Consider the following 55003-nt stretch of genomic DNA (forward strand, 5'->3'; position numbering starts at 1 on the left):
GGGCCACCGGGTGACCCTGGCCCGCCACGGCGGGGAGGCGGTGGTGGCGGCGGCCCGCCGGCGCTTCGACCTGGTGCTGATGGACATGCAGATGCCGGAGATGGGGGGCGAGCAGGCGACCCGCCTGATCCGGGCCGACGAACAGGCCAGGGGCCTGGCGCCCCTGCGCATCTACGCCCTGTCGGCGGCGGCGCGGCGGGAGGACCGGCAACGGGGGCTGGCGGCCGGCATGGACGGCTACCTGCTGAAGCCCCTGCAGCAGAAGGACCTGCAGGAAGTGCTGGCGGGTCTGGCCCGGCCCGGGCAGGAAGAGGGGGGCTTCGACTACGGCAGGATGCTGGAAGGGGCCGACAGGGACGTGCTGCAGATCATCGGCGACGTCTTTCCCGGATTGACGCGGCTGGAAATGGCGGCGATGGAGGAGGCCCTGGCCGCGGCTGACTGGGAGCGCCTGGGGCGGGTGGCCCATTCCCTGCGCGGTGCGGCGGCCAATTTCGGCCCTTCGCCGCTGGTGCAGCAGGCGGCCGAGGTGGAGCGCCTGGCGCCCCATCAAGCGGTGCAGCCGGCCCATCTGGCGGAACTGCGGCTGGCGCTGGAGGCGTTGCTGCAGGGCTTGCAGCAGTTCGACCGCTAGGGGCGTTAGAACCCTACTGGGCCATGCCCAGGGCCTGCAACAGGCCTTCCCGGTTGATGGGCTTGATCAGCAGGTCGTCGAAACCCGCTTCCATGATCTGGTTCTTCTCGCTGGCAAAGGCGTGGGCGGTGTAGGCGATGATGTGCAGGCCCCGGGTCCTTTCCTCCTCCCGCAGGCGCTGGCAGACCTCGATGCCGGTCATGCCGGGCATGCTCACGTCGAGCAGCACATGATCCACCTCCGGCGTCCGGGCCAGGCATTCCAGGGCCGCCTCGCCGGAGTCCGCTTCCAGCACCTCGATCCCCAGCTTGCTGAGGATGGCGCGGGGCAACATGCGATTGACCTTGTGGTCGTCTACCACCAGCACTTTCATCATTCCTCCTTCTCGCCGATGGGCAGCGTGAAGTAGAACTCGCTGCCCCGGCCCGGTTCGGATTGTAGCGTCAGGCGTCCGCCCATCAGTTCCACCAGCTGGCGCGACAGGGCCAGGCCCAGGCCGCTGCCGCCCTGGCGCCGGGTGGCGAAGCTCTCGCCCTGGCGGAACTTGTCGAAGATCGTCTCCTGATCCGCCGGGGCGATGCCGGGGCCGCTGTCGCGCACGGCAAAGCGGATGCGCTTGCCATCCCTGCGCACGCTGACGTCCACTGTACCCCGATCGGTGAATTTCACCCCATTGTGCACCAGATTGTTGAGCACCTGGGTCAGGCGCAGGTGGTCGCACAGCAGCTGCCGGGGCACATCCCGGTCGATTTCCAGGTTCAGGGCCAGGCCCTTGCCGTCGGCCTGGGGCTGGTGGGCCTGCACCACCCGCTGCAACAGGGGCTGGAGCGGCTCCAGGGTCGGCGCCAGTTCGAAGCGCCCCGCTTCGATCTTGGCCAGGTCGAGAATGGAGTTGACCAGTTCCAGCAGGTGGCTGCCGCTGCTGTGGATGGTGCCGGCGTATTCCCGCAGGTCCTGGTCGTCGGTGCTTTCCTGCAGCAGTTCGGCATAGCCGATGATGCCGTTGAGGGGCGTGCGCAGTTCGTGGGACATGGAGGCGAGGAACTCGGACTTGAGCCGGTTGGCCTCTTCCGCCTTGGCCCGGCTCTGTTCCAGGCGCGCCAGCAGCAGGCCGATGCCCCAGGAGAAGGCCAGCACGATGAGCGTGACGAGGCCGCCGAAGGCCAGGTAGCTCCAGGCCCGGTGCCGGGTTTCGGCCAGGGCCTCGTTGCGGTCGCTGCCGACGATCACCATCAGGGGATAGTCGAAAAGGACCCGGTAGGCGAAGAAGCGGTCGATCTTGTCGATGCTGCTGGTGAGTTCCAGGGTGCCGCTGGCCTCCTTGCTGGCTGCCGTCAGGATGGGGCTGTTGGCCAGGCTCTGGCCCACCTGTTCATCCTTGCCCGACTTGCGGGCGCGGACGATGCCGTCCAGCCCCAGCAGGGTGATGACGCTGTGGGGACCCAGGTTAACGTCGGCATAGAGCTGGGTGAAGTAGAGGGGGTCCAGGGAGACCACCACGACGCCGCCGAAACTGCCGTCCGGCTTGTTGATGCGGCGGGTCAGCTGCAGCGACCATTTGCCCGAGGCCCGCCCCAGCACCGGCTTGCTGACGAAGAGCTGGCCCGTGTCGCGGGCGATGTGCACGCGGAAGTGCTCCCGGTCCGAGAGGTCCAGCACCTTGTGGTTGGGCAGGTTGGAGAGGATGTACTGGCCGTGCTCGTCGATGATGCCCAGCTGGTTGAAGAGATTGGAGAAGATCATCCCGTCCCGCACGTAGGCGGCGATGTCCACCTTCTCCGGATGCCGCTCGTACTGGTACTTGAGGAACATCACCGCCTGATCCACGCTCTTCAGGGTGCGCAGGGTGTGCTCTTCCAGGGCCCGGGCCAGGTTCAGGTTGTCCTGGTTGATGGAGGCGATTTCCAGGCTTTCCTCGTTGTGGATCTTGAAGGTGATGGCGCACCAGTTGAGCACCAGCAGGGCCAGGGCGAAGGTCCACACCAGGCGCCGGCCCTGGGCCGAGGCGGAGTGGGGATTGCTGGCGGGTGGGCGGGGCAGGTCGGGCATCGGTGTCAGCTTCAAGGGATGACGTGGGTATCCGGATAACGGATTCCAGTATATTGAAACGGACAAAATACGGTCCCGGGTGAAACCCTAGGTCGGACCCCGGGGAATCTCCCTGAAAAAGGGCATTTCTCCTCGTGCCGCCAGCCCTTACGTGGTCTACAATGCCGCCAGCCCTCACTCACCGATAGCCATGCAGCGTGTCAGCATCAACCGGCTCCAGCCCGGCCTCTTCATCTCCCTGTCCCATGTGGGCTGGGTGCGCCATCCCTTTTTGCTCAACGAATTCCGCATCTCCAGCGAGAAGCAGATCCAGGTCCTGAAGGAAATGGGCCTGGAGGACGTGCCCTGGGATCCCCAGCGCAGCACCACCGTGCCCCTGCCCGAAGTGGCCCGCAGCGCCGCGCCGGAAGAGGTGGATTTCGGTGCGGCGGCCCTGGCCGGCATGCTCGACGAGAAGAAGCTGCGCATGGAGCGGGTGCGGCGCCAGCGGGAACGCCTGGCCCGGCGCGAGCGGGAATACGATCAGGAAATCAGCGCCGCCTCGGAAATCCTCAAGACCCTTGGTCCCCAGCCGGCGGAGGCCCACGCCGAAGCCCAGAAGCTGGCCAGCCGCATCGTCGATGGCCTGATGGGCTCGGAGAGCGTGGTCATCCAGCTGATGAGCCAGAAGGTGCGGGAGGCCGGCCTGGCCTTCCACTCCATCAACGTCATGGTGCTGTCCCTGCTGCTGGGCAAGGCGGCGGAGCTGTCGGCGGAGGAAATGAAATACCTGGGGGTGGGAGCCCTGCTGCACGACGCCGGCAAGACCGAGATTCCGCCCCGCATCCTGCGCGCCACCACCCGCACCCCGCCGGAAGAGGAATACTACCGGGCCCACGTGGGCTACGGCATCAAGGCCGTGGCCGGGGCCAAGGGCATGGCCGTGCCGGCCCGCAACATCATTGCCTGCCACCATGAGCGCTGGGACGGCAACGGTTTCCCCAACCGCCTGGCCGGCGACAAGATTCCCCGTCTGGCCCGCATCGCTGCCCTGGCCAATCGCTACGACAACCTGTGCAACCCCTTCGACATCCAGAGCGCCAAGACCCCGGCGGAGGCCCTGGGCCATCTCTTCAAGAAGGAAAGCGGGGCCTTCGATCCAGATCTGCTGCAACGTTTCGTCAAGGTGCTGGGGGTCTATCCGCCCGGCACCTTCGTCACCCTCTCCAACGGCGCCGTGGGCCTGGTGGTGGAAAGCAACCCCAACCGCCTGCTGCAGCCCCTGGTGATGCTCTACGACGCCGATATTCCCCGCCATGAGGCCCTCATGCTCGACCTCAAGGAAGCCGAGCTGAACGTGGAGAGCACTCTCAACCCGGCCAACATGCCCCTGGAAGTGGTGGAGTATCTGGCGCCCCGGGGCCGCATCGACTATTACGTCGAAGGAGCGCCGTAAGGATTTTCCCCGTAGGCTTTCCGTGGCGGCTGTGCTAGTCTGGAACTGTGTCGTGGCTGGCGGCACCCACGATGGCAGTTGGCAGTCGCCGTGTTTCAAGGAGACCCTATGACCGTTGCAGATAGGCTTGTCTTTTGAGATTACCGGGTAGCACCAACGACGGCGAAAAGCCGGATTCCCGAGCCTGAAGGGCCAGGGAGGCAGCAACGGAAAGCCCATGCGATGCTTGCATGGGCTTTTTCTTTGGTGCTCGCAAAGACGGCTAGCTTGGCCCGGCGCGGCGCGTAGAATGGGGCGGTGATCTTCCCTTGCGGAGTACTGCCATGAGCCACAAGCACGCCAACCTGTTGCGCAGTATTTTCCAGGACCCCTTGAGCGCCAACATCCACTGGCGCGAGGTCGAATCCCTGCTGCACCATCTGGGGGCCGCCGTCGAGCCGACCCACGGCGCCCGCTACCGGGTGGTGCTGAACAAGGTGGAAGGCTTCTTCCACCATCCCCACAACAGTTCCACCTGCTCCAAGACCGACATCAAGCAGCTGCGGGAATTTCTGGGGCACGCAGGCGTTTCTCTTTCCGCCTACGAAAAGGGGCCGGACTGAGACGCAGGGCCCGGTCGCGTCGTGCGGCACCACGGGACGCTGTTCCGTACCCGTCCGTCAAAAAAAAGCCCCTCCGGCGCATGCGGGAGGGGCTGAAGAAGCCGGCGGGGGTGCCGGCCTCGGGGGTTGTGAGCCTTACTGGCCGGCCTTGGCCACCGGCGCGGCGGCCTGGTCGTTGCCGGAGTTCTTCAGGGATTCGGCCTTGAAGTCGTCCTTCCAGCCGCCGCCCAGGGCCTTGAACAGGTCCACGGCGGAGGTCAGGCGGGCCTGGCGGGTGCTAACGTAGTCCAGCAGGGCGTCGTTGGCGCTGCGCTGGGCGTCAAGCACTTCGAGGAAGGCGGAATAGCCGGCCTCGTAGCGTAGCTGGGCCAGTTCCAGGGTCTTCTGGGTGGCCTGCACCCGCTTCTCCTGGGCCCGTTCCCCTTCGCCGTTTTCCCGCAGTCCCACCAGGGCGTCGTTCACTTCCTTGAAGGCGGTCTGCACCGTCTTCTGGTAGCTGATCAGAGCCTGTTTCTGCTTGGCCGTGGCCTGGTCGATCCGGGCTGCGTTACGGCCGAAGTCGAAGATGGGCATGGTGGCGGCCAGGCCCAGGGACCAGGCGCCGGCGGCGGAGGTGAACAGGTTGGTGAGGGCGGCGCTCTCGCTGCCCAGGCTGCCGGTGAGGGACAGGCTGGGGTAGAGGGCGGCCTTGGCGACGCCGATCTTGGCATTGGCTGCCACCAGGGTCTCCTCGGCCTGGCGGATGTCCGGGCGGGCTTCCAGCAGGGAGGAGGGCAGGCCTGCCGGGGGCACCGGCGGCAGGGGCAGCTGGCGCAGGTCGCCGGCGGCGATCTTCAGATCGGGCTTGCCGGTGAGCAGGGCCAGCTGGGTCTCGGCCACGGCCCGCTGCCGGCGCAGGCTGGCTGCCTGGGCCTGGGCGGTGGCCAGGGTGCTTTCGGCCTGGTGCAGGTCCAGGGGCGAGGCGCTGCCGGCTTCCTGCTTGCTCTTGACGATGTCCAGGGCCTTTTCCCGGGTAGTTACGGTGTCCCGGGTCAGGGCCAGGTCGGCGTCGGCGGCGCGCAGGGTGAGGTAGGCATTGGTCACCAGGGAGGCGACGGACAATTCCACCGTGTCCCGGGCGTAGCGGCTGGAGAGCAGCTGGGCCCGGGCGGCCTCGTTGGCGCGGCGCAGCTTGCCCCACACGTCGATCTCGAAGGAGGTGCTGAGGCTGGCCTTGCGGCTGTCCCGCAGACGCTGGGTATTGGCCGCCGGCAGGGGATCGGTCTTCATGCTGATCTCGTTGCGGCCGCCGCTGGCGTTGGCGTCGATCTGGGGGAAGAAGGCGGCGCCCGCTTCCCGGGCCACACCCTCGGCCTCTTCCACCTGGGCCACGGCCAGCAGCAGGTCGTGGTTGTGTTCCTGGGCCTGGCGCACCAGGTCGTTCAGGGTGGCGTCCTGGAACAGCTTCCACCATTCCTTTTCCACCGGCGCCTGGGCCGCCGGGGCGGCTTCGGCGGTGGCCACGTAGGCTTCCGGCAGGGTGGCTTCGGGGCGCTTGTAGTCAGGGCCCACGGCGCAGCCGGCGAGGGCCAGCAGGGTCAGGGTGGCGACCAGGCCCTGGCTCAGGGCGAAGGGGGCGTGGGATGCAGGGCGGCTCATTGGCCTTCCTCCTTGTTATCGTGCGCAACGTGGTGGTAGGAGCCTTCCGGCAGGTTGGCACGGCGGCCCGACAGCCAGGTGAAGAACATGGGAATGAAGATGGTGGCGATGAAGGTGGCGGCCAGCATGCCCCCGAACACGCCCGTGCCCATGGACTTGCGCGCCGCGGCGCCGGCCCCGGTGGCCTTGACCAGGGGGAAGACGCCGAGGATGAAGGCCAGGGAGGTCATGACGATGGGGCGGAAGCGCAGGCGGGCACCTTCCAGGGCCGCCTCCAGCACGCCGAGGCCTTCCGCCCGCTTCTGGGCGGCGAACTCGACGATCAGGATGGCGTTCTTCGCCGCCAGGCCGATCAGCACCACCAGGCCGATCTGGAAGTAGATGTCGTTGGGCATGCCGCGGATCATCACCGCCGCCAGGGCGCCGAAGAGGGCGAAGGGCACGGCCAGGATCACCGCCAGGGGCAGGGACCACTTCTCGTACTGGGCCGCCAGGATCAGGAACACCATGATGATGCCGAAGCCGAAGGCAACGGCGGAAGTGGTGCCGGTGCGCTTTTCCTGGAAGGCCTGGCCGGTCCATTCCAGCTCGTAGCCGGCGGGCAGGGTTTCCTTGGCCACTTCCTCGACGATCTTGATGGCGTCGCCGGTACTGACCTTGGGCACGGAGCTGCCCATGACCTTGGCGGAGAGGAAGCCGTTGAAGCGTTCCAGCTGTTCCGGGCCGACCACGGACTTGACCTTGATCAGGGCCGAGACGGGCACCATGGAACCGCTGCTGCTCTTCACGTACACCCGGCCCAGGTCTTCCGGCTTGGAGCGGAACTGGCCGTCGGCCTGGAGCTGCACCCGGTAGGTGCGGCCGTTGAGGTTGAAGTCATTGACGTAGAGGGTGCCCATGGTGGCCTGCAGCGTCTGGTATACGTCGCTGACGGCGATGCCCATGGAGATGGCCTTGGCTTCATTGACCTCGACGCTGAGCTGGGGCGAGGTGGGGCGGAAGAAGGTGTTGATGCCCACCAGTTCCTGACGCTTCTTCAGGCCTTCCATGAACTGCTGCACGACACCGGAAAGCTTCTGGGGATCGGCATCGCCGCGGGCCTGGATGTAGGCTTCGAAACCGCCGGCGTTGCCCAGGCCGCGGATGGCGGGCGGGTTGAACACCAGGCCGAGGCCGTCCGGCAGCATCATGCCCATGCCCATGAACTTCTTCGCCAGGTCGTCGGCGCCGGCCTTGCGTTCGTCCCAGTCCTTGAGCGGGATGAAGACGGTGCCGGCATTGGGCTTCATGCCGCCGCCGATGATGTCGTTGCCGGCGATGACGAAGACCCGGTCCACTGCCTCGTCCTGCTTGATCATGGACTGGAACTGGTCGCCGGTGGCGCGGGTGCGCTGCAGGCTGGCGCCGTCGGGCAGCATCAGGGCGCTGATCAGGTAGCCCTGGTCTTCCGCCGGGACGAAGCCGCCGGGCACGGCGCGGAACATGAAGAAGCTGCCGCCGAGGATGACGACGCAGGCCACGGTGCCGATGATGCGGTGATGCAGGGTCTTGTTCACCGTGTCGGTGTAGGACTTGGTGAAGCGCTCGAAGAGGCGGTTGAAGGGACGGAAGATGGCCGGCTCTTCATGCTTGGGCTGCAGCAGCAGGGCGCACAGGGCCGGCGTCAGGGTCAGGGCGACGATGCCGGAGAGGGTGACGGAGATGGCCACGGTGACGGCGAACTGCTTGTACAGCATGCCGGCGATGCCGCCCAGGAAGGCGACGGGGATGAACACCGCGCACAGCACCAGGACGATGGCCACCACGGCGCTGGAAACTTCGCGCATGGCTTCGATGGCCGCTTCCTTGGGCGCCATCTTCTCTTCCCACATCAGGCGCTCGACGTTCTCCAGCACCACGATGGCGTCGTCCACCACGATACCGATGGCCAGCACCATGGCGAACAGGGTCAGGGTGTTGATGGAGAAGCCGAACAGCCACAGGCCGGCGAAGGTGCCGATCAGGGAGACGGGCACGGCCACCAGGGGAATCACCGTGGCGCGCCAGTTCTGCAGGAAGACGAAGACGACGATGGCCACCAGGACCAGGGCTTCCACCAGGGTGTGCACCACTTCGGTGATGGAGGCCTGGACGAACTTGGTGGTGTCGAAGGGGACCACGTAATCCACGTCGCTGGGGAACTTCTGCTTCAGTTCGTCCATGCGCAGCTTCACCTTCTTGGCCACGTCCAGGGCGTTGGCGCCGGACTGCAGGAAGATGCCGACGCCGACCACGGGCTTGCCCATCAGGGCGGTGGAGGCGTCGTAGTTCTGGGCCCCCAGCTCGACCCGGGCCACGTCCTTCAGGTACAGGGCGCCCTTGGGGCCGTCGGCGCGGATGACGATGTTGCCGAACTGCTCCGGCGTCGTCAGGCGGCCCTTGGCGGTCACCGTGTAGACCAGCTGCTGGCCGTTGGGGGCCGGCTCCTGGCCGATCTTGCCGGCGGCGTTCTGCTTGTTCTGGGCGGCGATGGCGTTGGAGATTTCCGTCGTCGTCACTCCCAGCTGGGCCATGCGGTCGGGCCGCAGCCACAGCCGCATGGAGTAGTCCAGGGCACCGAAGATCTGGGCATCGCCGACGCCGGGGATGCGCTTCAGGTCGTCCAGGATATTGACCAGGGCGTAGTTGGACAGGTACAGGGGCGTGCGGGTGCCTTCCGGCGAGGTGATGGCAGCCACCATCAGGATGTCGTTGGAACGCTTCTGCACGGTCACGCCGTACTGGCGCACCACGTCCGGCAGGCGCGGCTCGGCGATCTTGACCCGGTTGTTCACGTTCACCGTGGCCATGTCCACATCGGTGCCGACCTCGAAGGTGGCGGTGATGGAGAGGGAGCCGTTGGCGGAGGCCGTGGAGTTGAAATACATCAGGTTTTCAACGCCGGAAAGCTGCTCCTCGATGGGGGCGGCCACGGTCTTGGCCAGGGTTTCGGCGGAGGCGCCGGGGTAGGAGGCGGAGATGATCACCGTCGGCGGCGCGATTTCCGGGTACTGGGAAATGGGCAGCACCCGGGATGCCATGATCCCGGCGATGACGATGACGATGGAGATGACCGATGCGAAGATCGGTCGATTGATGAAAAAGCGTGACATGTTGGGTTCGAATCCCTTTCTGGCTCAGCTTATTGCTTGCCTTGGGCAGCAGGCTGGGCGGGCGTCTTGGCGGCATCACCCTCGGCGCCCTTGGCAGGCGCGGCGGCGGGGGCGGCATCGGCCGGCTTGGCGGCGGCAGGCTGGCCCTGGGCCGGGGTGCCCGGAGCGGCGCCAGGGGCGCCGGGTGCAGCCTGGGGACCGTGGGGCGCCACGGGCGCACCGGGGCGGGCCTTCATCAGGTTGTCCACGATCACCTTGTCGCCGGCCTTGAGGCCGCCGGTGATGACCCAGTCCTTGCCGCGCCATTCGGCGGTCTGCACCGGGCGCGGGGCGACCTTGCTTTCGGCGTCCACCACCATCACCAGGCGGGCCTGTTCGGTCTGCATGACGGCAGCCTGGGGCACCAGGAAGACGCCTTCCCGGTTGCCGGTGAGCAGGCGCACGCGCACGAACTGGCCGGGCAGCAGCTTGCCGTCGCTGTTGTCGAACTCGGCGCGCAGCTGCTGGGTGCCCAGGGTGGTGTCGATGGTGGAGGCGAGGAAGTTGATCTTGCCCGGCTTGTCATAGACGCTGCCGTCGGGAAGGATCAGTTCGACGCCGCTGACCATCTCGGCCTTCAGCTGGCCGCCGGGCAGGTTGGCGGTGTCGGACTCGGAGAGGCCGAAGCGCACCCACATCGGATTGGCCTGGTACACGGAGGTGAGCAGGCTGGCGTCGGAGGTGTTGATGAGGTTGCCTTCGGACTTCACGGCCCGGCCGGAAGTGCCGGAAACGGGGGCGGTGACGGTGGTCCAGGACAGGTTCAGCTGGGCCTGGCGCAGGGCGGCCTGGGCGATGGCGTTGTTGGAGGCCGCATCGTCGTATTCCTTCTGGCTCACGGCCTGGCGGGCCAGCAGGCCCTTCAGGCGGCCCTCTTCCCGGGCCGTCTGCTCGGCCTTGGCCTTGGCTTCGGCCAGGGCGATCTCGTAGGGCGCCCGGTCGATCTGGAACAGGGGCTGGCCGGCCTTCACCAGGGCACCTTCCTGGTACAGGCGCTTCATCAGGATGCCGCCCACCCGGGCGCGCACTTCCGTTTCCTTGGCACCTTCGGTCTGGGCCATCAGCTCCAGGGAGGCCGGCAGGTTCTGGGGCTGCATTTCCAGCACGGTCACCGGCAGGGCCTGGGGGGCGCCGCCCTGGGGGGCTGCGTTTTCACCGGAACAGGCAGCCAGGCCGAGGGCCAGCACCAGGGCGGCGGCAGCCGGCCGCAGGCGGAGGAGGGGGGCGGGGAATTGTTGGGTGGACGACATGAGTGGAGCTCCGGACTTTGAATTATGCTGATGATTATATACAATCAAGGTTGTATGTAAATCGACCTATTTGTAACGTTGTGTATCAAACGGCCCGGCAAACACTTGGTGTGCAGCCAGGGCCAATGGTTCGCGGAGCGGCGCCAGGCGCCGTTCCAGAGGAAGGAAGCATGGTCAGGAAAACCAAGGCCGAGGCGGAACAGACCCGGCGCGAAATCATCGATGCGGCCCGTTGCGTATTCCACGAATGCGGCGTCAGCCGTACGTCCCTGGAAAAGATCGCCCGGGTGGCCGGAGTAACCCGGGGCGCCGTCTATTGGCATTTCGAGAACAAGGCGGAACTGTTCTTCGCCATGCGGGAAGATTCCCTGGCGGTGCTGGACGAGGTGGATGCCTACCTGGATTCGCCGGATCTCCCGAATCCCCTCGACGGCATCGAGCAGAGCCTGCTGGCGTTTTTCCGCATCATCGACGGACGTTCGGAAGTCCGTCAGGTTTTCGAGATTATGACCCTGCGCTGCGAGTATGTGGATGAATTTGCGCAGGTGCTGCAGGAAGTCAACAAACCCTGCATGGACTTCCTCGCCAAGCTCATCCGCTCCTACCAGCGTGCTGCCGACAAGGGCTACCTGCGTCCCGGCCTGGACCCGGAGGGGGCCGCCTACGACACCCTGTCCTTCACTGCCGGCCTTTTCAACAACTGGCTTTCCAGCCAGCCCGGCGACCTGCTGCGCCTCAAGGTGCCGGACATGATCCGCCAGCACCTGCTGCTGCGGCGCCCCTGATGCCCGCCCTGCAGACCCTGCTGCTGTTCGTCGCCACCGCCGTGGCGGAAATCGTCGGTTGCTACCTGCCCTGGCTGTGGCTGAAAAAAGGGGGCTCGGTCTGGCTGCTGCTGCCGGCGGCCTTCAGCCTGGGCCTGTTCGCCTGGCTGCTGACCCTCCATCCCCAGGCCGCCGGCCGCACCTACGCGGCCTACGGCGGCGTCTACATCGGCGTGGCCCTGCTCTGGCTGTGGCTGGTGGACGGCATCCGCCCCACCCTATGGGACGGAGTCGGCGCCACGGTGGCCCTGGCCGGCATGGCCATCATCATGTTCGCCCCCCGCTCCGCCTGAGGGTTGTGGTGCCAGCCAATGAAAAAGCCCGCTGCTGCGGGCTTTTTTGCGACCGGATGGTCCTTTTCAGTGTTCCTGCCGACAAAGACAGTGGTGATGGGGGTGGTAGATGAAGTCGGCGCAGGTGGCCGGGTGGTCGGCGGGGAAGTACTCCAGGTGGGCCGTGCAGGCCACCATGCCCGGTTCTTCGGCCACTTCCAGGGCGTGCTTGCAGTCGATGCAGGTGGGAGGAGGGGCCATGGTCGGCGCGGCTGGATGGTTCATCGCTGAAGTATATCGCCTCGTTCCCGGCGTCGGGGTATGAGATAAGTCACGCCGATGGCGGCTTCCCTTCGGCCTCCATTTACGACTAGACGACTGGTCTAATTGTTGGTATCGTGGCGGCCATGAACACTCGCTACGACAATACCCGTCAGCACATCCTGGACAGCGGCAAGGGGCTCATCGCCGGCAAGGGCTTTTCTTCCGTCGGCCTCAATGAAATCCTCAAGACCGCCGGGGTGCCCAAGGGCTCCTTCTACCACTACTTCGAGTCCAAGGAGCAGTTCGGTCAGGCCCTGCTGCAGGACCACTTCGCCGGCTACCTGGAGCGCATCGACGAACTGAGCCGTGACCCCGCCGCCAGCGGCCGGGAACGGCTGGAACGCTACTGGCAGCGCTGGATGGATGCCCAGAGCGATGCCTGCAATGCCCAGAAGTGCCTGGTGGTGAAGCTCAGTGCCGAAGTGGCCGATCTCTCCGACGCCATGCGCATTACCCTGCGGGACGGTACCGAGCAGATCGTGGCGCGCCTGGCGGCCCTGGTGGAAGCCGGCGTGGCCGATGCCTCCCTGCCGCCCCTGGAGCCCCGGGAGACGGCCCAGACCCTGTACCAGCTGTGGCTGGGCGCCAGCCTGCTGGGCAAGCTGCACCGTAACCGGGCCGCCCTGGAGAACGCCATGGCCTTCACCCGCAAGATGCTGACCCCCTGAGTTTTCCCCCCGGGGCCGCCCTGGTGGCGGCCCTTTTATTGTTTCGCAGTCATAGACGACCGGTCTAATCAGCAACATCCTTTTCGAGGAGCCAATCCATGCCTTCCCTGTTCGATCCCGTCACCGTCGGCGACATTTCCCTGGCCAACCGCATCGTCATGGCCCCCCTGACCCGCAACCGGGCCATCGCCGGCAACAAGCCCGGCCCCCTGACGGTGGAGTACTACCGCCAGCGCGCCAGTGCCGGCCTCATCATCGCCGAGGCCAGCCCCATCAGCCCCATGGCCCAGGGCTACCTGGACACCCCGGGCATCTACAGCGAGGAGCAGGTGGCGGCCTGGCGCCAGGTGACCGACGCCGTCCATGGCGCCGGCGGCCGCATCGTCCTGCAGCTGTGGCACGTGGGCCGCATCTCCCACTCCTCCCTGCTGCCCGGCGGCGCCGCTCCGGTCTCCTCCACCGCCCGTCCGGCCCCCACCAAGACCTTCACCAAGGAAGGCTTCGTGGACGTGTCCGTGCCCCGTGCCCTGGCCGACGAGGAACTGCCGGCCCTGGTGGAGGACTACCGCCAGGCTGCCCGCAACGCCATCGCCGCCGGCTTCGACGGGGTGGAAGTGCATGGCGCCAACACCTACCTGCTGGAACAGTTCCTGCGCGACAGCGTCAATGACCGCAGCGGCCCCTATGGTGGCTCCATCGCCAACCGGGCCCGGCTGCTGCTGGAAGTGGTGCGGGCCGTGGCCGGGGAAATCGGCGCCGGCCGCACCGGCCTGCGCCTGAGCCCCCTCACCACCTTTGCTGCGCCCCTGGACAGCAATCCCCAGGCCCTCTACGGCTATGTGGTGGAACAGGTGGCGCCCCTGGGCCTGGCCTACCTGCACGTCATCGAAGGCGAGACCGGCGGCCCGCGCCAGCCCGAAGGCGCTCCCGCCTTCGACTACGAGGCCCTGCGCCGGGCCTTCGGCGGCACCTGGATGGTGAACAACGGCTATAGCGGCGCCAGCGCCGAAGCGGCGGTGGCCAGTGGCCATGCCGACCTGGTGGCCTTCGGCCGGCCCTTCATCAGCAACCCGGACCTGCCCCGCCGCCTCAAGAGCGGCGCCCCCCTCAACGAACTGCGGGCCGACAAGCTGTACGGCGGCGGCGCCGAGGGTTACACCGACTACCCGGCCCTGGCCTGAGCGACAGCCCTACCCACGCCGCGGCGGCTTCGGCCATCGCGGCGCCTTCATCCTTTTGACGGAATTTCCATGAACGCCTATCGCCGCTGGCTGCCGCTCCTGGCCCTGGTCGTCCTTTCCCTCACCTGGGGCTATACCTGGGTCCTGGCCAAGCAGGGCCTGGCCCATGCCGCCCCCTTCGCCTTCGCCGCGGAGCGATGTATCGGCGCCGCCCTGGCCCTGGTGGTGGTGCTGCGCCTGCTGGGCAAGCCCCTCCAGCTGGTGGCCCCGGGCCAGACCCTGGCCATCGGCCTGACCCAGGTGGCCGGCTTCATGGTCTTCCAGACCTGGGCCCTGGTGGAAGGGGGGCCGGGCAAGACCGCCGTGCTCATCTTCACCATGCCCATCTGGACTCTGCTGCTGGCCTGGCCCATCCTGGGCGAGCGGGTACGGGGCAAGCAGTGGCTGGCCGCCGGCAGCACCCTGGCCGGCCTTCTGCTCATCATCGCGCCCTGGGACATGCACTCCAGCCTCTTCAGCAAGTTCCTCGGCCTCATGGCCGCCCTCTGCTGGGCCGTCGGCACCATCCTCATCAAGCGCCTGCGCGGCGCCCAGCCGGTGGACCTGCTGGTGCTCACCACCTGGCAGATGATCATCGGCGCCGTGCCCCTGACCCTGCTGGCCCTGGTCGTTCCCGAACACCCGACGGACTGGAACCTGTCCTACGTCGGCATCCTCATGTTCATGTCCGTGGCCAGCACGGCCCTCTGCTGGTGGCTGTGGATCTACATCCTGGACCGGGTGCCGGCCTGGGAGGCAAGCCTCTCGGTGCTGGGCACCCCGGTGGTGGCCATCCTTTCCTCCCGCCTGACCTTCGGCGAGGCCTTCCAGGCCAGCGAGGTGGCGGGCATCCTGCTCATCGGCGGCGGCCTGGCCCTGCTCTCCTTCTTCGGCTGGCTGGCCAGCAAACGCAATCCCATCGTGGTCCCGGCGGCGGGACCGGAAGGAAAAAATCCATGACCACCACAAGCAAGGCCTCCCTCTCCCTGCTCGATCTGGTGACGGTGCGGGAAGGGGGCAGCATCGCCCAGGCCCTGGCCATCGCCCGGGACACCGCCCGTCATGTGGAAGCCCTCGGCTTCACCCGCTACTGGCTGGCCGAGCACCACAACATGCCGGGCATCGCCAGCTCCGCCACCGCCGTGCTGGTGGGGCACATCGCCGGCGCCACCTCCCGCATCCGGGTCGGGGCCGGCGGCATCATGCTGCCCAACCACGCGCCCCTGGTGGTGGCCGAAGCCTTCGGCACCCTGGCCGAACTCTATCCGGGCCGCATCGACCTGGGCCTGGGCCGGGCTCCCGGTACGGACGTGACCACCATGCGTGCCCTGCGCCGGGACCGGGTGGAAACGGAGGCCGACTTCCCCCGGGAGGTGGCCGAGCTGCAGCGCCTGCTGGGTCCGCTGCAGCCGGGCCAGGCCGTGGTGGCTGTGCCCGGGGCCGGCACCCAGGTGCCAATCTGGCTGCTCGGCTCCAGCCTCTTCGCCGCCCGCCTGGCGGCGGCCCGGGGTCTGCCCTATGCCTTCGCCTCCCACTTCGCCCCGGCCATGCTGGACCAGGCGGTGGCCCTCTACCGCCACGAATTCCAGCCCTCCGCCGCCCTGCGCCGGCCCCACGTCATGGTGGGCGTGCCCCTGGTGGCGGCGGAGAACGACGCCGCCGCCGATTTCCTCGCCAGCAGCAGCCGGCAGCGGGTGCTGGGCATCCTGCGCGGCGACCGGGCCGGCCTGCCGCCGCCCCGGGAGGGTTTCATGGAGAGCCTCCATGCCCACGAGCGGGACGCCATCAACGGCTTCCTCGGCGTCGCCGTGGTGGGCGGGCCGGAAACCGTGGCCCGGGGCCTGGCCGCCCTGCAGGCTCGCACCGGGGCCGACGAGCTGATGCTGGTGTGCGACGTGTTCGAGCCGGCCCTGCGCCTGTGCTCCCTGGAGATCGCGGCCCGGGCCTGGGCCGGCTGAAGGCCTGCCCGCCGGGGCAGGCAGGACGGACATTCCCGCCGGTGCAAGGCCGGCGGGCGCGCCAATACTGGGTTTCAGGCCGGGATGGCCTGGGGACAAGCGCTAGCAGGGAGTCTGGCCCAGGATTGCCGCAGAACGAGGCGGGACGGGCTAGGTGGGGAGTGCTACGGAGTAGGGCGGCGGGACTGGCGTCCCCGAGTGGAATCGAACCACTAATCTTCCCTTAGGAGGGGAAAGTTATATCCATTTAACTACGGAGACAGCCGCGGGCGCGTATTGTACGCGCAGCCTCCGGCTGCCGCCAGCCGCGCCCCAGGCCAGGGTTTTCCCGGGGGCCAGGTCCGGGGTTCGCCATAGGTCATAGCGTGAAATAGTTGTATTACTTTAGTAAAGCAGGGATTAATAATATTGAAACATGCCGCGGCGGTGAGCTGGCCCCGGCACACAGCCATCCCGCCTGGCGGGTAGCCAACCAATAATAAACAAGGGGTTCAATATGCTCGACCTATACCGCAAACTGCCCATCGCCCGACAGATCATCATTGTCGCGGCTTCCCTTCTACTCCTTATCTTTACTGCCATGACCGTCATGGCCACCTCCATGGCTTCCCGCTCGGCGGTGGCCCTGGCCGAATCCGACCTGAAACAGCAGATGAGTATCCTGCAGGACACCCTGGACAGCGTCTTCGACAGCGTTCTGGCCCGGGGCGAGCGGCAAATGAATTTCTTCCGTCGCCAGCTGCCCGGCGATTTCAACCTGGGCTCGGGCATGGTCCGCACCGGCAATGTGGATCTGCCGGTGATCCGGGCCGGCGGCGAAGTGCTCAACGGCAACCGCAAGATACTGCTGGCCTTCCAGGAACTGACCGGCGAGGATGCGGCCGTTCTGGCCGTGCATGAAGGCAAGCTGTACCGGGCCGCCACCCTGCTGAAGAAGGACGGTGTCTATCAGGACGGCACCGAAATCAAGGCCGGCGACCCGGTGGCCGACGCCATCCTGCAGGGTAAGGACTACGGTGGCCTGGCCATCCGCAACGGCACCTATTACTTCAGCACGGTGAAGGCGCTGAAGACGGCGGAGGGCAAGGTCTACGGCGGTATTTCCGTGCGCATCAAGCTGGACAGCGAACTGCGGGATGTCCGGGCCCTCTTCGGCAAGGTCAAGGTGGCCGATACCGGTTACGTCTATATCGCCCGCCAGACCAAGGACGACAAGACCCTGGTGGAGTTCGTGGCCCACCCCACCCTGGCCGGCAAGACCCTGGAAGGCATGGACGGGGAGACCCGGGACAGCATCGCCAAGGCCGTGGCCGGCCCCGACGGTTTGCTCACCTACGAGATGAAGGACGCCAACGGCAAGATGCGCAAGAAGCTGGGCGTGGCCGGCACCTCCTCCCGCTGGGGCTGGCGTCTGGTGGGCGCCTCCTGGGAGGACGAGTTCCTCGCCGAGAGCATGAAGCTGCGCAATTTCCTGGTCATTTCCAGCATCGTCGCGGCCCTGCTTTCCTGTGCCGTGATCTTCTTCCTGGTCAATGTGCGCCTGAAGCCCTTGTCCGAGTTCATGGTGCAGATGGACCGCCTCGGCGCCGGGGACCTGACCATCAGCGTGCGCGATGCGGACGGCAACAGCGGCAACGAGGTGCAGCGCCTGGGGCACTCCCTCAACGTGACCGCGGCCAATGTGCGCAGCCTGGTGGGCGAGATTTCCGCCGCCGCCGGTCGCGTCAATGCGGCCGCCTCCGAAGTGGAAAATGCCTCCCACCAGGCCATGGACGCGGCGGAGCAGCAGTCCCAGTCCGCCTCCGGCATGGCCGCCTCGGTGGAGCAGATGTCCGTCAGCATTTCCCACGTGGCCGCCAGCGCCGGCGACGCCGCCCAGGTGGGCGAGGAAGCCGCCGAATCCACCCATCGGGGCCGCAGCATCGTGCAGAAGACGGTGGAGGAAATGGAACGCATCGCCGGCGAAATCGGCCGCTCCGCCGAGGTCATCCACAGCCTGGGCGAGCGCTCCCAGCAGATTTCCGGCATCGTCGGCGTGATCAAGGAAATCGCCGACCAGACCAACCTGCTGGCCTTGAACGCCGCCATCGAGGCGGCCCGGGCCGGGGAACAGGGCCGGGGCTTTGCCGTGGTGGCCGACGAAGTGCGCAAGCTGGCCGAGCGCACCAGTTCCTCCACCCAGGAAATTGCCGACACCATCGCCGCCATCACCGGCGAGACCCAGAGCGCCGTGGCCGGCATGCAGGTGGTCAGCCGTCAGGTGGAAGCCGGCGTGGAAATGGCCCGGGAGGCCGGCGAGGCCCTGCAGGTCATCGATGCCAATACCGAGAAGTCGGTCAGCACGGTGCGCGACATCGCCGACAGCACCCGGGAGCAGAGCGTGGTCAGCCAGGAAATCGCCCGTCTGGTTGAGCAGATCGCCCAGATGGCGGAAGAGGGCAGCGCCACCTCCACCCAGAACACCGAGTACGCCCGCAACCTGCAGACCCTGGCCCAGGAACTGCAGATGGCCCTGCAGCGCTTCAAGGTCTAAGGCGGCTCAGCCCGTCCATGGCGGCCCGGCGGGGAAACCAGCCGGGCTTTTTTTTTTGGCGGCTCAGGCGGCCGGCGCTTCCTGGTGCACGTCGGCCCAGGGCGCGCCGGTGAGGCGCTGCAGGTCGGCCGGGGCCAGGGGGAAGACGGAGAAGGGCGTGCCGGCGGCGGCCCAGACGGTGGCAAAGCGCTGCAAGAGACCATCCAGCAGCAGGATCACCTCTCCGGGCTGGCCCAGGGGCGAGACGCCGCCGATGGCATAGCCGGTGGCCTGGCGCACGAATTCCGCCTCGGCCCGCTCGATGGGGCCGCCCACCAGGGCCTTGACCTTCTTCTCGCTGACCCGCTGGTCGCCACAGGTCACCACCACCACGGCGCGGCCGTCGCTGCGGCGGCGGAAGACCACGGACTTGGCGATTTCCGCCACGCTGCAGCCGATGGCCTGGGCGGCTTCGGCGCTGGTGCGGGTGGGCTGGTCGAACTCGACCACGGCGGCGTCGTGGCCGGCGGCCTGGAGCAGGGCCTGCAGGCGCAGGGCGGTGGGGTGGCTGGCAGGTTTCATGGGGCCAAGCTTAAGGCGGCGGCGCCCCGCCGGGCAAGCCCGGGGACTGGCCCGCGGCGGGGGAGGCTACAATAGCGGCCTTTGCTTCCACCGGCTGCCTTCCGTGCCCTACCTGCAACTCAAATCCGCCTGCCTTGCCTTTGGCCACGTGCCCCTGCTCGACCACGCCGACTTCCAGCTGGACCCGGGGGAACGGGTGGCCCTGATCGGCCGCAACGGTTGCGGCAAGTCCTCCCTGCTCAAGGCCCTGGCCGGCCAGGGCGGCCTGGACGACGGCGAGGTGTGGCGCCAGCCCGGCGCCCGCATCGGCTACGTGCCCCAGGAGCCGCCCTTCGATCCGGAACAGAGCGTGTTCCAGGCCGTGGTCGGCGGCATGGGCGACACCTCGGCCCTGCTGGCCGAATACCATGAGGTGTCCCACCGCCTGGCGGAAGAGGGGGCCGACCATGAGGTCCTGCTGGCCCGCCTGCACCAGTTGCAGACCGACCTGGAGGCCCGCGGCGCCTGGGCCGTCAATGCCCAGGCCGAAGCTGCCATCCAGCGTTTTTCCCTGGACCCGGAGGCCCGGGTGGGCGGCCTTTCCGGCGGCCAGAAGAAGCGCCTGGCCCTGGCCCAGGCCCTGGCCGTGGCGCCGGAAGTGCTGCTGCTGGACGAACCCACCAACCACCTGGACGTGGGCGCCATCGCCTGGCTGGAAAACCTGCTCCTCGAAGCCAACGTCACCCTGCTCTTCATCACCCACGACCGGGCCTTCCTCAACCGCCTGGCCACCCGCATCGTGGAGTTGGACCGGGGCCAGCTGGTGAGCTTTCCCGGCAACTTCGCCACCTACCAGGAGCGTAAGGAACGCATGCTGGCCGACGAGGCAGTGGTGAACGCCAAGTTCGACAAGTTCCTGGCCCAGGAAGAAGTGTGGATCCGCAAGGGCGTGGAGGCCCGGCGCACCCGCAACGAAGGCCGGGTGCTGCGCCTGGAGCAGCTGCGGCGCGAGCGGGCGGCCCGGCGCGAGCGCCAGGGCAAGGTGGAACTGGCCCTGGACTCGGGGGAGAAGAGCGGCAAGCTGGTGGCCGAACTCACCCATGTGACCAAGCGCTACGGCGAGCGCACCATCGTCCGCGACTTCTCCACCCGCCTCATGCGCGGCGACAAGATCGGCCTCATCGGTCCCAACGGCGCCGGCAAGACCACCCTGCTGCGCCTCATCCTGGGCGAGCTGCAGCCCGACGAGGGCAGCGTGCGCCAGGGCACCAAGGTGGAGGTGGCCTATTTCGACCAGTTCCGCAGCCAGCTGGATGAGGAGGCGGCCCTGGCCGACGTCATCTCCCCGGGCTCCGACTACGTGGAAATCGGCAACGAGAAAAAGCACGTCATCAGCTATCTGGGCGATTTCCTTTTCGCGCCCCAGCGGGCCCGTTCGCCGGTGAAGTCCCTCTCCGGCGGCGAGCGCAACCGCCTGCTGCTGGCCCGCCTCTTCGCCCGCCCCGCCAACGTGCTGGTGCTGGACGAACCCACCAACGACCTGGACATCGAAACCCTGGAGCTGCTGGAGCAGCTGCTGCAGGACTACCCGGGCACCCTGTTCCTGGTCAGCCACGACCGGGCCTTCCTCGACAACGTGGTGACCCAGACCATCGCCGCCGAAGGCGACGGGGTGTGGCACGAATACGCTGGCGGCTACAGCGACTGGTTTGCCTACCAGCAGAGGCGCCAGGCGGAGGAAAGCCAGGCGGCCAAGGCCCAGGCCAGGGAAGAGAAGGCGGCGGCGCCGAAGGAGGACAAGGCCGCCAAAGCCAAGCCGGTGAAGCTCAGCTACAAGGAAAACAAGGAACTGGAAACCCTGCCCGACCGCATTGCCGCCCTGGAGGCGGAGCAGGCCGGCCTCAGCCAGCGCCTGGAAGACCCGGGCCTGTACCAGCGGGACCCCCAGGAAGCCCAGCGCTGCTCCGCCAGACTGGGGGAGATCGACGAGGAACTGCTGCTCCTGCTGGAACGCTGGGAAGAGCTGGAAGCCAAGAGCAAGGGCTGATCAGGCCTGCTGCCCGGCGGCGCTGGCCTCTGCCGCCGGCTGGTGGATGGGCAGGAAGACCTGGAACAGGGTGCCCGCCCGCTCCTGGCTGTCCACCTCGATGCGGCCGTGGTGCTTCTGCACGATGCCGTAGGAGAGGGAGAGGCCCAGACCCGTGCCCTTGCCCACCGGCTTGGTGGTGAAGAAGGGGTCGAAGATGCGCTTCAGGTTTTCCGGCGGGATGCCGGCACCGGTGTCGGCGATGCTGATGCAGACCTCCCCGCTTTCCGGCAGGTGGCGCGTGGCCACGTTGATGACGCCCTTGTCCTTGATGGCGTGGGCCGCATTCACCAGCAGGTTGAGGAAGACCTGGTTGAGCTGGTTCTGGTTGGCCTCGATCAAGGGCAGTTCCCCCAGCTCGGTGATGACCTCGGCCTTGTACTTCAGCTCGTTGTTGACGATGTTGAGGGTGGAGACGATGCCCGGGTTGAGGTCGATCCAGGCGAACTTGCCTTCGTCCGGGTGGGAGAAGTCCCGCAGGTCCTGCACGATCTTGCGCACCCGGCTGACCCCGTCCCGGGATTCGCTGAGCAGCTTGGGCACGTCTTCCCGCAGGAATTCCAGGTCGTAGCGCTCGCAGCTTTCCCGGATCTTCCGTCCCAGGGGCGAATCGTCGGGCAGGCCGGCGGCCACTTCCTCCAGCAGGTCGGTGAGGGCGAAGAGGTCCTCCACGTAGCCGGCCAGGGTGTTGATGTTGGACTGCACGAAGCCCACCGGGTTGTTGATCTCGTGGGCCACCCCCGCCGCCAGCTGGCCGATGGAGGCCATTTTTTCCGAATACAGGAGCTGCCGCTTGGCATCCTCGAGCCGGGTGATGAGGGCCGCCTGCTCGCCTTTTTCCCGCTGCAGGGCCTCTTCCGTCTCGGTGCGCTCGGCCAGTTCCCGGCGCAGGTCGTCGTTGCGCCGGTTGAGTTCTTCCGAAGTGAGGTTGAGGGCCTGTTCCCGCAGCAGCAGGTCCCGGTCCAGCTGCTCGTAGGATTCGCCGATGGCGTTGAACAGGTGCTCCCAGGCCGCATCGCCCGGGGGCGGCAGGACCGTTTCCGGGTGTTCGCCCAGGTGGCGGCGAATCTGGCGTTCGAGCAGGGGGTGCATGGCGGCGGCCCCTTCAATCGTCGAGATGGATGGCCCCGTCGGGGCCCCAGTTGACCCGGGTGATGCCCGGTTCCTCCGCCTCCAGGCGGCGCCGTTCGATTTCCTCCGGGCTCAGCTGGCCCAGCTGCCGCTGCCGTTCCAGGGCCAGCTGGCGGTCCGCCTCCTGGCGGCCGAATTCCGCATAGGCGCCCTGCAGCACACTGCATACCTCCTCGTCGTCCCAGGGCTTGATCAGGTAGCGGTGCAGGCCCACGGCATTCACCGCACTCACCAGCACGTCGAAGTCGGCGGCGCCGGAGAGCATGAGGCGCAGGGCATGGGGCTGGATTTCGGCGAATTCCTTGAGGAAGGCGATGCCGTCCATCTCGGCCATGCGGTAGTCGCTCACCACCAGGGCGAAGGGCACTTCCCAGGCCCGCGCCAGGGCGGCCCGGGGGGAGGTGAAGGTTTCCACTTCGGGGCCGGCCGGCAGTTGGCGGTGCAGCAGACGGGCCAGGGCCGACAGGACGGCGGGCTCGTCGTCCACGAGCAGGATGCGGGGTGGGCGGTTATTCATGATCGACGATCTTCGGTGGATGGATGTGGAGGGTGATGCGGCCGCCGAATTCGCTCTTCTCGTATTCGCGAATCTGCCGGATCAGGTTTTCATCCAGGACATAGTCGGCGGCCAGCAGCAGGATGCCGTCGCGGCTGAGGAAATCCCGGGCCAGGACCATGCCCGGCTCCAGTTCGGCGGGCAGCAGGGGCAGGCCCACCGGCGGCGGCTCCTTGATGCCGCCGCAGACCACCAGGAAGGCATCCACCACCGCCGGGTCGTAACGCCGGCCCCGGCTTTTGTCGATGAACTCCAGGGCGGCCTGCTCGTTCAGCTTCTTGCCGTTGAGGGTGCCCTGGATGAGGCCGTCGTAGTCGTTGGCCACCGCCAGGATGCGGGCCCCCAGGGGAATGGCCCCTTCCATTTCGCCGGCGGGGTAGCCCTGGCCGTCCACCCGTTCGTGGTGGCTGCGGATCAGGCGGGCGGCGCCCCGCAGGTCCTCCAGGGCCATCAGGGCCTGTTCGCCCTTGAGCGGATGCTTGCGCCACAGGCCCCGCTCCTCCGGGGTCATCTGCAGTTCGTTCTTGGCCAGCAGGTGGTCGGGCAGGCCGATCTTGCCGATGTCGTGCAGCAGGCCGGCGAGGAACACGTCCTGGCTGTCCCGGGGCGACAGGTTCATCTGCTTGGCGGTCTTGCGCGAGAGGTCCGCCACCCGGCGGGAGTGGCCGGCCATGCGGCCTTCCCGCAGTTCGATGAGGTTGGCGAAGACCCGGATCGAGGTCATGAAGCTGGTCTTCAGCTTCTCGTTGGCCAGGGCCAGTTCCTGGGTGCGGGCCTGGACCTTCTCCTCCAGGCTGGCGTTGAGGCTTTTCAGCTCCTCGTTCTGCCGCCGGGTCAGTTCTTCCAGGCGGGCCTTTTCCCGCTCCAGGGCCTTGCGCTCCAGCACGTCCTTCACCGTCAGCATGACTTCGCTGTCGTTCCAGGGCTTGGCGATGTAGCGGTAGATCTCGCCCTGGTTGATGGCGGCCACGGTGGATTCGATGTCGGCGTAGCCGGTGAGCAAGATGCGCGCCGCCTTGGGCCAGCGGGCCCTGACCTGGGCGAGGAAGCGGGCGCCGTCCATCTCCGGCATGCGCATGTCGGAGATGACCACGTCCACCTCGCCGTTTTCCGCTTCCAGCAGTTGCAGGCCCTCGGCGCCGCTGTTGCCGAGCAGGACCTTGTAGCCGGCGGGGCGGAACAGGCGGCGCAGGGCGGCGAGGATGTTGGCCTCATCGTCCACGCACAGGATGGTGGCGGGGGGGACGGGCAGGTTGCCGTCGCTCATGGGGTTGCTCCCTCTTTTGGCTGGCTGACCGGCAGGACGATGCGGAAGGTGGTGCCCTTACCCAGCTCGCTGCTGACGGTGATCTGGCCGTGGTGCTTCTGCACGATGCCGTAGGACAAGGATAAGCCAAGCCCGGTGCCTTTGCCCACGGGCTTGGTGGTGAAGAAGGGGTCGAACAGGCGGTGCATGTTTTCGGGGGAGATGCCGCTGCCGTTGTCCTCCACTTCCAGCCATACCTGGTGCGCCGGCTCGTCGTGGCCGCTGCGCAGGGTGATGCGGCCCATCTGGCCCTCGGGCATGGCGTGGGCCGAGTTCACCAGCAGGTTGAGGAAGACCTGGTTGAGCTGGGAGGGCAGGCATTCCACCTCCGGCAGTTGGCCGTATTCCCGGACCACCTCGGCCCGGTACTTGATCTCGTTGTTGACGATGTTGAGGGTGGAATCCAGGCCCTGGTGCAGGTCGGCCCACTGCCAGTCCTGGGAGGCGTCGAGACGGGAGAAGTCCTTCAGGTCGGCGACGATCTTGCGCACCCGGTCGATGCCGTCCCGGGACTGGGTCACCAGGCTGGGCAAATCCTCCAGCAGGAAGTCGAAGTCCAGGTCCTGCTTGACCCGGGCCACGGCCTGGGCCGCCGGGTGCTCGGACGGCAGCTGGGCCACCGCCGTCGCCAGGGAGTCGAGCACCGTCTGCATGTCCTCCAGGTAGCGGCCCAGGGTGGACAGGTTGGATTGCACGTAGCCGATGGGATTGTTGATCTCGTGGGCGACGCCGGCGGCCAGCTGGCCGATGGAGGCCATCTTCTCCGACTGCACCAGCTGCTCCTGGGCCTCCTGCAGGCGCTTGTTCACCTCCAGCAGTTCGGCGTTGCGCTGGCGCAGCTCGTTCTCCGAAGCTTCCCGCCGCCGCACGTCTTCCTCCAGGGCCTGCTTGGCCAGGGAGAGCTGGGCGGTGCGCCGCTCCACCAGGATCTCCAGCTTGGCGTGGGCATTGCGCAGGGCCTCCTCGGCCTCCTTGCGCTCGGTCACGTCCACCAGGGTCTCGATGGCGCCGATGATGCGGCCCTGGGCATCCTTGAGGGGGGCGGCGGTGAAGAAAAGCCAGCGGCCCCGGTCGCCGAAATTGGGGAAGAAGGATTCCACCTCGTAGGCCCCGGGAATGATGGGGGAGCGGCGGAAGGTGTCGCCGTAGAGGCCGGTGATGCGGCTGTCGGCGGTGCCGTCCACCACCAGCTCGGCCAGCACCGGCCGCTCTTCGGCATAGAAACCGGACCAGGCCCGGGTGCTGCCGATGATCTTCTCCCCGGGCATGCCGGTGACCAGGGCGCAGGCCGCGTTCCAGTGGGTCACCCGGTGCTCCGCGTCGATGACGAAGGTGGGCACCGGGTCGCCGTCGATGATCTGCTGCAGCATCTGCTGGGTGCTGCGCTGGGCCGCCTCGGCCCGCTTGCGTTCGGTGATGTCGATGGCCGTGCCGAGACCGGCGTAGCCGCCCTCGTATTCGATGCGGGCGGCGGTGATCTCCATCCAGATGGTCTTGCCCGCCTTGGTGACGAAAGGGGCCTCGTAGGTGGCCGGCATGGCCTCGCCGCGCAGCCGGGCGGCGGCCCGTTCCTGCAGGAGGTCGCGCACCGAGGGATGGGCCAGGTCGAAGAAGCTCATCTGCAGCAGCTCGGCCCGGCTGTAGCCGGTGAGGCGCTCCATGGCCCGGTTCACATAGAGCATGGGGCCGCCCTTGTAGAGGATCACGGCGGCGCTGATGGTTTCGGTGAGGCCGCGGAAGCGGGCCTCGCTGCTGCGCAGCTGCTGCTCGGCCTCGACGATGCGGGTGATGTCCGAACCCAGGCCGACGTAGCGGCGGGGCAGGTTGCCCTCTGCCGGCAGGGGCACCACGGTCAGCTCGATCCAGTATTCGGAGCCGTCCTTGCGCCGGTTGGACATTTCGCCGCGCCATTCGAAGCCGGCCCGCACCGTCTGCCACAGCTCGGCGAAGAACTCGGGCGGATGGCGGCCGGTGGCCAGCACGCTGTAGTTGTGCTGCAGCAGCTCATCCGGCCGGTAGCCGCAGGCTTCGCACATGCGCTCGTTCACGTAGAGGATGGCGCCCTGGTCGTCGGCCACGCTCACCTGCAGGTGGCGCAGCAGCACTTCCCCGTGCAGCAGCTCGGGCAGGCCGGGGGGGACCGGACCGGGATCAGGCAAGGAGGGCATGCAGGGTATCCTCGAACTCGTTGGCGATCTGGTCCAGGGTCGGCGCCAGCCGGGCCCAGTCGATGTTGAGCCGGTTCCAGGCCGTGTCGGAAAGGGGCGGCACCGGTTCTTCCAGGGGGGTGGAAAATTCCAGGCCGTGGGCCAGGACGTTGGCGACGTGGGTCAGGTCCACCAGGGAGTCGGCCCGGGCCTCGTCGGGCTGATGATGCAGGGCGATGGCTTCCCTCATGCTCTGGGGCAGGCCCCAGCGGGTGGCCAGCATGGCGCCGGCCTCGGCATGGGTGAGGCCCAGGTATTCCAGTTCGGCGGCCACCAGGGGCAGTTCGTGGCCCTGGCTGCGGGCCAGGACGGCGGCGTAGTGGCGGGGGAAGGCGACGCACAGCACCAGCTGGCCGATGTCGTGCAGCAGGCCGGCGGTGAAGGCGGCCTCGGCGTTGCGGCCGCTGAGCATGGCCAGGTGCCGGGCCGCCACGGCGGTGCCGACGCTATGGCGCCAGAAGGTGCGGGGCGAGAAGTTGCGGCCCGGCTTGAGGCTGGCGAGGGCCTGCACGGCGGCGGCGGAAATGACCAGGGAACGCACGGCGCGAAAGCCGAGCACGACGATGGCCTCCTGGATCGAGCCGACCATGCCCGGCATGCCGTAGAAGGGCGAGTTGGCCACCCGCAGGGCCCGGGCCGCCAGAACCTGGTCGGCGGCGATGCGCCGGGCCAGAGGCGCCACGTCCAGCTCCTCGATGGCGTCGCCGCTGAGCAGCTCCGCCGCCACGCTGGGCAGGCTGGGCAGGGCGGCGATGCGGGCGGCGACGGTGTCCCGGTCCGGCGGCGGAGGGCAGGCCTGGGGCGACATCTCAGGGCATCTCCAGTTGCCGCTGCAACAGGACCTGGAACAGGGCCCGGCTGGCCTGACCGTGTCCGGCGTGGGCAAAGCGCCGCTCCATGCGCAGGCGGGCCTCCCCTTCGCGGCGGGCCATTTCCTCCGGGGTGGGCGGCGGCGGGGGCGGCGGCACCGGCACCGTGGCGATGCCCTGGCGGGCCAGCTGCTGCAGGCGGTGGGCATCGAGCCGGGAGCCGGCGGTGAGCAGCAACTGGCCTTCCCCGTCCGCCAGGTCGGCGGCCAGGGGGGTGCCGGGGATCACCTCGGCCAGGGGCAGCCAGCGCGGTTCCTGGTTCATGACGGGCTCGTCGGCATCAGGGTGATGGCCAGGCCCCGGCCGGCGGAGGCGAGGCCGAGGGAATGGCTGCGGGCCAGGAAGGTGCGCTCGCGCAGCTGCAGGGGTGTTTCCTTGACCCCCTGGCGCAGCAGCAGGTCGCAGGTGGCCGGGGGCAGGACGGAGTCCAGGGGCTCGCCCAGCAGCCCGCCCTGGGAACCGAGGAGATTTTCGGCCTGGCCGTTCATGGTGACGATGATGCCTTCGTCGTCCACCCCGAGCAGGGGCCAGGGCAGGATTTCCAGCACTTCGTGCAGCACGTCCAGGGCCGTCTCGTTGCGGTTGATGCGCTGCTCCCGCTCTTCCAGCAGCTGCTGCAGGCGGCCGTTGGCGCTTTCGAGTTCCCGGTTGGCCAGCTGCACGGCGCTGGAGAGGCGCCGGTTCTCGTCCGCCAGTTCCTTCTGGTGGAAGGCCTCGGCGATGTGCTCCTTGAGCTGCTCGTCGTCCCAGGGCTTGGTCAGGAACTTGTAGATGGCGCCCTCGTTGATGGCGCTGGTGACGGATTGCAGCTCGGTATAGCCGGAGAGGACGATGCGGATGCTTTCCGGATGCAGCACCTTGGCCCGGCGCAGGAATTCCACCCCGGTCATGCCGGGCATGCGCTGGTCGGAAATGATGACGTCCACCGGGTGTTCGGCCAGGAGCTTGAGGCCTTCCTCGCCGCCGCTGGCGATCCGGATGTCGTAGCCTTCCTTGCGCAGCAGGCGCTTCATGGCGGAGAGGATGTTTTCCTCGTCGTCCACCAGGAGCAGGGTGCGCTTTCTTTCCCGGGGATGGATCAGATCCTCGGGGATGGTCTTGCCGTTTTCCAGCATGATTTCCATCTCCTCCGCCGGAACCGGCCGGCTGAAATAATACCCCTGGATTTCGTCGCAGCGGTTGGCGATGAGCAGGGCGAGCTGGGCCTCCGTTTCCACCCCCTCGGCGATGACCTTCATCTGCAGGGCATGGGCCATGGTGATGACGGCCCGGGTGATGGAGACGTCGTTGGGGTCGGCGACGATGTCCTGGACGAAGGAGCGGTCCACCTTCACTGCATCCAGGGGGAAGCGCTTCAGGTAGGAGAGGCTGGAATAGCCGGTGCCGAAGTCGTCCACCGACAGGCGCACGCCCAGGGCCCGCAGTTCGCCCAGGGTGGCGATGGTCTCCTCCACGTCCTCCATCAGCATGGATTCGGTCAGTTCCAGTTCCAGCCAGCGGGCGGCCAGCCCGGTTTCCTCCAGGACCTGGCGCACCTGCTGCACCAGGTTGCCCTCCCGCAGCTGTCGGGCCGAGAGATTGACGGCCACGGAGAACGGGCCCAGGCCCCGGGCATGCCAGCGACTGGCCTGGAGGCAGGCCTGGTGCATGACCCAGCGGCCCACGGCCACCACCTGGCCGCTTTCCTCCATGGCCTGGATGAATTCGGCGGGGGAAATGAGGCCGTGCTGGGGATGCTGCCAGCGGATCAGGGCTTCGGCGCCGATGATGGTGCCGTTGTTGCAGCTGACCTTGGGCTGGTAATGCAGGACGAACTGGTTTTCCTGCACCGCCAGGCGCAGGGCCTGTTCCGTCTGCTGGCGGCTGCGCAGGCGCTCGTTGGCGGCAGCCTCGAAGAAGCGGAAAGTGCCGCCGCCGTGCTGCTTGGCGTCGTGCAGGGCGGTCTCGGCCCGGTACAGCAGCTGGTCGGCGGAAGTGCCGTCGGAGGGATAGACGGCGATGCCCAGGCTGGCACCCAGATAGACGTCGCTGCCCTCCACCTCGAGGGAGGTGGCGGTGAGGTCGATCAGGCGGCGGGCGGCCTGGGAGATGTCGAGGCCGCCCTCATCCGTCAGCAGCAGGCCGAACAGGTCGCCTCCCAGGCGGCCCAGCAGGTCGCCGCCGCGCAGGTCCCGGCGCAGGCGCTGGGCCAGTTGGGCCAGGGCGGCGTCGCCGATGCGGTAGCCCAGGTTCTCATTGACGTTCTGGAAACCGTCCAGGCCCAGACAGAGCAGGGCGGCCTGGCTCTGCCGGCGCTCGGCGTGACGCAGGGCTTCCACCAGCTGTTCGCGGAACTGGTTGCGGTTGGGCAGGCCGGTGAGGCCGTCGAAATGGGTCAGGTGGTGAGCCCGGGCCTCGGCCGCCAGGACGTCGGAAACGTCGAAGGCGATGCCGCCGATGGTGTGGGGTCGGGGGCCGTCGCCGATGGCAAAGCTCTTCATGTGCAGCCAGCGCACCTCCTCCCGCTCGGTGAGGATGCGGAAGCGGATGTCCAGGCCGCCGTGGGGGCGGCGCCGGATGGCGTCCCGCAGGCGCTGCTGCTCCTCCGGATGGACCTGCTGGAGCCAGTCGTGGCGGTCCTGGTAGAGGCTTTCCCGGCTGGCGCCCCACACCTTCTCGTAGGCCGGATTGGCGTAGATCACCCGGCGCGAGGCCACGTCCACCAGCCACAGACTTTCCGGCAGGAACTCTGCCATCTGGGCGATGCGCTCTGCCACGGCGTCGCTGGGGCCGGTGCAGGGGACGTGGGTGAAAGGGGGCATGGGGCGGCCTGGGAGGATTTTCTGGTGTATTTGTAGCAAATATCCCTGCTGGCATACACCTAGGTCAAACCCCAGTCGCTGCACCCCCGGGGGCTGGCCGCCGCTGGTAGGCCGGGCCGGCTGCCCGCAAGCGGCGGTCCCTGCTCAGGCTTCGCCCAGGGCCTTCATCTCGGCGTAGAGGTCGGCCTTGCCTTCGAAGCCGATGCCCGGCAGTTCAGGCAGGGTGACGATGCTGTCCTTGACCTGCACGCCATCGGGGAAGCCGCCGAAGGGCTGGAACAGGTCCGGGTAGGATTCGTTGCCGCCCAGCCCCAGGCCGGCGGCGATGGCCAGGGACATCTGGTGGCCGCCGTGGGGAATGCAGCGGGAGGGGCTCCAGCCGTGCTCCTTGAGCATGTCGAGGGTGCGCAGGTATTCCACCAGGCCGTAGGAAAGGGCGCAGTCGAACTGCAGCCAGTCCCGGTCGGCGCGCATGCCGCCGTAGCGGATCAGGTTGCGGGCGTCCTGCATGGAGAAAAGGTTCTCGCCGGTGGCCATGGGGCCTTGGTAATGATTGGCCAGCTCGGCCTGCAGGGCGTAGTCCAGGGGATCGCCGGCCTCCTCGTACCAGAACAGGTCGTATTGGGAGAGGACCTTGGCGTACTCGACAGCGGTCTTCAGGTCGAAGCGGCCGTTGGCATCCACCGCCAGCTTGCAGCCGGCGGGCAGGATGGAGAGCACGGCCTCGATGCGCTTCAGATCGTCGGCCAGGCTGCCGCCGCCGATCTTCTTCTTCACCACCTTGTAGCCCCGGTCCAGGTAGCCCTGCATCTCGTTCTTCAGGGCCTGCAGGTCCTGGCCCGGCCAGTAGTAGCCGCCGGCGGCGTAGACGAAGACCTCCCGCTTGGGCGTGCCGTTGCCGTAGCGCTCGGCCAGCAGCTGGTAGAGGGGTTTGCCCTCGATCTTCGCCACCGCATCCCAGATGGCCATGTCCACCGTGCCCACGGCGACGGAGCGCTCGCCATGGCCGCCGGGCTTCTCGTTGCTCATCATGCAGGCCCACACCTGGTGGGGGTCCAGGTTGTTGCCGGATTCGTCGAGCAGGGAATCGGGGGCAGCTTCCAGGATGCGGGGACGGAAGCGTTCCCGGATCAGGCTGCCCTGGCCGTAGCGGCCGTTGGAGTTGAAGCCGTAGCCCACCACCGGCTTGCCGTCGCGGATGACGTCGGTGACCACCGCCACCAGGGACAGGGTCATCTTGGAGAAGTCGATATAGGCGTTGCGGATGGGGGAGGAGATGGGCCGGGTCACTTCCCGGATATCGACGATGCGCATGGGGCTTTCCTTCTCGGAGCGGTTGGCAGGGGCCGGTCGGGCGGCGAACGAGACGAAGGTTAGTCCCTCTTCCGTAGTTTATAGTTGATCCATATTCACAACATTGATGAACAAAAGTTATCAATGAGAGGCGCCCCATGAACACCGCTTCCGAACTGGAATTCTTCGTTCTCCTGGCCCGCCAGGGCAGCCTGGCCGCCGCCGCCCGGGAACTCCACCTCACCGCCCCAGCCCTGAGCAAGCGGCTGGCCCAGCTGGAAGCCCGCCTCGGCGTGCGGCTGGTGCAGCGCACCACCCGGCGCATGAGCCTGACCGCCGAAGGGGAGGTGTTCCTGGTCCGGGCCCGGACCATCCTGGAAGACATAAGGGAACTGGAGAACGAGGTGGCCGGCAGCAAGGCGGCACCCCGGGGGCGGCTGCGCATCAACGCCACCCTGGGCTTCGGGCGCAGCCACATCGCCCCCCTGGTGAGCGAATTCGTGCGCCAGCACCCGGCGGTGGAAGTGCAGCTGCAACTCACCGACCGGCCCCTCAACCTGGCGGAGCAGGGCTTCGACCTGGGCCTGCGCTTCGGCGAGCCGCCGGACGCCCGCCTGGCGGCGCGCAAGATCATGTCCAACCGCCGCTTCGTCTGCGCCTCGCCCCTCTACCTGGAGGCCCACGGCGAGCCGCAAAGCCCGGAGGAACTGGCCCGCCACGCCTGCATCATCCACCGCCAGAACGACGAGGATTACCACCTGTGGCGTTTCACCAAGGGCAAGGACAGCGTGGCGGTGAAGGTGCGGGGCGGCCTGTCGAGCAACGACGGCGACGTGGTGCAGCAATGGGCCCTGGAAGGCCAGGGCCTGGTGGTGCGCTCCGAATGGGATGCGGCCAAGTACCTGGAGAGCGGCCGCCTGCGGGCGGTGCTGGCCGAGTGGTCCCTGCCGCCGGCGGACCTCTACGCCATCTACCCGCCCCGCCTCAATCTCTCGGCCCGGCTGCGGGCCTTCCTGGATTTCCTGGCGGCCCGCTTCAATCCCTGATGGCCACCCGGCCTGGTGCGCCGGCCCTGGCCGGGCGCGGGCGGCTTACAGTACCGCCAACAGATTGAGCCCCAGGGCCAGGGCCCCGGGCAGGGCCTGGACGAAGAGGATGCGGCGGCTGGCGGTGGCGGCGCCGAAGATGCCGGCCACCACCACGCAACCGAGGAAGAAGCAGCGGATAGAGAAGGCGGCCTCGCCCGGCAGCAGCCCCCACAGCAGGCCGGCGGCCAGGAAGCCGTTGTAGAGGCCCTGGTTGGCGGCCAGGACCCGGGTGGCGGCAGCGAACTCCGGTGTCAGGCCGAAGGCCTTGCGGCCCTTCGGGGTGTTCCAGCAGAACATTTCCAGCACCAGGATGTAGGCGTGGAGCAGGGCCACCAGCAGGGTGGCAACAGTGGCAGCGGTGGTGAGGACGGTCATGTTGTCTCCTTGGGGATGGGCGGTGCCCGGTTTTTTATAGTTGTTGCCAGACCCAGGGCAGGGCGCCCAGGGCGGCGAAAAAGACGGCCAGGTGGAAGAGGGCCCACAGGCCGTAGCGCCGGGTCAGCTTTTCCGGCGCCAGATTGGCAATGAGGTAGAGCCGGCCGCCATCGGGGCGGCCCATGAGATGGATGTCGGGAACGGCCCGGGCCTGGCGGTGCAGCTGTGCCACCTCGCGCCGGGCGGCCTGGCGGGCCAGGCGCCATTCCTCCATGTCCAGCTCGCCGTCGCCGTTGAGGTCGAAGCGCCGGTGCAGTTCCTCCGGGTTTCGCTTCCACTCGGCCAGCACCTGCTTCAGGTCCTCCGCCGGGTCCAGCAGGGCGTCGCCGCCGCCCCGGGTATGGAAGCCGCCCAGGACATAGATGTCGTCGCCCTCCCGCAGGGTCCATTCGGTATGGCGGTAGTCGCCCTCGCTCCACTGCTGCTTGTGCCGGGTGTGGATTTCGGCACCGGCCGGGTCCACGGCGCAGAGGCCGCTGCCGTCGTCGAGGACGAAAGAGGCCTCGCTTTCGTCCCGGTTGATGACCTTCCACTGGTTTTCCGAATCCTTCTGCTCCGTGGTGTTGCGATACCACAGGCAGCTGCCGCCGCTGAGGGGCGAGACCAGGGGCAGACCGGCCATGGGGCGGCCGTTGCCCTGCAGTTCGACGTAGCCCTGGGCGGCGGAAGCGATGCGGGAGGTGGGGGTGTCGGCGATGGCCCGGCGTCGCTTGAGGGCGCCGCTCCAGGCCCACAGGCTGAGCAGGGCCATCAGCCCGAGGCAGACGCTCCAGCCCAGGGGCGATTCGGTCTGGGCCCCGATCACCAGCAGGGCCAGCTGGGCGCCCGAGGTGATCCACTGGCCCGTCTGCCAGTGGAGCTTGAAGTGGCGGGGGATCAACTGAAGAGCTGCTTGATGTCCACGTCCGCCTTTTCGGCGGCGGCAAATTCCAGCAGGGGCTGGGGATCGAAACGGAAGAGGCGGGCGATGACGGCGTCGGGGAACTGGTCCACCCGCACGTTGTTGATGTTCACCGCCTCGTTGTACAGCTCGCGGCGGTCGGCGATGGAATTTTCCAGGGCGGTGATGCGCTGCTGCAGCTGCATGAAGTGCTCGTTGGCCTTGAGTTCGGGATAGGCCTCGGCGACGGCGAAGAGCCGGCCAAGACCCAGGCGCAGCGCGCCTTCCGCCTCGCCCAGGGCGCCCACGTCCTGGGCCTGACGGGCGGTCTGCACCTGGCTGCGGGCCTCGATCACCCGCTGCAGGGTGCTCTGCTCGAATTCCTTGTACTGCTTGCACACCTCCACCAGCTTGGGCAGTTCGTCGTGGCGCTGCTTGAGCAGCACGTCGATATTGGCCCAGGCCTTGGCGACGCCGTGCTTGAGACCCACCAGTCCGTTGTAGAGGGTGATGCCGTAGATCAGGGCCACCACCACCAGGCCGAGGAAAATCATGCCGCCTACGCTCATTGTCAGCGCTCCCTGTTGATTGACGTGGGAATAATACCGGCTTTGAACTGTGCCGTCCCCGGCCTGCCTATAATGGCGGACCCCATGCTGCAGAGAACAAACAACATGTCCCCATCGAGCCCGTCCGCCTGGCGCACGCCGACCCTGATCCTGGTGTGCGGTTGCATCATCCTCACCCTCTCCATGGGCATCCGCCATACCGGCGGCCTCTTCCTGCAGCCCATGACCGGCGCCCTGGGCTGGAACCGGGAAGTCTTCTCCTTCGCCTTCGCCATCCAGAACCTGGTGTGGGGCCTGGGCTCGCCCTTCGCCGGCGCCTTCGCCGACCGCTACGGGGCCGGCCGGGTGATCGCCGCCTCGGCCCTGCTCTATGTCGTGGGCCTGGCCCTGATGGCCGTTTCCAGCACCGGCCTGGCTCTCGACCTGTCCGCCGGGGTGCTGGTGGGCCTGGGGCTGTCGGGCACCACCTTCGCCGTCATCATGGGTGTCATCGGCCGCCACACGACGCCGGAAAAGCGCAGCCTGGCCTTGGGCATCGCCAGCGCCGGCGGCTCCTTCGGCCAGTTCGCCGTGCTGCCCATCGGCCAGGCCCTGATCAGCAGCTTCGGCTGGCAGGCCGCCCTGTTCCTGCTGGCCTGTGGCGTCGGCCTCATCGCACCCCTGGCCTATGCCATGGCCGACGGCCACAAGCATGTGAGCGGCGCCGGCCAGTCCGCCGGAGCCGCCCTGGTGGAGGCGGGCGGGCAGAGGAGCTTCCACTACCTGTTCTGGAGCTACTTCGTGTGCGGTTTCCAGACCGCCTTCATCATGCTGCACCTGCCGTCCTTCGCCGTGGATTCGGGCTTCTCCGCCAACGTCGGCATGACCGGCATCGCCCTTATCGGCCTCTTCAACATCTTCGGCTCCTTCCTCTTCGGCTGGGCCGGCGGCAAGGGCAGCAAGAAGAACCTGCTGATGCTGATCTACGGCGCCCGGGTGGTGGTCATTGGCGCCTTCATGCTGGCGCCCCTGTCGGTGACCAGCATCTGGATATTCTCCGCCTGCATGGGCCTGCTGTGGCTGGCCACGGTGCCCCTCACCAACGGCCTCATCGCCCAGGTCTTCGGTCTGCGCTTCATGTCCATGCTGGCCGGCATCGTCTTCCTCGGCCACCAGCTGGGCAGCTTCCTCGGCGCCTGGCTGGGCGGCATGATCTTCGACAAGACCGGCTCCTACGACCTGGCCTGGCTGCTCTCCATCGGTCTTTCGGTGATCGCCGCCATCCTCTGCTGGCCCATCGACGAGCGGCCCGTGCAGCGGGCCGAGCCGAAGCCGGCAGGTGCCTGAGATGGCCCGCCACTGGCGCTGGTTTTTCTGGGGAGTGGGGGCGGCCCTGGCAGCCGCCCTGCTGGTGCTGATTTTTCTCGGTTACCAGGCGCCGGAACTGCTGCTGGACCTGGCCAACCTGCGCTACTGCGGCTGAGCCGGAGGCTCGGTCGGGGCGGCGGCCTCGTCGCCGAGGCCCAGTTCCGCCGCTTCCATTTCCGGCGGAATGGGGGCGCCGGCCTTCTTCATCACCGTATAGATGTGAACGTGCAGGAATTCGGCGATGTCCCGGTAGTCGTCGGGCAGGGCCGCGTCGTCCCAGCCGTTGGCCGAATGGCGGGCCAGATTGACCGCCAGCAGGACGTTGCGCACCCGGGGGGCGCTGGCCTGTTCCTCGTCGGTGAGCTTGAGCATCAGCTCGGGCAGGTTCCAGGCCCGGCACAGGGCCTGCTGCATTTCGGCGAAGTGGGCGCCGAGTACGGTTTCCTGGGCGGTGACGGAGCGCAGGGCGCGGTCCGACTTCTGCAGCGCCTTGATCTGCAGGGCCAGCTTGGGGGCGCAGCACCACAGCAGCAGTTCGGGCAGTTCGTGGAGCAGGGTGGCCACCACGATTTCTTCCATGTTCAGGTCGTGCCGCCACAGGGCCCAGTCGTAGGCGTACTGGGCGGCCCGCTGGGCGCGCCGGACCACGTTGATGAGGCCGAGCAGGGCCTGGGGCTGGTCCTTCAGGGTGTCTTCCACCATGGACAGGTTTTCGAACTTCTTGAAGAAGGGTTCGATGCCCAAAAGGACCACAGCCTGGTCGATGGTGGTGACGTCGTTGCGCAGACGGGAGCCGCGCAGGGGCTGGATGTAGGCCAGCATGCGCACGGTCATCATGGGGTCCTGCAGGATGATGCTGGCGATCTCCCGGCCGCTGATGCTGTCCATGCGTTCCCGCGCCTCTTCCAGGCGCCGCACGGTGTGCCGCAAGACGGGCAGTTCCTGTTCGGAGAAGAACAGGACCCAGGAGTCCAGGCTGGGAAGGGCGTGATCGAGCATGATGGGCCGTAGTTAAAAAATCGCTGTAATAAAAGCCTTCAACTGACTGATTTAACGGCATCAGTTCCGCCGACTTGAATACTAGCCGGGGCCTATGGGGCGGGCAAGGCATTTCTCTTGCCGGCGCCGGGCTGGGGCCGGCCCGGGCCTTGGTCTACAATGGCGGCCCGAACCGTTTCCGATTGCCTCCCCATGTCCCAGGCCGCTCCCGAAAAGAATCACCCCACCCGCCTCATCCACGGTTTCCATGCCGTCATCGCCAAGCTGCGCCACAATCCGGATGCGGTGAAGGAGGTGTACCTGGACCAGAGCCGCAAGGACGCCCGGGCCAAGGACCTGCTGCGCCATGCGGAGGCCCAGGGCATCCGCGTCATTCCCGCCGACGCCAAGCGCCTCGACGGCCTGGCCCCGGGCCAGCGGCACCAGGGCGTGGTGGCCAAGGTGGACGCCAACGAGCGCCAGGTGACTCTGGACGACGTGCTCGACACCCTGGAGGAGCCGCCCCTGCTGCTGATCCTGGACGGAGTCACCGATCCCCACAACCTGGGTGCCTGCCTGCGGGTGGCCGATGCAGTGGGCGCCCATGCGGTGATAGCTCCCAAGGACCGTTCCGTGGGCCTCACCAACACCGTGCTGAAGGTGGCCAGCGGCGCCGCCGAGACCGTGCCCTATATCACCGTCACCAACCTGGCCCGCACCCTGCGCGAACTGAAGGAGCGGGACATCTGGATCATCGGCACCGCCGACCAGGCCGACGGCGACCTGTATACCGCCGAGTGGCCCAAGGGCACCGCCTGGGTCCTGGGGGCCGAGGGCGAGGGCATGCGCCGCCTGACCCGGGAGACCTGCGACCAGCTGGTGCGCATTCCCATGTTCGGCAGCGTCGAGAGCCTCAACGTCTCCGTCGCCTCCGGCGTCTGCCTCTACGAAGCCCGCCGCCGCCTGCAAAAGTAAGGCCCCTGGGCCTGCCAGCCCCGGCTGGCATCCGTCTTGCAATAAGCCTTCGCAAAACCATATGCGGAGGCTTTTTCATGTTCGTGAGCGCCACGTCGCTCGCCTTTCCCCAGGCAGCCTATCAGGCCCAGGCACGGGCCGGCAGCGCCCCGGAAGCTGCGCCAAAACAGGTGCTTCCAGCCGTTGCGGCCAGTCTGACCGAAGCGGTGGACGGCCAGCAGGTCGATGCCGCGCGGCAGTGGCTGTCCGCCGAGGTGGCGGATTTTGCCGCCGAGGTCGGCAAGAAATTCCGCGAAGAGGGGCTTCGCACCTCGCCGGAACCCATGCTGGCCGTCGCTTCCGATGGGCATGTGACGGTGGTCAACAACACTCCGGACCGTCAGCAGATCGAGCGCCTGTTCGCCGCCAATGCCGAACTGACCCAGCGCTTTACCGCCATCGCCGCCACGGCCGAGACCGTGCAGGCTGCCGACGATCAGCAGGCCTTCGTCGACCAGTACCAGGCCCTGGCCGGCGACGCCAAGGCCCAGAAAGCCCTGGTCAGCCAGGAGGCGGCCCGCAGCGGCAACCTCCGTTTCCATCTCGTTCTCACTCCCCACGGCCCGGAATATTTTTTCCCCGGGGTCTTGCGCGCCTCAGCCTGAATGTGCCCTCCGCCGCCCCTGCCGCTTTTCGTGGCAGGGTAAGGCAATCCCAGTAACGGCGGGCCCTGGCGGCTACTACCCCCAGCTCTCCCACAGGGTTATCCACAGGAAATGTGGATGACTTTCCCCGCTGCCGCGGAACATCTGCCGGCCTTTCGCTGTCCCTTCTCCCTTAAGCCCAGGTTTCATCCGCTCCCATGTCGGCGTTTGCTGCCGGTCGGGGCCCCGTGCCGGAAGCTGTTTCATTTGTTGATAGTCATTGACTATCTTAAATATGAAGACAATCAATTAGAGTAATTTCGCTGGGGTCTTTACTATTCACCCATCGCATCACCCAACCCCAACTTTGTTTCATCAACTCAGGAGATAAAACGATGAGCACTTCCTTGATCAACACCGTCATCCAGCCCTTCAACGTCAATGCCTTCCACAACGGCAAGTTCATCACCGTTTCCGACACCGACCTGAAGGGCAAGTGGTCCGTCCTGATTTTCATGCCTGCCGCCTTCACCTTCAACTGCCCCACCGAAATCGAAGACGCCGCCGACAACTACGCCGAATTCCAGAAGACCGGTGCCGAGGTGTACATCGTCACCACCGACACCCACTTCTCCCACAAGGTGTGGCACGAAACCTCCCCCGCCGTGGGCAAGGCCAAGTTCCCCCTGATCGGTGATCCCACCCACCAGCTGACCAACGCTTTCGGCGTGCATATCCCCGAAGAAGGCCTGGCCCTGCGCGGTACCTTCATCATCAACCCGGACGGCGTGATCAAGACCCTGGAAATCCACTCCAACGAAATCGCTCGCGACGTTTCCGAAACCCTGCGCAAGCTGAAGGCCGCCCAATACACCGCCGCCAACCCCGGCCAAGTGTGCCCCGCCAAGTGGAAGGAAGGCGCCAAGACCCTGGCTCCCTCCATCGACCTGGTCGGCAAGATCTAAGACCTTCTTCCTTCCGCAGCGCGGTGCCCGGCCAGCCGGGCCCACCGCGGCGGATTGCAGCGCAAAGGCGCCCGCCGGGTGTGCTCCCGCACATCCATCCCCATGCGGGCGCCTTTCCATTGCATGCCGCACCGTATTTCATCCGTTTCCGTACAGCATCGCTTCGACTTAGGGAGATAAGACCATGCTCGACAGCAGCATCAAGACCCAGCTCAAGGCTTACCTTGAGAAACTCGTCCAGCCCATCGAACTGGTGGCCTCCCTGGACGATTCCGCCACCGCCCAGGAAATGCGCAGCCTGCTGGCCGACATCGCCGAACTGTCCGACAAGGTGAGCCTGCGCGAAGACGGCCAGGCCGCCCGCCGTCCCTCCTTCGGCATCGCCCGGGCCGGCCAGAACCCCCGCATCCACTTCGCCGGCATCCCCATGGGCCACGAATTCACCTCCCTGGTGCTGGCCCTGCTGCAGAGCGGCGGTCACCCGCCCAAGGTGGAGGCCGAGGTGGTCGAGCAGATCAAGGGCCTGGACGGCAAGTTCAGCTTCGAGACCTTCATTTCCCTCTCCTGCCACAACTGCCCGGACGTGGTGCAGGCCCTCAACACCATGGCCGTGCTCAACCCCAATGTGGAAGCGGTGATGATCGATGGCGGCGTCTTCCAGCAGGAAGTGGAAGAGCGCCAGATCATGGGCGTGCCCGCCATCTACCTCAATGGCCAGGCCTTCGGTTCCGGCCGCATGGAACTGGGCGAGATCCTGGCCAAGGTGGATACGGGCGCCGCTGCCCGGGATGCGGCCAAGCTCTCCGACAAGGAAGTGTTCGACGTGCTGGTGGTGGGCGGTGGCCCGGCCGGCGCCGCCGCCGCCATCTACGCCGCCCGCAAGGGCATCCGCACCGGCGTGGTGGCCGAGCGTTTCGGCGGCCAGGTGCTGGACACCCTGGGCATCGAGAACTTCATTTCCGTCAAGGAAACCGAAGGCCCCAAGCTGGCCATGGCCCTGGAGCAGCACGTGCGCGAATACGAGGTGGACATCATGAACCTGCAGCGCGCCGCCGCCCTCAAGCCCGCCGCCAACGGCCAACCCGCCGAAGTGACCCTGGCCAACGGCGCCGTGTTGAAGAGCAAGACCGTGATCCTCTCCACCGGCGCCCGCTGGCGTGAAATGAACGTGCCCGGCGAAGCCGAGTACCGCACCAAGGGCGTGGCCTACTGCCCCCACTGCGACGGCCCCCTGTTCAAGGGCAAGCGCGTCGCCGTGATCGGCGGCGGCAACTCCGGCGTCGAGGCTGCAATCGACCTGGCCGGCATCGTCGCCCACGTCACCCTGCTGGAATTCGGCAAGGAAATGCGGGCCGACGCCGTGCTGCAGAAGAAGCTGCTCAGCCTGCCCAACGTCACGGTGATTACCGAAGCCCAGACCACGGAAGTGACCGGCGACGGCCAGAAGGTGAACGGCCTCAAGTACAAGGACCGGGTCAGCGGTGAGGAAAAGACTGTCGCCCTGGAAGGCATCTTCGTGCAGATCGGCCTGCTGCCCAACACCGATTGGCTCAAGGGCGCCGTCGAGCTCTCCGACCGGGGCGAGATCGTCATCAACGCCAAGGGCGAGACCTCCGCCGAAGGCGTCTTCGCCGCCGGCGACTGCACCACCGTGCCCTACAAGCAGATCATCATCGCCATGGGCGAGGGCGCCAAGGCCAGCCTCTCGGCCTTCGACCACCTGATCCGCAGCTCGGCCCCGGCCTGAGTTATTTCCTGTTTCTCCTGTAGCAAGCCAGCAAGAAGCCCGTCCCGGAGGTTCCGGGGCGGGTTTTTTGTTATGGGGTGTTGTTGGTTTGTCATGGGGGGGGAGTTGTTGGGCGTGGTTTGTTTATTTACGGCTGGGTTCCGCCGTTGCCCGGCGGGCGTACTTTTCTTAACCGCTAAGAAAAGTAGCCAAAAGAAGGCGGACCCTCACCCCCGGCCCTGCGGGCTTCCCTGCGCTGCTCAGTCGGTCGGGGCGGCTGCGGAACTCGGCCCTTCGGGCCTCAGACAGTCCTCGCCGAAAGCCCCCCGCCCGCCTTCCGCTGCTCGGCGGAGGTGGAAGGGGATGGAAACCGAGTGGAGGTTTGACGGGTATTCCCGTAACCAACCATTTAGGATTTGCCCGTTGGCAAATCTCTAAGGTTCAGTCCACACGTCCGGGCTCTTAGAGGTGTCTAACAAAAGCGGGACCACCAACGTCCCCGTCGGGCCAAGAATTTACTATGCATAGTGAATGTGTGAGTATCGACTCATATCCGAATTTTGTGGGTCTATTTAATATTTTTAGGTTTCCATATGTCCTATGAGAAGCCCCAAAAGGGGAACCCGCATGGCCTGACGGTGAATCAGCACACGTTTCCATATGCAAGTATTGCTAGGTATGCAAATACCGATGGTTATGTTTCTTTCTCATCCGTCAGAATCGCAAAATGTTTGAAGCTTCGCCCTGATGACCGGTTGTTTTGCGCAAAGCGCACTTGGGATCAGCGTGCGGAGGAAGGCTACATGAAAGAGATAGAGGACAACTTCCAATCGTTAGCTGAGGCAATTCTTGATGGGAGAGTCGCTAAGATAGGATTCTTTGAAAAGCCGGTGGTCAATTACTTTTTTGCCCTCTGGAACATTCGCACGCATAGAAAGCATCAACCAATTCAAGACGTAAAATTGCGTGGAGAAAGGCCAGAACGCTGTCTTACTAAGAATGAGCAGGAGCTTTTGGAAAAGCACCATATTGGTTTTGTGCGGCCGGACATGACAGTCCCAGGAAGGCAGATGGCTGGGATCAATATTCAGATGAACCTCGATATCGCTCATGAACAGCTTAACGATGCTCGGTGGGGAATTCTTAGGTCAATTGATGGCGAATTCATAGTCCCGGATAACTTTTCAAGTGTCAGAATCGTACCGATTTCACCAACAGTTTGCTTATATTCACACAGCACCAACGACGTTATCTCACGCGAGAAGGTTGCAGAAATTAATCGACATGCTGTTGTCTCAAGCGTGGAGTATGTCTTCGCCAGAGACTTCTCCGCGTGTCCGCTGTAAGTCAAACTCCTCCGGACAACCGAAAGTGATTTCCTCTCTGAGCCAACTACCTTGTGTGATTGCCGGTTACCTACATATTGAATGTCTGCTTTGCTCAGCCGCAACAGAGGACTTAGGGGTAATGGCAGAATTCGGAGAGAGCCAATCCCCGCCCTGTGCGGCGCCGAGCAACGGAGCTTTTGGCGGGGAAAGGGCGAGCACTGTTTGAGGGCCTTTAGGCCCGAGTTGCGCAGCCCCCGCCGGAAGCGAGTAGCGCAGGGAACCCCGCGGAACGCGGGGCGCCAAACCGGGCTCGCGTTTTCTTTGGTTACTTATCTTTTGGCGAGACAAAAGAAAGTAACCCGCGCGTCAGGCGCGGAACACAGCGGTAACTAAACCCACCACGCCTGAAGATTCAGACACCTACCACGTCCTAGAAATCAAACCCGACCGTGTTTCGATAACAGGCTAAATAGTCCGCCATACCCTGGCGGCAAATCACAACCACCCACCCCGCCACACCCCAATAAAGACGGCCCTCCCGGCAATGGCATCGCCGGGAGGGCCGTCCCTTTTGCTTCTCCCGGCAGATCGCCGGGGAAATCCCGTCAGCCTTGCAGCACCGCTGCCATGGCCTCGGCCACGTAGGCTACGTTGCCGGTGTTGAGGCCGGCCACGCACATGCGGCCGGAGCGCACCAGGTACACGCCGAACTCTTCCCGCAGGCGGTCCACCTGGGCGGGGGAGAGGCCGGTGTAGCTGAACATGCCGCGCTGCTTGGTGAAGTAGGAGAAGTCCTTGCCCGGCACCCGGGCGGTCAGCACTTCATACAGCTTCTGGCGCATGGCCTGGATGCGGGTGCGCATCTCGGTCACTTCCTTGACCCATTCGGCGTGGAGGGCGGCATCGTTCATGACGATGGTGGTCACCAGTTCGCCGTGGATGGGGGGACTGGAGTAGTTGCGGCGCACGGTGAACTTGAGCTGGCCCAGGACCCGCCCGGCTTCTTCCGCGTCCTTGCACACCACGGAGAGGCCGCCGACCCGCTCGCCGTAGAAGGAGAGGTTCTTGGAGAAGGAGTTGCTGACCAGGAAAGGCAGGCCGGAATCGGCCAGGGCGCGGATGGCGTAGGCGTCTTCATCGAGGCCGTCGCCGAAGCCCTGGTAGGCGATGTCGAGGAAGGGGATCAGCTTGCGCTCGGCGACGATGGCGATCACCTGTTGCCATTGTTCCCGGGAGAGGTCCACGCCGGTGGGGTTGTGGCAGCAGGGGTGCAGCAGGACGATGCTCTGCTCGGGCAGGCCCTTGAGACAGGCGACCATGCCGGCGAAGTCCACGCCGCCGGTGCTGGCGTCGTAGTAGGGATAGTCGTGCACGGCGATGCCGGCGCCTTCGAAGATGGAGCGGTGGTTGTCCCAGGTGGGGTTGCTGACCCAGGCTTCGCTCTTGGGGAAGTAGCGCTTGAGCAGGTCGGCGCCCACCTTCAGCGCCCCGGAGCCGCCCAGGGTCTGGATGGTGGCGACGCGGCCGGCCTTGAGGGCGGCGCTGTCGGCGCCGAAGAGCAGCTTCTGCACTACGGCCCGGTAATCGGCGGCGCCTTCCATGGGCAGGTAGGAGCGGGGCGCGGGGGCGGCGGCGATGGCGGCCTCGGCCTGGCGCACGGAGCCGAGCAGGGGGATGCGGCCCTGTTCGTCGTAATAGAGGCCGATGCCCAGATTGACCTTGGTAGTCCGGGGGTCCTTGTGGAAGGTTTCGACCAGGGTGAGGATGGGGTCGCCCGCGTAGGCGTCGACGTGTTCGAACATGGTGCGCTGGTTCCGTTGGTGAAGTGGTCAGAAAGAGGCCGCGCCGGGCAGGCCGGATTGCCCCGGAAGCGGGGCAGGGGGCCGTGGCGGCAGGGGCTTATTGTAGCCGCCCGGGCCGCCACGGCCAGCAAAAGCGTGGGGCGGACGGCAAAAATGGCTCAGGCGTTGGGCGTCTGCGGCCGGGGCAGCCACTTCAGCAGCATGGCGTAGAGCACTTCCGGATTCACCGGCTTGGGCACGAAGTCGTTCATGCCGGCCTCCAGGCAGCGCTCCCGGTCCTCGCCGAAGGCGTTGGCGGTCATGGAGATGATGGGTAGCTGCTCCATGCCGGGCAGGCGGCGGATGTGGCGGGTGGCCTCCAGGCCGTCCATGCCGGGCATCTGCATGTCCATCAGCACCAGGGCGTAGGGCGTGGTCCCCCGTTCCAGGCAGGCCACGGCCTCGTTGCCGTCGGCGGCGATGTCCACCCGCAGTCCGGCGTATTCGAGCAGTTCCCGGGCCACCTCCTGGTTGATGGAGTCGTCTTCGGCCAGGAGGATGGGGGTGCCCCGGTAGTGCTGCAGCAGTTCGCCCTCGGCCGAATCGGGGCGGGGGCCGTCCTCGGGCAGGGCGGCCCGGGCCTCGCCCAGCTTGAGCCGGGCGGAGAACCAAAAGGTGCTGCCGAAGCCCAGGCGGCTGTCCACGCCGGCGTCGCCACCCATGATCTGGGCCAGGCGCCGGGTGATGACCAGGCCCAGGCCGGTGCCGCCGAAACGGCGGCTGGTGCTGCCGTCGGCCTGCTGGAAAGGGGCGAACAGCAGGGGCTGGACTTCCGGGGCGATGCCGATGCCCGTGTCCTCCACCTCGAAGCGCAGGAAGACGTCCGCCGGCGTCAGCTCCAGCACCTTGATCCGTAGGGTAACGCTGCCCCATTCGGTGAATTTCACTGCATTGCTGGCGTAGTTGAGGATGGCCTGGGTCAGGCGGGTCGGGTCCCCCAACAGGTAGGGCGGCAGGGGATCGATTTCCGACTTGAGGACGATGCCCTTCTTGCGCGCCCCCTCGGCCAGCATGGAGAAGATGTGGCTGACGATGCGCCCCAGCTCCACCGGGTGTTCCTCCAGCACCAGGCGCTCGGCCTCGATCTTGGAGAGGTCCAGGATGTCGTTGATGATGGACAGCAGGTGGCTGGCCGCATCGTCGATCTTGTCCAGGCGGTCCTGCTGCTGGGGCGAGGGCTCGCCCTTCTTGAGGATGTGGGTGAGACCGATGATGGCGTTCATCGGCGTGCGGATCTCGTGGCTCATGTTGGCGAGGAAGGCGCTCTTGGCCACGTTGGCGGCATTGGCCGCATCCCGGGCCCGGGCCAGTTCCTCGGTGCGCTCGGCCACCAGCTCTTCCAGGTGGTGGCTGTAATTGCTGACCTCGGCCTCCAGGCGCTTGCGCTCGGTGATGTCCCGGGCCACCCCGAGGACGCCCAGCACCTTGCCCTGGGGCTCGACGATGGGCGTCTTGACGGTCTCGAACAGGCGCTGGCCGGAGCCGTCCGCCTGGGTGATCCATTCCTCGTTGCTCTGGGGCGTGCCGGCGGCCAGCACCTGGCGGTCCTTGTCGCGGAAGAAATCGGCCTGTTCCTTGCTGACGAAGTCGTAGTCGCTGCAGCCGATGATCTCCTGCTCCGGGCGGCCCATCATGCGTTCGAAGGCCGGGTTGCAGGCGATGAAGACGCCGGCCTCGTCCTTCAGCCAGAGGGGATCGGGAATGCCCCGCAGCAGGGTGTGCAGGTGGCTGCGCTGCCGCTCCAGTTCGGCGGTGCGGCGCTTCACGGCCGCCTGCAGCACCCGCACCCAGAGGGCCAGGCCGGCGCCGGCGACCAGCAGCAGGGCCAGGCTCAGGCCGAAATACCGGGCGTAGGGCATGTAGGGCACGTAGTCGATGGCCGAGCCCATCCACTTCTTTTCCAGGGCCGCCCGTTCCTCGTTGCTGATGAGGGCCATGCCCCGTTCCACCGCCGCCAGGGTGGCCGTGTCGCCCTTGCGCGTGGCCCGGTGGAAGCGTCCCTGGTAGAGGTCGAAGGACTTGCGGAACTGGCGCTGCAGGTCCAGGCGGTAGAGGTAGTAGTTGGCCGGGAGCTGGTCCAGGCAGAAAAGCTTGATCTCCTCGGCCACGGCGGCGGCGATCATTTCCGCGTAGTTCTTGAACTGGCGCAGGTTGGTGACGCCCTTGCCCTGCAGTTCCTCGATGCAGGCATCGCCGACCTGGACGCCGATGAGGAAGCCCTTGAGGTTGTCCGTGTTGCTGATGCCGCTGATGGAGCTGTGGCTGTAGATGCCCACCGGCAGGTTGGCGTAGGGCTGGGAGAATTCGTAGAGGGCGTCCCGGGCGGCAGTGTGGAAGATCATGTCGATCACGTCCGCCTCGTTCTCCGCCATGAGGCGCTGGGCCCGGCCCCAGTCGGTGGCGATCAGCTGCACCCGGCGGCCGGTCTTCTGCTCCCACAGGGACCACAGGTCCACCAGATAGCCCACGGGCTGGCCGCTCGGGTCGCGGAAGATGTAGGGCGGATAGTTGTCGTCGCTGGTGACTCGCAGGGGCGGCTCGTCGGCACCGGCGGGCCCGGCGGACAGGGCCGCACAGCACGCCAGGAGCAGGGCGCCGAGCAGGCGGGTGATTGCGGGGATGGCGGGGAACTGCATCATCGGGCCACCTGGAAAGGGGAGGGCGAGAATGGTCGGCGGGGATGGCGCTCCATCCCGTTTGCCTAGCAGTATGGCATAGGCCGGCCCCGGCTCCGGCGGGCAAAAGTCATGAAACGGCAGGAGGGAAGCCAGGATCGGCGTGCTGGCCAAAGTGGTCGGACAGCGCCGGGGCCGATGCGTTCGGCGGGAGAAGCGGGCGCGGGAGAAGCGGGCGGCCGGCTGTCAGCCGCAGCGCGGCCCCGGGCTCAGCCGAAGCAGCGGGCCCACAGCAGGGAGCAGGGCATGGCCAGGAACAGGGCCGGCAGCATGTTCACGATGGGGAAGAACTTGATGCCGCAGATGCGCAGGCCCGTGGCCATCATGATGACGCCACCGCAGGCGGAGAAGTCGGCCAGCATCTCCGGCGTCGCCAGGGGCACCAGCAGGCCGGCGCCGAGGAAGAGGGCGCCCTGCACCAGGAGCTGGGGCAGGCAGATGAGAGCCACCGCCGGGCCCAGTTCGGCGGCGAAGATGAGGGCGGTGAACAGGTCCAGGATGGACTTGGCCAGGAGGATGTGGGCATCCCCGGTCATGCCCTCCTGGGTGGCGCCGAAAATGCCCATGCCGCTGGCGCAGAACAGCACCAGCAGGGTGACGAACTTGCCGACGAAGCCTTCCACCCGGGGATTGCCCTTCTCCCCCGGCATGAGCCTTTCCGCCTGGCGCTGGGCCCAGCCGATGGCCTTCTCCAGGCCCCGTTCCAGATGGGCCAGCTCCCCCGCCAGGGAGCCCAGGATCAGGGCCAGGGCCACCGCCGGCAGGGCGTGCACCTTGTTCATCAGGGTGGTGCCGATGGCGGCGGCGATGATGCCGAAGGTCAGGGGCAGGGTTTCCCGCACGCGGCGGGGCAGGCGGCGGCCGAGCACGGCGCCGCCGAGGCCGCCCAGGATCAGGGCGGCGCTGTTGGCCAGGGGTCCCAGCATGGGGTGTTTCTCCGGGGAAGGCCGCCGGCGGCCCGCGGGGGGCTCTGCATGACGTGGCGGCTTGACTAAGCAATCCGGTATGTTAAGGATTCCGGCGTGGCGAATAAAATACCGTTTTCGTTGTCTGGAATATCGAATTGATATGGGTGGCCCATGGACCTGAAGCGCATGCACTACTTCTGCACCATCGTCGAGCAGGGCCAGATCAGCCGGGCCGCCCGGGAACTGCACATGGCCCAGCCTCCCCTCAGCCAGCGTCTGAAGGAACTGGAGGAGGAGCTGGGCACCCCTTTGTTCCTGCGCAAGGGCCGGCAGCTGGAGCTGACCGAGGCCGGGCGCCTGTTCTACCGCCGCGCCCGGGATATCCTGCGGGCGGTGGAATCCTCCCGGGACGAGGTGCTGCGCCTCGCCTCCCAGAGCGGCCTGGCCCTGCGCATCGGCCTCTCGCCCACCTGCCGCGCCCCCTGGCTGGCCCGCTGCGAGGCCCTCATGGCCCGCTTCCCGGCCCGGGAGATCGGCCTGGTGGTGGGGGATTCCAGCTACCTGGAACACCTGCTGCGCACCGGCCAGCTGGACCTGGCCTTCATGCAGCCGCCCCTGCAGCCCGACAGCTTCAATGTGCACCGCCTGCGGGCCTCGCCCTCGGTGGCCCTGGGCCCCGCCGACCTCTTCGCCTCCGGGCAGCGCCTGGGCCTGGCCGAGTTGGCGGCCCATCCCCTGCTGCTGCTGCGCCGCTCCGTCGGCATCGGCACCTACGAGCGCCTGCAGCAGCAGTTCCACGAAGCCGGCCTGCTGCCCCGGGTGGCCCTCTACAGTTCCGACGCCGGCATGCTGCGGGACCTGCTGCTGCAGGGCTTCCGCGGCCTGGCGGTGCTGCCGGCCTCGGAGGTGGAGGCCCTGGCGGCGGGCGCCGATCCGGCCTTCCGCGTCTATGACCTGGCCGTGCCCCTGCCGGACTACCAGCTGTCCCTGGTCTGCCCCCGCAGCGGCGGCGACGAGGATCTGGTGGGGGCCCTGCTGGAACTCTGGGCCGAGCCCGGGGCCTAGGGGCACCGCCGCCAGGAGCCGCAAGCGGCGCGGCGCCTATGCCGGCGCTGCCGGCGGTGCTAGCATTCCGCCCCCATGCAACTCGAACACATCCGCCAACGCCTGGCCGCCCTCGGCGCCAAGACCTGCCATGAGGACCGGGTGCTGCGCGCCTGGCTCCAGGCCCAGCCCCTGGATGCCGGCGCCCGCCGCCGCCAGGCCCAGGACTACCTGCCCAAGGCCATCCGGGAGGAACTGCCGGCCCTGGCCGCCGACCTGGAGGCCCTGGCCCGGGTCCATTCCGAACACCCGGGGGCCGACGGCTCGGCGCGCCTGCTGGTGCGCCTGGGCGACGGCCAGGCGGTGGAAAGCGTGCTGCTGCCCCGGGACGGGGTCTGCGTCTCCACCCAGGTGGGCTGCGCCGTCGGCTGCACCTTCTGCATGACCGGCCGGGACGGCCTGCTGCGCCAGCTCTCCAGCGGCGAGATCGTGGCCCAGGTGGTGCTGGCCCGGGCCCGGCGGCCGGTGAAGAAAGTGGTCTTCATGGGCATGGGCGAACCGGCCCACAACCTGGACAACGTGCTGGCCGCCATCGACCTGCTCGGCAGCGCCGGCGGCATCGGCCACAAAAACCTGGTCTTTTCCACCGTCGGCGACCGCCGCGTCTTCGAGCGCCTGCCCCAGCAGGCGGTGAAGCCGGCCCTGGCCCTCTCCCTGCACACCAGCCGGGCCGAGCTGCGGGCCCAGCTGCTGCCCAAGGCCCCGCGCCTGACGCCGGAGGAACTGGTGGAACTGGGCGAGGAATATGCCCGCAGCACCGGCTACCCCATCCAGTACCAATGGACCCTGCTCGACGGGGTCAATGACAGCGAGGCGGAAATGGACGGCATCGTCCGCCTCCTCAGCGGCAAATACGCCATCATGAACCTGATCCCCTTCAACGCCGTCGGCGGGGAGGATGAGGCCGGCGAGGGCGCCTTCCGCCGCCCGGCCTGGGAACGGGCCCGGCATCTGGCCCGCTACCTGCACCAGCGGCGTATCCTGACCAAGCTGCGCAATTCCGCCGGCCAGGACATCGACGGCGGCTGCGGCCAGCTGCGGGCCCGCAGCCTGGCGGAGGACCCGAGCAGTCCCCAGGCCGCTGCGCCCCAGGCCATTTCCGGCCCAGCGCCCCGACGCCGGCAGCCGCGCCCCTGAAGCCGGCGGCGGCGCCTCCCCCACACCCACTGGAGCCATCCATGCTGCGCCCATTCCTATTCTCCCTCCTCCTCGTCTGCAGCCTGGCCCACGGCGCGCCGCCGGCGGAAGCCCCGGTGGAAGTGGTGGCCGCCGAGTTCGGCATCTTTGAAGAGAAGAAGGGCGACCTGGTGTTCACTCCCACCGACGTGGTACCCCACGTGCTGGGCCAGCGCTACGGCTGGGTGATCGAGGTCAAGACCAGCAAGCGCACCCTCAAGGTCAGCGAGGAATACGTGCAGCCCCGGCCCAACAAGGGCACGGCGGAAGAGAAGGAAGTGGCGCGCAACCTGGGCCTCTCCAACGACAAGCGGACCCAGGTCAGCGAGCGCCTGCTGGCCCCCATGGATGGGCACATCTACGCCGAGTGGTCGGTGGGCCCCAACGAGCCGGCGGGCCACCGCCGCCTGCAGGTGCTGGTGGAAGGCCAGGTGGCCGCCCGCTTCGAGTTTGACGTGAAGTAAAGCTCGACGTGAAGTAAAAACGAAAGCGGCGGCCTGGGCGCTGCCGCTGTTGCCTGCCGGCAGCCGCAGGGCTGCCTTCCAGGCCCGGGATGGGCCTGGCGGGGGATGTCTCAGGCGCCCTTGAGGGCCAGGAATTCGTCGATCAGGCGGGCCAGCACGGCCTCTTCGTCTTCCGCTTCCAGGCCCAGGATCTCGGCCACCATCTTCACCTTGCCCGGATTGACCCGGCGCCGTTCCGTCGCCGGTGCCGCCGGCATGGCGGGCGCCGCGGGAGCGACGGGGGCCTCTTCCCAGGGCGGCACATCGGCCGTGGCCGGGGAGGGACTTGCCACCTGGGCTGCAGCCGGGCTGGGAGCCATATCCGGCGCGGCTTGCGGCGGGGTATCCGGCTTCTTGCCACGGCGCAGGCCTTCTTCCACCAGAACCTTTTCCACCACCTGCTTGGGCAGCTTCTCCCCTTCGGGCAGCTGGGCGATCTGGCCGATCAGGGTTTCCGCCTTGGCCTCGTTCTTCTGGGCCAGCTTCTCCAGCTGGATGGCGGTGTTGGTGCTGGAAATCTTGCCCGATTCGAGCAGGGCGCTAACCTGGGGCGACAGGTTGGCGGCGGCGGTGGCCTGGGCCAGCCAGGTGGCGGTGCGGCCGAAGTGTTCGGCGGCCGCATCCTTGCTCTCGAAGCGCTCGGCAATGGTCTGGATGGCGTTGGCCATGTCCCGCGGGTCCAGGGCGGCGCGCACGCCCAGGCCCAGGTTCTCGAAGACCTGCACTTCCAGCACTTCCTCCGGGCTGCAGGCCCGCACCAGCACCGGCACGGCGGTCTCGCCCGCCAGCAGGGCGGCGCGGCGGCGGCGTTCGCCCACCACCAGGGCGTGGCGCCCGGCGGCGTCCGCCGGCTGCACCACCAGGGGATGGATCAGGCCCTTGCGGCCGATGGAGTTGGCCAGGCCCTTGAGGCTGGCCTCGTCGAAGTGCTGGCGCACGTGGGCCGGGCCGGGCTCGATCAGGGCGATGTCGATGATGCGGAATTCCGCGGGATTGTCTTTGAAGGCCATGGCCCCTCCGCCGTCGGTTGGTAGTGGCGCGATCCGCGGCGGCTGGCCGGCGCGGATCGACGAAGGGGGCGGATGTTCCTCGGTTTTCCCGCCTTTTTCAAGGCTTGACGGATGGCTTCGGATCGTAGCCGCGGTGCAGATCTGGCGCCGCCATGGGCTTCAGGCGGCGGGGGCGTGCTTGGCCAGTTTGCGCTGCAGGGTACGCCGGTGCATTTTCAGGGAGCGGGCGGTGGCGGTGATGTTGCCGCCGTTTTCCCGCAGGATGCGCTGGATGTATTCCCACTCGACCCGCTGCACCGTCATGCGCTCGTCCGTGGCGATGGGGGGGATTTCCCAGTGGTCGGCGGTGAGGGCCTTGACGATGTCGCCGGCCTCCACCGGCTTGATCAGGTATTCCAGGGCCCCCAGCTTGATGGCGCCGACGGCGGTGGGAATGCTGGCGTAGCCGGTGAGGACCACGATGCGGGCGCCGGGGCTGCATTCGAGCAGGGGTTCGATCAGGTTGAGGCCCGACTTGCCTTCCAGGTTGAGGTCGAGCACGACGTACTCCGGTTCGTGCCGGGCCGCCAGGGCCAGGGCGCTCTCCGGGTCGTGCCCGGCGATGGTCTGGAAGCCGCGTCGGCCCATGGCCTTGGCCAGGGCACTGCAGTAGGCCTGGTCGTCGTCCACGATCAGCAGCAGGGGGGATTCGTTGCCATCGGCAGCGTCGGTGACGGGATTCATGTCAGCAATCCTTGAGGGGAAGTTTGAGGGTGACGTCGGTGCCCCGGGGCTGGCGGGGCGCCAGATGGAGCTGGCCGCCGCAGCGCTGGATGGCGCTGCGGGCCAGCAGCAGGCCGATGCCCAGGCCCGAGTCCGAATGCACCGGCAGGGGCTGACCGGCGGCGGCCAGCACATCTTCGGGAATGCCTGGCCCCTGGTCGGCGATGACCAGGTGGAGCCAGGGGCCATGCACGGCGGCGCTGACTTCGAGCCATTCGGGGCTGAAGCGCACGCCGTTGTCCACCAGGTTGTGCAGGGCCTGTTCCAGGGCAACGTCGGCGGCCACCAGGCGCCCGGCGGCTTCTGCATCGATGCGCAGGGCGATGCTGGCGGCCGGATGCAGGGCCCGCCAGCCGTGGGCGCATTCCTCCAGCCAGTCCTGTACCCGCCGCTGGCGGCGCTCCTCGGCCCGGGGCCGGCCGGCCTCCGCCGTGAGGCGGGTGAGGGCGCTCTTGCATTTGTCGATCTGCAGTTTCAGGCCCGCCAGCTCCTGGCGCGTCCGGGGCGGCAGTTCGGCATCCTCGACCAGGTCGTCCACCACCAGCTTCATGGTGGCCAGGGGCGTGCTCAGTTCATGGGCGGCGCCGGCGGCCAGGGTGCCGAGGGAGACCACCCAGCCGTTGCGGATCTCGTTTTCCCGGGCCCGGGCCAGGGCCTGGTCGCGGATGCGGATGGCGGCCGTCATGCGGGTGATGAACCACACCGAGATGAGCACGGAGGCGAGGAAAGTCAGCCACATGCCGAGCAGGTGCAGCTGCACGGCGATGGTGGCGTCCTTCACTTCCAGGGGCTGGTAGAAATTCCACAGGAAGGAATAGGTGAGGATGGAAAAGGCCCCCAGCAGCCAGGCCTGCAGGGTCGGCAGCATGGCGGCGCCGATGGCCACCACGGGCAGCAGCAGGGAGATGAGGGGATTGGTGGCGCCGCCGGAAAAGTAGATGACGATGCTCCAGGAGAGCAGGTCCACCATCAGCTGGGTCATGGCGGGAATGGGTTCCCGGTCCCAGTGGCGCAGCAACATGGCGGCGCCGTTCACCAGCGCCAGGAAGGTGGCCGTGGCCAGCAGGGGCAGGGGGGCGATGGTGATGCCGAGCAGGCGGGGAAAGCCCAGGGTGATGGCGGCCATGGCCAGCACCGAGCCCCAGCGCAGGGCGATCAGGAGGTCCGCGTCGAGGCGCAGGCGGCGCAGGGGACGGGACGGCGGGAAAGGCGCTGGCGAGGGCATGCAGGCGGCTCCGAAGGGGTGGCGACGGCGGCATTATGGGCAGGGCGTGACCGCTTGTCGCGTGACATTTAGTCACTTCCCGAGGCCGCCGCCGGCGGTCAGAATCCGCCCCGTCTAAGCTTTCCAAGCCTGGACTAACGACTAGGATTGACGCCCCAGCAATGGGGCGTCCTTTTTCCCCGGGGCCTTCGCCGCCCCGCCTGGAAGGGAGTGTCCCTTGTCCGCTCAGGATGTCTCGTCCGCCCGGCCCCGCCGCGGCCTCTCCGCTTTCCTCGCCCGCCACCGCCTGGCCTGTCACCTGGCCGTGGTGCTCCTGCTCAAGATCATTCTCCTGCGCGTGCTGTGGCTCAACTACGTGGCCCCCTACCGGGTTGCCGTGGATGAACAGCGCATGGCTCAGCAGCTCACCGGTTCCACAAAACAACCCATAAGGGAGGTTCACCATGATCGATTCGACGGTCGTTGACCTGTCGCGGCTGCAGTTCGCCGCCACGGCGATGTACCACTTCCTCTTCGTCCCGCTGACCCTGGGCCTGTCCTGGCTGCTGGTGGTGATGGAGACCGCCTACGTCATGAGCGGCAAGGAAATCTACCGGGACATGACCAAGTTCTGGGGCAAGCTCTACGGCATCAATTTCGCCCTGGGCGTCACCACCGGCATCACCATGGAGTTCCAGTTCGGCACCAACTGGGCCTACTACTCCCATTACGTGGGCGATATCTTCGGCGCCCCCCTGGCCATCGAGGGGCTGATGGCCTTCTTCCTCGAATCCACCATGGTGGGCCTGTTCTTCTTCGGCTGGCAGCGCCTGTCCAAGGCCGGCCACCTGGCGGTGACCGTGCTCATGGCCCTCGGCACCAACCTTTCCGCCGTGCTCATCCTCATCGCCAACGGCTGGATGCAGGACCCGGTGGGCTCCACCTTCAACCCGGTGACCATGCGCATGGAGCTGGTGGATTTCGCCGCCCTGGTGTTCAACCCGGTGGCCCAGTCCAAGTTCGTGCATACGGTGGCCGCCGGCTACGTCACCGGCTCCCTGTTCGTGCTCGGCATTTCCTCCTGGTATCTGCTGAAGGGCCTGCACGTGGAGTTCGCCCGCCGCTCCTTCCGCATCGCCGCCGCCTTCGGCCTGGCCGGATGCCTGTCGGTGATCGTGCTGGGGGACGAGTCCGGCTATGCCGTGTCCGAATCCCAGAAGTCCAAGCTGGCCGCCATCGAGGCCATGTGGGAGACGGAAGCGGCGCCGGCGGGCTTCAACCTGCTGGCCTGGCCCAATGAGGAACGCCAGGCCAACGACTGGGAAATCCGCATTCCCTACGTGCTGGGCCTGATCGCCACCCGCTCCGTGTCCGAGACCCTGCCCGGCATCAAGGAAATCCGCGCCGCCAACCGGCAGCGCATCGAAAGCGGCGTGCAGGCGGTGCTGGCCCTGGAGGCGCTGCGCCAGAATCCGGCCGACGCAGCGGCCAAGGCCTCCTTCGCCAAGCACCAGCAGGACATGGGCTACGGCATGCTGGT

Annotated in this window: 49 protein-coding genes and 1 tRNA gene (2 of these 50 cut by a window edge); 24 read left to right on the forward strand and 26 right to left on the reverse strand. The window is 67.1% G+C overall.

Annotated features, from left to right (window positions below):
• A protein-coding gene (locus EV678_RS00285; RefSeq protein ID WP_130458091.1) for a hybrid sensor histidine kinase/response regulator crosses the window boundary here: on the forward strand, positions 1-634 show its final stretch. 2447 nt of this gene lie to the left of the window's left edge; the window shows 634 of its 3081 coding nt (coding positions 2448-3081); the start codon falls outside the window, past its left edge; the stop codon is at positions 632-634.
• 13 nt (positions 635-647) lie between these two features.
• Here EV678_RS00285 and EV678_RS00290 read toward each other — a convergent pair whose 3' ends face one another.
• Positions 648-1010 carry a response regulator gene (locus EV678_RS00290; protein ID WP_043798013.1) on the reverse strand — a complete coding sequence of 121 codons (363 nt, stop codon included), beginning with the start codon at positions 1008-1010 and terminating at the stop codon, positions 648-650.
• The gene (locus EV678_RS00295; RefSeq protein WP_130458092.1) at positions 1007-2683 is read right to left on the reverse strand and encodes a cache domain-containing sensor histidine kinase; all 1677 of its coding nucleotides are present in this window, start codon (positions 2681-2683) and stop codon (positions 1007-1009) included. The genes EV678_RS00290 and EV678_RS00295 overlap by 4 nt, the downstream gene beginning before the upstream one ends.
• Positions 2684-2873: 190 nt before the next feature.
• Between EV678_RS00295 and EV678_RS00300 the strand changes: the two genes are divergently transcribed.
• Positions 2874-4118, forward strand: a complete 1245-nt coding sequence (locus EV678_RS00300) for an HD-GYP domain-containing protein (protein ID WP_014236942.1) — start codon at positions 2874-2876, stop codon at positions 4116-4118.
• 323 nt (positions 4119-4441) lie between these two features.
• On the forward strand, positions 4442-4720 hold the full coding sequence (locus tag EV678_RS00305; RefSeq protein ID WP_130458093.1) for a type II toxin-antitoxin system HicA family toxin: 279 nt from the start codon (positions 4442-4444) through the stop codon (positions 4718-4720).
• A 135-nt stretch (positions 4721-4855) separates the two neighbouring features.
• Here EV678_RS00305 and EV678_RS00310 read toward each other — a convergent pair whose 3' ends face one another.
• Genes EV678_RS00310 through EV678_RS00320 form a run of 3 tightly spaced genes read right to left on the reverse strand, consistent with a single transcriptional unit; the run spans position 4856 to position 10778 of the window.
• Positions 4856-6358, reverse strand: coding sequence for an efflux transporter outer membrane subunit (locus EV678_RS00310; protein ID WP_130458094.1), 1503 nt, complete (start codon positions 6356-6358; stop codon positions 4856-4858).
• Positions 6355-9489, reverse strand: a complete 3135-nt coding sequence (locus tag EV678_RS00315; protein WP_014236945.1) for an efflux RND transporter permease subunit — start codon at positions 9487-9489, stop codon at positions 6355-6357. Before EV678_RS00315 ends, EV678_RS00310 begins: the two co-directional genes overlap by 4 nt.
• A gap of 29 nt (positions 9490-9518) precedes the next feature.
• The gene (locus EV678_RS00320; RefSeq protein ID WP_130458095.1) at positions 9519-10778 is read right to left on the reverse strand and encodes an efflux RND transporter periplasmic adaptor subunit; all 1260 of its coding nucleotides are present in this window, start codon (positions 10776-10778) and stop codon (positions 9519-9521) included.
• A 170-nt stretch (positions 10779-10948) separates the two neighbouring features.
• Here EV678_RS00320 and EV678_RS00325 point away from each other — a divergent pair, with 170 nt between their 5' ends.
• Positions 10949-11563 (forward strand): TetR family transcriptional regulator, encoded by a 615-nt coding sequence (locus tag EV678_RS00325; RefSeq protein ID WP_014236947.1) that lies wholly within the window; start codon positions 10949-10951, stop codon positions 11561-11563.
• Positions 11563-11895, forward strand: a complete 333-nt coding sequence (locus EV678_RS00330) for a YnfA family protein (RefSeq protein WP_197739032.1) — start codon at positions 11563-11565, stop codon at positions 11893-11895. The genes EV678_RS00325 and EV678_RS00330 overlap by 1 nt, the downstream gene beginning before the upstream one ends.
• Before the next feature lie 66 nt (positions 11896-11961).
• Here the strand turns inward: EV678_RS00330 and EV678_RS16000 are convergent, their stop codons facing one another.
• Complete coding sequence (locus EV678_RS16000) at positions 11962-12135, reverse strand: hypothetical protein (RefSeq protein WP_165397423.1); 174 nt, start codon at positions 12133-12135, stop codon at positions 11962-11964.
• A 146-nt stretch (positions 12136-12281) separates the two neighbouring features.
• Here EV678_RS16000 and EV678_RS00335 point away from each other — a divergent pair, with 146 nt between their 5' ends.
• From EV678_RS00335 to EV678_RS00350, 4 genes are all read left to right on the forward strand, one after another.
• Positions 12282-12866, forward strand: a complete 585-nt coding sequence (locus tag EV678_RS00335) for a TetR/AcrR family transcriptional regulator (RefSeq protein ID WP_130458096.1) — start codon at positions 12282-12284, stop codon at positions 12864-12866.
• A 98-nt stretch (positions 12867-12964) separates the two neighbouring features.
• Positions 12965-14047, forward strand: a complete 1083-nt coding sequence (locus EV678_RS00340) for an alkene reductase (RefSeq protein WP_130458097.1) — start codon at positions 12965-12967, stop codon at positions 14045-14047.
• Positions 14048-14116: 69 nt separating this feature from the next.
• A complete protein-coding gene (locus tag EV678_RS00345) occupies positions 14117-15046 on the forward strand; it encodes a DMT family transporter (protein ID WP_130458098.1) in 930 nt (309 codons plus the stop codon).
• Entirely contained in the window at positions 15043-16044 is a 1002-nt protein-coding gene (locus tag EV678_RS00350) for an LLM class flavin-dependent oxidoreductase (RefSeq protein ID WP_130458099.1), read from the forward strand. Before EV678_RS00345 ends, EV678_RS00350 begins: the two co-directional genes overlap by 4 nt.
• 186 nt (positions 16045-16230) lie before the next feature.
• On the opposite strand, the gene EV678_RS00355 is transcribed toward EV678_RS00350, so the two are convergent.
• Positions 16231-16305 (reverse strand) — tRNA-Arg (locus EV678_RS00355).
• A gap of 235 nt (positions 16306-16540) precedes the next feature.
• Here EV678_RS00355 and EV678_RS00360 point away from each other — a divergent pair.
• Entirely contained in the window at positions 16541-18577 is a 2037-nt protein-coding gene (locus tag EV678_RS00360; RefSeq protein WP_130458100.1) for a methyl-accepting chemotaxis protein, read from the forward strand.
• A 63-nt stretch (positions 18578-18640) separates the two neighbouring features.
• On the opposite strand, the gene EV678_RS00365 is transcribed toward EV678_RS00360, so the two are convergent.
• Positions 18641-19138, reverse strand: a complete 498-nt coding sequence (locus EV678_RS00365; RefSeq protein ID WP_130458101.1) for a YbaK/EbsC family protein — start codon at positions 19136-19138, stop codon at positions 18641-18643.
• Positions 19139-19241: 103 nt separating this feature from the next.
• Between EV678_RS00365 and EV678_RS00370 the strand changes: the two genes are divergently transcribed.
• On the forward strand, positions 19242-21164 hold the full coding sequence (locus tag EV678_RS00370; RefSeq protein WP_130458102.1) for an ATP-binding cassette domain-containing protein: 1923 nt from the start codon (positions 19242-19244) through the stop codon (positions 21162-21164).
• On the opposite strand, the gene EV678_RS16530 is transcribed toward EV678_RS00370, so the two are convergent.
• The 8 genes from EV678_RS16530 to EV678_RS00405 form a co-directional block, all read right to left on the reverse strand.
• The gene (locus EV678_RS16530) at positions 21165-22295 is read right to left on the reverse strand and encodes an ATP-binding protein (RefSeq protein WP_130458103.1); all 1131 of its coding nucleotides are present in this window, start codon (positions 22293-22295) and stop codon (positions 21165-21167) included. It abuts the gene before it with no gap.
• Positions 22296-22308: 13 nt separating this feature from the next.
• Positions 22309-22851 (reverse strand): response regulator, encoded by a 543-nt coding sequence (locus EV678_RS00380; protein WP_130458104.1) that lies wholly within the window; start codon positions 22849-22851, stop codon positions 22309-22311.
• The gene (locus tag EV678_RS00385; protein ID WP_130458105.1) at positions 22844-24157 is read right to left on the reverse strand and encodes a response regulator c-di-GMP phosphodiesterase, NosR family; all 1314 of its coding nucleotides are present in this window, start codon (positions 24155-24157) and stop codon (positions 22844-22846) included. The genes EV678_RS00380 and EV678_RS00385 overlap by 8 nt, the downstream gene beginning before the upstream one ends.
• Positions 24154-26364: a PAS domain S-box protein gene (locus tag EV678_RS00390; protein ID WP_130458106.1), complete on the reverse strand. Its 2211-nt coding sequence runs from the start codon at positions 26362-26364 to the stop codon at positions 24154-24156. The genes EV678_RS00385 and EV678_RS00390 overlap by 4 nt, the downstream gene beginning before the upstream one ends.
• Positions 26348-27211, reverse strand: a complete 864-nt coding sequence (locus EV678_RS00395; protein WP_014236961.1) for an HDOD domain-containing protein — start codon at positions 27209-27211, stop codon at positions 26348-26350. Before EV678_RS00395 ends, EV678_RS00390 begins: the two co-directional genes overlap by 17 nt.
• A 1-nt stretch (position 27212) precedes the next feature.
• Entirely contained in the window at positions 27213-27536 is a 324-nt protein-coding gene (locus tag EV678_RS16005; protein WP_014236962.1) for a hypothetical protein, read from the reverse strand.
• Complete coding sequence (locus tag EV678_RS00400) at positions 27533-30073, reverse strand: EAL domain-containing protein (RefSeq protein ID WP_130458108.1); 2541 nt, start codon at positions 30071-30073, stop codon at positions 27533-27535. Before EV678_RS00400 ends, EV678_RS16005 begins: the two co-directional genes overlap by 4 nt.
• Before the next feature lie 144 nt (positions 30074-30217).
• Positions 30218-31387: a mandelate racemase/muconate lactonizing enzyme family protein gene (locus EV678_RS00405; protein ID WP_130458109.1), complete on the reverse strand. Its 1170-nt coding sequence runs from the start codon at positions 31385-31387 to the stop codon at positions 30218-30220.
• Positions 31388-31524: 137 nt separating this feature from the next.
• Between EV678_RS00405 and EV678_RS00410 the strand changes: the two genes are divergently transcribed.
• Positions 31525-32412, forward strand: a complete 888-nt coding sequence (locus EV678_RS00410) for a LysR family transcriptional regulator (RefSeq protein WP_130458110.1) — start codon at positions 31525-31527, stop codon at positions 32410-32412.
• A gap of 45 nt (positions 32413-32457) precedes the next feature.
• On the opposite strand, the gene EV678_RS00415 is transcribed toward EV678_RS00410, so the two are convergent.
• From EV678_RS00415 to EV678_RS00425, 3 genes are read right to left on the reverse strand one after another with little or no spacing between them, the layout of a single operon-like run.
• Positions 32458-32829, reverse strand: coding sequence for a DUF1304 domain-containing protein (locus EV678_RS00415; protein ID WP_130458111.1), 372 nt, complete (start codon positions 32827-32829; stop codon positions 32458-32460).
• A 34-nt stretch (positions 32830-32863) separates the two neighbouring features.
• The gene (locus tag EV678_RS00420; RefSeq protein ID WP_130458112.1) at positions 32864-33769 is read right to left on the reverse strand and encodes a GIDE domain-containing protein; all 906 of its coding nucleotides are present in this window, start codon (positions 33767-33769) and stop codon (positions 32864-32866) included.
• Entirely contained in the window at positions 33766-34338 is a 573-nt protein-coding gene (locus EV678_RS00425; RefSeq protein ID WP_130458113.1) for a LemA family protein, read from the reverse strand. Before EV678_RS00425 ends, EV678_RS00420 begins: the two co-directional genes overlap by 4 nt.
• Before the next feature lie 105 nt (positions 34339-34443).
• Between EV678_RS00425 and EV678_RS00430 the strand changes: the two genes are divergently transcribed.
• Together EV678_RS00430 and EV678_RS16425 are read left to right on the forward strand one after the other, a co-directional pair.
• Entirely contained in the window at positions 34444-35664 is a 1221-nt protein-coding gene (locus EV678_RS00430; protein WP_165397424.1) for an MFS transporter, read from the forward strand.
• A 1-nt stretch (position 35665) separates the two neighbouring features.
• The gene (locus EV678_RS16425) at positions 35666-35800 is read left to right on the forward strand and encodes a hypothetical protein (protein WP_014236970.1); all 135 of its coding nucleotides are present in this window, start codon (positions 35666-35668) and stop codon (positions 35798-35800) included.
• Here the strand turns inward: EV678_RS16425 and EV678_RS00435 are convergent.
• Positions 35788-36684, reverse strand: a complete 897-nt coding sequence (locus EV678_RS00435; protein WP_130458115.1) for an HDOD domain-containing protein — start codon at positions 36682-36684, stop codon at positions 35788-35790. The two genes, EV678_RS16425 and EV678_RS00435, sit on opposite strands and share 13 nt — an antisense overlap.
• Before the next feature lie 192 nt (positions 36685-36876).
• Between EV678_RS00435 and rlmB the strand changes: the two genes are divergently transcribed.
• The 5 genes from rlmB (at position 36877) to EV678_RS00460 (ending at position 42298) form a co-directional block, all read left to right on the forward strand.
• Positions 36877-37638, forward strand: coding sequence for a 23S rRNA (guanosine(2251)-2'-O)-methyltransferase RlmB (gene rlmB, locus EV678_RS00440; RefSeq protein ID WP_130458116.1), 762 nt, complete (start codon positions 36877-36879; stop codon positions 37636-37638).
• Between the two features lie 77 nt (positions 37639-37715).
• A complete protein-coding gene (locus EV678_RS00445) occupies positions 37716-38282 on the forward strand; it encodes a hypothetical protein (protein ID WP_014236973.1) in 567 nt (188 codons plus the stop codon).
• Positions 38283-38656: 374 nt separating this feature from the next.
• Positions 38657-39226: an alkyl hydroperoxide reductase subunit C gene (gene ahpC / locus EV678_RS00450; protein ID WP_130458117.1), complete on the forward strand. Its 570-nt coding sequence runs from the start codon at positions 38657-38659 to the stop codon at positions 39224-39226.
• 184 nt (positions 39227-39410) lie between these two features.
• Complete coding sequence (gene ahpF / locus EV678_RS00455; protein ID WP_130458118.1) at positions 39411-40973, forward strand: alkyl hydroperoxide reductase subunit F; 1563 nt, start codon at positions 39411-39413, stop codon at positions 40971-40973.
• Between the two features lie 572 nt (positions 40974-41545).
• Positions 41546-42298, forward strand: a complete 753-nt coding sequence (locus tag EV678_RS00460) for a DUF4238 domain-containing protein (protein ID WP_130458119.1) — start codon at positions 41546-41548, stop codon at positions 42296-42298.
• Positions 42299-42885: 587 nt separating this feature from the next.
• Here the strand turns inward: EV678_RS00460 and EV678_RS00465 are convergent.
• The 3 genes from EV678_RS00465 to EV678_RS00475 all read right to left on the reverse strand — a co-directional run bounded on the left by EV678_RS00465 (position 42886) and on the right by EV678_RS00475 (position 47722).
• On the reverse strand, positions 42886-44082 hold the full coding sequence (locus tag EV678_RS00465; RefSeq protein ID WP_130458120.1) for an amino acid aminotransferase: 1197 nt from the start codon (positions 44080-44082) through the stop codon (positions 42886-42888).
• A 158-nt stretch (positions 44083-44240) separates the two neighbouring features.
• Entirely contained in the window at positions 44241-46760 is a 2520-nt protein-coding gene (locus EV678_RS00470) for a response regulator (protein WP_130458121.1), read from the reverse strand.
• A 245-nt stretch (positions 46761-47005) separates the two neighbouring features.
• The gene (locus EV678_RS00475; protein ID WP_014236979.1) at positions 47006-47722 is read right to left on the reverse strand and encodes a DUF554 domain-containing protein; all 717 of its coding nucleotides are present in this window, start codon (positions 47720-47722) and stop codon (positions 47006-47008) included.
• A gap of 153 nt (positions 47723-47875) precedes the next feature.
• Here EV678_RS00475 and EV678_RS00480 point away from each other — a divergent pair, with 153 nt between their 5' ends.
• The 3 genes from EV678_RS00480 (at position 47876) to EV678_RS00490 (ending at position 50448) form a co-directional block, all read left to right on the forward strand.
• Positions 47876-48769 carry a LysR family transcriptional regulator gene (locus EV678_RS00480; RefSeq protein ID WP_235832383.1) on the forward strand — a complete coding sequence of 298 codons (894 nt, stop codon included), beginning with the start codon at positions 47876-47878 and terminating at the stop codon, positions 48767-48769.
• Positions 48770-48844: 75 nt separating this feature from the next.
• Positions 48845-49945, forward strand: a complete 1101-nt coding sequence (locus EV678_RS00485; protein ID WP_130458122.1) for an RNA methyltransferase — start codon at positions 48845-48847, stop codon at positions 49943-49945.
• Positions 49946-49986: 41 nt separating this feature from the next.
• Positions 49987-50448, forward strand: a complete 462-nt coding sequence (locus EV678_RS00490) for a hypothetical protein (protein ID WP_130458123.1) — start codon at positions 49987-49989, stop codon at positions 50446-50448.
• A 110-nt stretch (positions 50449-50558) separates the two neighbouring features.
• On the opposite strand, the gene EV678_RS00495 is transcribed toward EV678_RS00490, so the two are convergent.
• The 3 genes from EV678_RS00495 to EV678_RS00505 form a co-directional block, all read right to left on the reverse strand.
• On the reverse strand, positions 50559-51497 hold the full coding sequence (locus EV678_RS00495; RefSeq protein WP_130458124.1) for a ParB/RepB/Spo0J family partition protein: 939 nt from the start codon (positions 51495-51497) through the stop codon (positions 50559-50561).
• A gap of 159 nt (positions 51498-51656) precedes the next feature.
• On the reverse strand, positions 51657-52220 hold the full coding sequence (locus tag EV678_RS00500; RefSeq protein WP_014236984.1) for a response regulator transcription factor: 564 nt from the start codon (positions 52218-52220) through the stop codon (positions 51657-51659).
• Between the two features lies 1 nt (position 52221).
• The gene (locus EV678_RS00505; RefSeq protein ID WP_130458125.1) at positions 52222-53484 is read right to left on the reverse strand and encodes a sensor histidine kinase; all 1263 of its coding nucleotides are present in this window, start codon (positions 53482-53484) and stop codon (positions 52222-52224) included.
• A gap of 217 nt (positions 53485-53701) precedes the next feature.
• Between EV678_RS00505 and cydP the strand changes: the two genes are divergently transcribed.
• Together cydP and EV678_RS00515 are read left to right on the forward strand one after the other, a co-directional pair.
• Positions 53702-53950, forward strand: coding sequence for a cytochrome oxidase putative small subunit CydP (gene cydP, locus EV678_RS00510; RefSeq protein ID WP_130458126.1), 249 nt, complete (start codon positions 53702-53704; stop codon positions 53948-53950).
• On the forward strand, positions 53928-55003 hold the 5' portion of the coding sequence (locus tag EV678_RS00515) for a cytochrome ubiquinol oxidase subunit I (protein WP_130458127.1). The gene runs 472 nt beyond the window's last position; only the first 1076 of its 1548 coding nucleotides appear in the window; the start codon lies at positions 53928-53930; its stop codon lies beyond the right edge, outside the window. The genes cydP and EV678_RS00515 overlap by 23 nt, the downstream gene beginning before the upstream one ends.

Origin of the sequence: Azospira oryzae (assembly GCF_004217225.1) — a bacterium.
Lineage (GTDB): Bacteria > Pseudomonadota > Gammaproteobacteria > Burkholderiales > Rhodocyclaceae > Azospira > Azospira oryzae.

What these genes read in the sequence shown, in the direction of transcription:
- ahpC (WP_130458117.1), top strand. Translation starts at nt 38,657, where the DNA reads ATGAGCACTTCCTTGATCAACACCGTCATCCAGCCCTTCAACGTCAAT.
- EV678_RS00405 (WP_130458109.1), bottom strand. Translation starts at nt 31,387, where the DNA reads ATGCGCATCGTCGATATCCGGGAAGTGACCCGGCCCATCTCCTCCCCC.
- EV678_RS00435 (WP_130458115.1), bottom strand. Translation starts at nt 36,684, where the DNA reads ATGCTCGATCACGCCCTTCCCAGCCTGGACTCCTGGGTCCTGTTCTTC.
- EV678_RS00400 (WP_130458108.1), bottom strand. Translation starts at nt 30,073, where the DNA reads ATGCCCCCTTTCACCCACGTCCCCTGCACCGGCCCCAGCGACGCCGTG.
- EV678_RS16005 (WP_014236962.1), bottom strand. Translation starts at nt 27,536, where the DNA reads ATGAACCAGGAACCGCGCTGGCTGCCCCTGGCCGAGGTGATCCCCGGC.
- ahpF (WP_130458118.1), top strand. Translation starts at nt 39,411, where the DNA reads ATGCTCGACAGCAGCATCAAGACCCAGCTCAAGGCTTACCTTGAGAAA.
- EV678_RS00360 (WP_130458100.1), top strand. Translation starts at nt 16,541, where the DNA reads ATGCTCGACCTATACCGCAAACTGCCCATCGCCCGACAGATCATCATT.
- EV678_RS00445 (WP_014236973.1), top strand. Translation starts at nt 37,716, where the DNA reads ATGTTCGTGAGCGCCACGTCGCTCGCCTTTCCCCAGGCAGCCTATCAG.
- EV678_RS00365 (WP_130458101.1), bottom strand. Translation starts at nt 19,138, where the DNA reads ATGAAACCTGCCAGCCACCCCACCGCCCTGCGCCTGCAGGCCCTGCTC.
- EV678_RS00485 (WP_130458122.1), top strand. Translation starts at nt 48,845, where the DNA reads ATGCAACTCGAACACATCCGCCAACGCCTGGCCGCCCTCGGCGCCAAG.
- EV678_RS00350 (WP_130458099.1), top strand. Translation starts at nt 15,043, where the DNA reads ATGACCACCACAAGCAAGGCCTCCCTCTCCCTGCTCGATCTGGTGACG.
- EV678_RS00390 (WP_130458106.1), bottom strand. Translation starts at nt 26,364, where the DNA reads ATGCCCTCCTTGCCTGATCCCGGTCCGGTCCCCCCCGGCCTGCCCGAG.
- EV678_RS16000 (WP_165397423.1), bottom strand. Translation starts at nt 12,135, where the DNA reads ATGGCCCCTCCTCCCACCTGCATCGACTGCAAGCACGCCCTGGAAGTG.
- EV678_RS16530 (WP_130458103.1), bottom strand. Translation starts at nt 22,295, where the DNA reads ATGCACCCCCTGCTCGAACGCCAGATTCGCCGCCACCTGGGCGAACAC.
- EV678_RS00325 (WP_014236947.1), top strand. Translation starts at nt 10,949, where the DNA reads ATGGTCAGGAAAACCAAGGCCGAGGCGGAACAGACCCGGCGCGAAATC.
- EV678_RS00335 (WP_130458096.1), top strand. Translation starts at nt 12,282, where the DNA reads ATGAACACTCGCTACGACAATACCCGTCAGCACATCCTGGACAGCGGC.
- EV678_RS00310 (WP_130458094.1), bottom strand. Translation starts at nt 6,358, where the DNA reads ATGAGCCGCCCTGCATCCCACGCCCCCTTCGCCCTGAGCCAGGGCCTG.
- EV678_RS00490 (WP_130458123.1), top strand. Translation starts at nt 49,987, where the DNA reads ATGCTGCGCCCATTCCTATTCTCCCTCCTCCTCGTCTGCAGCCTGGCC.
- EV678_RS00505 (WP_130458125.1), bottom strand. Translation starts at nt 53,484, where the DNA reads ATGCCCTCGCCAGCGCCTTTCCCGCCGTCCCGTCCCCTGCGCCGCCTG.
- EV678_RS00305 (WP_130458093.1), top strand. Translation starts at nt 4,442, where the DNA reads ATGAGCCACAAGCACGCCAACCTGTTGCGCAGTATTTTCCAGGACCCC.
- EV678_RS00315 (WP_014236945.1), bottom strand. Translation starts at nt 9,489, where the DNA reads ATGTCACGCTTTTTCATCAATCGACCGATCTTCGCATCGGTCATCTCC.
- EV678_RS00480 (WP_235832383.1), top strand. Translation starts at nt 47,876, where the DNA reads ATGGACCTGAAGCGCATGCACTACTTCTGCACCATCGTCGAGCAGGGC.
- EV678_RS00500 (WP_014236984.1), bottom strand. Translation starts at nt 52,220, where the DNA reads ATGAATCCCGTCACCGACGCTGCCGATGGCAACGAATCCCCCCTGCTG.
- EV678_RS00415 (WP_130458111.1), bottom strand. Translation starts at nt 32,829, where the DNA reads ATGACCGTCCTCACCACCGCTGCCACTGTTGCCACCCTGCTGGTGGCC.
- EV678_RS00290 (WP_043798013.1), bottom strand. Translation starts at nt 1,010, where the DNA reads ATGATGAAAGTGCTGGTGGTAGACGACCACAAGGTCAATCGCATGTTG.
- EV678_RS00465 (WP_130458120.1), bottom strand. Translation starts at nt 44,082, where the DNA reads ATGTTCGAACACGTCGACGCCTACGCGGGCGACCCCATCCTCACCCTG.
- EV678_RS00470 (WP_130458121.1), bottom strand. Translation starts at nt 46,760, where the DNA reads ATGATGCAGTTCCCCGCCATCCCCGCAATCACCCGCCTGCTCGGCGCC.
- EV678_RS00320 (WP_130458095.1), bottom strand. Translation starts at nt 10,778, where the DNA reads ATGTCGTCCACCCAACAATTCCCCGCCCCCCTCCTCCGCCTGCGGCCG.
- EV678_RS00330 (WP_197739032.1), top strand. Translation starts at nt 11,563, where the DNA reads ATGCCCGCCCTGCAGACCCTGCTGCTGTTCGTCGCCACCGCCGTGGCG.
- EV678_RS00430 (WP_165397424.1), top strand. Translation starts at nt 34,444, where the DNA reads ATGTCCCCATCGAGCCCGTCCGCCTGGCGCACGCCGACCCTGATCCTG.
- EV678_RS00425 (WP_130458113.1), bottom strand. Translation starts at nt 34,338, where the DNA reads ATGAGCGTAGGCGGCATGATTTTCCTCGGCCTGGTGGTGGTGGCCCTG.
- EV678_RS00460 (WP_130458119.1), top strand. Translation starts at nt 41,546, where the DNA reads ATGTCCTATGAGAAGCCCCAAAAGGGGAACCCGCATGGCCTGACGGTG.
- EV678_RS00475 (WP_014236979.1), bottom strand. Translation starts at nt 47,722, where the DNA reads ATGCTGGGACCCCTGGCCAACAGCGCCGCCCTGATCCTGGGCGGCCTC.
- EV678_RS00395 (WP_014236961.1), bottom strand. Translation starts at nt 27,211, where the DNA reads ATGTCGCCCCAGGCCTGCCCTCCGCCGCCGGACCGGGACACCGTCGCC.
- EV678_RS00345 (WP_130458098.1), top strand. Translation starts at nt 14,117, where the DNA reads ATGAACGCCTATCGCCGCTGGCTGCCGCTCCTGGCCCTGGTCGTCCTT.
- EV678_RS00410 (WP_130458110.1), top strand. Translation starts at nt 31,525, where the DNA reads ATGAACACCGCTTCCGAACTGGAATTCTTCGTTCTCCTGGCCCGCCAG.
- EV678_RS00300 (WP_014236942.1), top strand. Translation starts at nt 2,874, where the DNA reads ATGCAGCGTGTCAGCATCAACCGGCTCCAGCCCGGCCTCTTCATCTCC.
- EV678_RS00295 (WP_130458092.1), bottom strand. Translation starts at nt 2,683, where the DNA reads ATGCCCGACCTGCCCCGCCCACCCGCCAGCAATCCCCACTCCGCCTCG.
- EV678_RS00385 (WP_130458105.1), bottom strand. Translation starts at nt 24,157, where the DNA reads ATGAGCGACGGCAACCTGCCCGTCCCCCCCGCCACCATCCTGTGCGTG.
- rlmB (WP_130458116.1), top strand. Translation starts at nt 36,877, where the DNA reads ATGTCCCAGGCCGCTCCCGAAAAGAATCACCCCACCCGCCTCATCCAC.
- EV678_RS00495 (WP_130458124.1), bottom strand. Translation starts at nt 51,497, where the DNA reads ATGGCCTTCAAAGACAATCCCGCGGAATTCCGCATCATCGACATCGCC.
- EV678_RS16425 (WP_014236970.1), top strand. Translation starts at nt 35,666, where the DNA reads ATGGCCCGCCACTGGCGCTGGTTTTTCTGGGGAGTGGGGGCGGCCCTG.
- EV678_RS00380 (WP_130458104.1), bottom strand. Translation starts at nt 22,851, where the DNA reads ATGAATAACCGCCCACCCCGCATCCTGCTCGTGGACGACGAGCCCGCC.
- EV678_RS00340 (WP_130458097.1), top strand. Translation starts at nt 12,965, where the DNA reads ATGCCTTCCCTGTTCGATCCCGTCACCGTCGGCGACATTTCCCTGGCC.